45 protein-coding genes and 2 pseudogenes (1 of these 47 cut by a window edge) are annotated in these 48,187 nt (G+C 67.9%); 25 read left to right on the top strand and 22 right to left on the bottom strand.

From position 1 onward, the window contains the following. The 11 genes and pseudogenes from QZV94_RS02550 to QZV94_RS02500 form a co-directional block, all read right to left on the bottom strand. Positions 1–461, bottom strand: a pseudogene (locus tag QZV94_RS02550) (efflux RND transporter periplasmic adaptor subunit); it reaches 1,016 nt to the left of the window's first position. Next, positions 458–1,669 (bottom strand): TolC family protein, encoded by a 1,212-nt coding sequence (locus tag QZV94_RS02545; protein ID WP_293676228.1) that lies wholly within the window; start codon positions 1,667–1,669, stop codon positions 458–460. Before QZV94_RS02545 ends, QZV94_RS02550 begins: the two are co-directional and overlap by 4 nt. Before the next feature lie 109 nt (positions 1,670–1,778). Next, positions 1,779–2,033 carry a hypothetical protein gene (locus tag QZV94_RS02540; RefSeq protein ID WP_293676227.1) on the bottom strand — a complete coding sequence of 85 codons (255 nt, stop codon included), beginning with the start codon at positions 2,031–2,033 and terminating at the stop codon, positions 1,779–1,781. Between the two features lie 115 nt (positions 2,034–2,148). Continuing rightward, positions 2,149–2,883, bottom strand: coding sequence for a hypothetical protein (locus tag QZV94_RS02535; protein ID WP_293676226.1), 735 nt, complete (start codon positions 2,881–2,883; stop codon positions 2,149–2,151). A gap of 41 nt (positions 2,884–2,924) precedes the next feature. Then, positions 2,925–4,166 (bottom strand): type II toxin-antitoxin system HipA family toxin, encoded by a 1,242-nt coding sequence (locus QZV94_RS02530; RefSeq protein WP_293676225.1) that lies wholly within the window; start codon positions 4,164–4,166, stop codon positions 2,925–2,927. A gap of 2 nt (positions 4,167–4,168) precedes the next feature. Continuing rightward, positions 4,169–4,498, bottom strand: a complete 330-nt coding sequence (locus QZV94_RS02525; RefSeq protein ID WP_293676224.1) for a helix-turn-helix transcriptional regulator — start codon at positions 4,496–4,498, stop codon at positions 4,169–4,171. Positions 4,499–5,077: 579 nt separating this feature from the next. Beyond that, the gene (locus QZV94_RS02520; RefSeq protein ID WP_293676223.1) at positions 5,078–5,851 is read right to left on the bottom strand and encodes an amino acid ABC transporter ATP-binding protein; all 774 of its coding nucleotides are present in this window, start codon (positions 5,849–5,851) and stop codon (positions 5,078–5,080) included. Next, entirely contained in the window at positions 5,848–6,837 is a 990-nt protein-coding gene (locus QZV94_RS02515) for an amino acid ABC transporter permease (protein ID WP_293676222.1), read from the bottom strand. The genes QZV94_RS02520 and QZV94_RS02515 overlap by 4 nt, the downstream gene beginning before the upstream one ends. Before the next feature lie 80 nt (positions 6,838–6,917). Then, on the bottom strand, positions 6,918–8,081 hold the full coding sequence (locus QZV94_RS02510) for an amino acid ABC transporter permease (RefSeq protein WP_293676221.1): 1,164 nt from the start codon (positions 8,079–8,081) through the stop codon (positions 6,918–6,920). 5 nt (positions 8,082–8,086) lie between these two features. Continuing rightward, positions 8,087–9,019, bottom strand: a complete 933-nt coding sequence (locus tag QZV94_RS02505) for a transporter substrate-binding domain-containing protein (protein WP_293676232.1) — start codon at positions 9,017–9,019, stop codon at positions 8,087–8,089. A 103-nt stretch (positions 9,020–9,122) separates the two neighbouring features. Then, positions 9,123–10,310 (bottom strand): PLP-dependent aspartate aminotransferase family protein, encoded by a 1,188-nt coding sequence (locus QZV94_RS02500; RefSeq protein ID WP_293676220.1) that lies wholly within the window; start codon positions 10,308–10,310, stop codon positions 9,123–9,125. Between the two features lie 95 nt (positions 10,311–10,405). Between QZV94_RS02500 and QZV94_RS02495 the strand changes: the two genes are divergently transcribed. Then, a complete protein-coding gene (locus QZV94_RS02495; RefSeq protein WP_293676219.1) occupies positions 10,406–11,335 on the top strand; it encodes a LysR substrate-binding domain-containing protein in 930 nt (309 codons plus the stop codon). A gap of 5 nt (positions 11,336–11,340) precedes the next feature. Here QZV94_RS02495 and QZV94_RS02490 read toward each other — a convergent pair whose 3' ends face one another. The 4 genes from QZV94_RS02490 to QZV94_RS02475 all read right to left on the bottom strand — a co-directional run bounded on the left by QZV94_RS02490 (position 11,341) and on the right by QZV94_RS02475 (position 17,106). Next, positions 11,341–11,811: a RidA family protein gene (locus QZV94_RS02490; protein ID WP_293676218.1), complete on the bottom strand. Its 471-nt coding sequence runs from the start codon at positions 11,809–11,811 to the stop codon at positions 11,341–11,343. Positions 11,812–11,819: 8 nt separating this feature from the next. Beyond that, entirely contained in the window at positions 11,820–14,309 is a 2,490-nt protein-coding gene (locus QZV94_RS02485; RefSeq protein WP_293676217.1) for a TonB-dependent receptor, read from the bottom strand. A gap of 149 nt (positions 14,310–14,458) precedes the next feature. Beyond that, positions 14,459–16,573, bottom strand: coding sequence for a TonB-dependent siderophore receptor (locus QZV94_RS02480; RefSeq protein ID WP_293676216.1), 2,115 nt, complete (start codon positions 16,571–16,573; stop codon positions 14,459–14,461). A 176-nt stretch (positions 16,574–16,749) separates the two neighbouring features. Continuing rightward, positions 16,750–17,106, bottom strand: a complete 357-nt coding sequence (locus tag QZV94_RS02475) for a hypothetical protein (RefSeq protein ID WP_293676215.1) — start codon at positions 17,104–17,106, stop codon at positions 16,750–16,752. Positions 17,107–17,666: 560 nt separating this feature from the next. Here QZV94_RS02475 and QZV94_RS02470 point away from each other — a divergent pair. The 4 genes from QZV94_RS02470 (at position 17,667) to QZV94_RS02455 (ending at position 24,076) form a co-directional block, all read left to right on the top strand. Beyond that, a complete protein-coding gene (locus tag QZV94_RS02470) occupies positions 17,667–19,595 on the top strand; it encodes an FTR1 family protein (RefSeq protein ID WP_293676214.1) in 1,929 nt (642 codons plus the stop codon). 248 nt (positions 19,596–19,843) lie between these two features. After that, positions 19,844–20,299 (top strand): hypothetical protein, encoded by a 456-nt coding sequence (locus QZV94_RS02465; protein WP_293676213.1) that lies wholly within the window; start codon positions 19,844–19,846, stop codon positions 20,297–20,299. Positions 20,300–20,619: 320 nt separating this feature from the next. Then, entirely contained in the window at positions 20,620–22,566 is a 1,947-nt protein-coding gene (locus tag QZV94_RS02460; protein ID WP_293676212.1) for a TonB-dependent receptor, read from the top strand. Between the two features lies 1 nt (position 22,567). After that, positions 22,568–24,076 carry a PepSY domain-containing protein gene (locus tag QZV94_RS02455; protein ID WP_293676211.1) on the top strand — a complete coding sequence of 503 codons (1,509 nt, stop codon included), beginning with the start codon at positions 22,568–22,570 and terminating at the stop codon, positions 24,074–24,076. 12 nt (positions 24,077–24,088) lie between these two features. Here the strand turns inward: QZV94_RS02455 and QZV94_RS02450 are convergent, their stop codons facing one another. Beyond that, a complete protein-coding gene (locus tag QZV94_RS02450) occupies positions 24,089–24,292 on the bottom strand; it encodes a copper-binding protein (protein WP_293676210.1) in 204 nt (67 codons plus the stop codon). On the opposite strand from QZV94_RS02450, the gene QZV94_RS02445 reads away from it, so the two are divergent. The 3 genes from QZV94_RS02445 (at position 24,198) to QZV94_RS02435 (ending at position 25,883) form a co-directional block, all read left to right on the top strand. Beyond that, positions 24,198–24,773, top strand: a complete 576-nt coding sequence (locus QZV94_RS02445) for a copper resistance protein B (RefSeq protein ID WP_367253768.1) — start codon at positions 24,198–24,200, stop codon at positions 24,771–24,773. The two genes, QZV94_RS02450 and QZV94_RS02445, sit on opposite strands and share 95 nt — an antisense overlap. Before the next feature lie 114 nt (positions 24,774–24,887). Beyond that, positions 24,888–25,082 (top strand): hypothetical protein, encoded by a 195-nt coding sequence (locus tag QZV94_RS02440; RefSeq protein WP_293676209.1) that lies wholly within the window; start codon positions 24,888–24,890, stop codon positions 25,080–25,082. A gap of 258 nt (positions 25,083–25,340) precedes the next feature. Continuing rightward, positions 25,341–25,883: an MAPEG family protein gene (locus tag QZV94_RS02435; RefSeq protein ID WP_293676208.1), complete on the top strand. Its 543-nt coding sequence runs from the start codon at positions 25,341–25,343 to the stop codon at positions 25,881–25,883. 70 nt (positions 25,884–25,953) lie between these two features. Here QZV94_RS02435 and QZV94_RS02430 read toward each other — a convergent pair whose 3' ends face one another. Further along, the gene (locus QZV94_RS02430; protein WP_293676207.1) at positions 25,954–26,370 is read right to left on the bottom strand and encodes a copper-binding protein; all 417 of its coding nucleotides are present in this window, start codon (positions 26,368–26,370) and stop codon (positions 25,954–25,956) included. Positions 26,371–26,372: 2 nt separating this feature from the next. Beyond that, positions 26,373–26,810, bottom strand: coding sequence for a helix-turn-helix domain-containing protein (locus QZV94_RS02425; RefSeq protein WP_293676206.1), 438 nt, complete (start codon positions 26,808–26,810; stop codon positions 26,373–26,375). Positions 26,811–26,867: 57 nt separating this feature from the next. Between QZV94_RS02425 and QZV94_RS02420 the strand changes: the two genes are divergently transcribed. From QZV94_RS02420 to QZV94_RS02345, 16 genes and pseudogenes are all read left to right on the top strand, one after another. Beyond that, positions 26,868–27,584, top strand: coding sequence for a cation transporter (locus QZV94_RS02420; protein ID WP_293676205.1), 717 nt, complete (start codon positions 26,868–26,870; stop codon positions 27,582–27,584). Positions 27,585–28,038: 454 nt separating this feature from the next. Further along, the gene (locus QZV94_RS02415; RefSeq protein WP_367253766.1) at positions 28,039–29,301 is read left to right on the top strand and encodes a TolC family protein; all 1,263 of its coding nucleotides are present in this window, start codon (positions 28,039–28,041) and stop codon (positions 29,299–29,301) included. After that, complete coding sequence (locus QZV94_RS02410; protein WP_293676204.1) at positions 29,298–30,461, top strand: efflux RND transporter periplasmic adaptor subunit; 1,164 nt, start codon at positions 29,298–29,300, stop codon at positions 30,459–30,461. Before QZV94_RS02415 ends, QZV94_RS02410 begins: the two co-directional genes overlap by 4 nt. 91 nt (positions 30,462–30,552) lie before the next feature. Next, positions 30,553–30,879, top strand: a complete 327-nt coding sequence (locus QZV94_RS02405) for a hypothetical protein (RefSeq protein ID WP_293676203.1) — start codon at positions 30,553–30,555, stop codon at positions 30,877–30,879. Beyond that, a complete protein-coding gene (locus QZV94_RS02400; protein WP_293676202.1) occupies positions 30,876–34,115 on the top strand; it encodes a CusA/CzcA family heavy metal efflux RND transporter in 3,240 nt (1,079 codons plus the stop codon). Before QZV94_RS02405 ends, QZV94_RS02400 begins: the two co-directional genes overlap by 4 nt. 34 nt (positions 34,116–34,149) lie before the next feature. Continuing rightward, complete coding sequence (locus QZV94_RS02395; protein ID WP_293676201.1) at positions 34,150–34,488, top strand: DUF190 domain-containing protein; 339 nt, start codon at positions 34,150–34,152, stop codon at positions 34,486–34,488. Positions 34,489–34,513: 25 nt separating this feature from the next. Next, entirely contained in the window at positions 34,514–36,616 is a 2,103-nt protein-coding gene (locus QZV94_RS02390) for a heavy metal translocating P-type ATPase (RefSeq protein WP_293676200.1), read from the top strand. A gap of 649 nt (positions 36,617–37,265) precedes the next feature. Continuing rightward, positions 37,266–37,721, top strand: coding sequence for an outer membrane protein assembly factor BamE (locus QZV94_RS02385; RefSeq protein ID WP_293676230.1), 456 nt, complete (start codon positions 37,266–37,268; stop codon positions 37,719–37,721). Positions 37,722–38,098: 377 nt separating this feature from the next. Beyond that, complete coding sequence (locus QZV94_RS02380) at positions 38,099–39,052, top strand: cation diffusion facilitator family transporter (RefSeq protein WP_293676199.1); 954 nt, start codon at positions 38,099–38,101, stop codon at positions 39,050–39,052. Then, positions 39,049–40,002, top strand: a complete 954-nt coding sequence (locus QZV94_RS02375; protein WP_293676198.1) for a cation diffusion facilitator family transporter — start codon at positions 39,049–39,051, stop codon at positions 40,000–40,002. Before QZV94_RS02380 ends, QZV94_RS02375 begins: the two co-directional genes overlap by 4 nt. Positions 40,003–40,011: 9 nt before the next feature. Then, the gene (locus QZV94_RS02370) at positions 40,012–40,497 is read left to right on the top strand and encodes an SRPBCC family protein (RefSeq protein ID WP_293676197.1); all 486 of its coding nucleotides are present in this window, start codon (positions 40,012–40,014) and stop codon (positions 40,495–40,497) included. 1,269 nt (positions 40,498–41,766) lie between these two features. Further along, a complete protein-coding gene (locus QZV94_RS02365) occupies positions 41,767–42,117 on the top strand; it encodes a hypothetical protein (RefSeq protein WP_293676196.1) in 351 nt (116 codons plus the stop codon). A gap of 66 nt (positions 42,118–42,183) precedes the next feature. After that, complete coding sequence (locus tag QZV94_RS02360; RefSeq protein WP_293676195.1) at positions 42,184–42,351, top strand: zf-TFIIB domain-containing protein; 168 nt, start codon at positions 42,184–42,186, stop codon at positions 42,349–42,351. A gap of 321 nt (positions 42,352–42,672) precedes the next feature. After that, complete coding sequence (locus QZV94_RS02355; protein ID WP_293676194.1) at positions 42,673–43,065, top strand: hypothetical protein; 393 nt, start codon at positions 42,673–42,675, stop codon at positions 43,063–43,065. Beyond that, positions 43,052–44,455: a dihydrolipoyl dehydrogenase gene (gene lpdA / locus QZV94_RS02350; RefSeq protein ID WP_293676193.1), complete on the top strand. Its 1,404-nt coding sequence runs from the start codon at positions 43,052–43,054 to the stop codon at positions 44,453–44,455. Before QZV94_RS02355 ends, lpdA begins: the two co-directional genes overlap by 14 nt. Before the next feature lie 16 nt (positions 44,456–44,471). Beyond that, positions 44,472–44,561: pseudogene (locus tag QZV94_RS02345) on the top strand (TerC family protein); the annotation flags it as partial. A 53-nt stretch (positions 44,562–44,614) separates the two neighbouring features. On the opposite strand, the gene QZV94_RS02340 reads toward QZV94_RS02345, so the two are convergent. From QZV94_RS02340 to QZV94_RS02325, 4 genes are all read right to left on the bottom strand, one after another. Beyond that, entirely contained in the window at positions 44,615–45,373 is a 759-nt protein-coding gene (locus tag QZV94_RS02340; RefSeq protein WP_293676192.1) for a thioredoxin domain-containing protein, read from the bottom strand. A 20-nt stretch (positions 45,374–45,393) separates the two neighbouring features. After that, complete coding sequence (locus tag QZV94_RS02335; protein WP_293676191.1) at positions 45,394–45,852, bottom strand: disulfide bond formation protein B; 459 nt, start codon at positions 45,850–45,852, stop codon at positions 45,394–45,396. A 318-nt stretch (positions 45,853–46,170) separates the two neighbouring features. Continuing rightward, positions 46,171–46,425 carry a hypothetical protein gene (locus QZV94_RS02330; RefSeq protein ID WP_293676190.1) on the bottom strand — a complete coding sequence of 85 codons (255 nt, stop codon included), beginning with the start codon at positions 46,423–46,425 and terminating at the stop codon, positions 46,171–46,173. Positions 46,426–46,633: 208 nt separating this feature from the next. Continuing rightward, positions 46,634–47,224: a hypothetical protein gene (locus QZV94_RS02325; protein ID WP_293676189.1), complete on the bottom strand. Its 591-nt coding sequence runs from the start codon at positions 47,222–47,224 to the stop codon at positions 46,634–46,636. 672 nt (positions 47,225–47,896) lie between these two features. Here QZV94_RS02325 and QZV94_RS02320 point away from each other — a divergent pair. Further along, positions 47,897–48,187, top strand: a 291-nt coding sequence (locus tag QZV94_RS02320; protein WP_293676188.1) for a hypothetical protein, incomplete at its 3' end; no start/stop codon positions are given.

Genomic DNA, 48,187 nt, shown 5'->3' with positions numbered 1-48,187 from the left:
CCCAGCGGTGCGCCGGCCCCCACGATGTCGCCGGGCGCCCGGCCATAAACCCGCTGGACGAAACCAGCCGTCCTGGCCTGCACGACGGCCACGTCGCGCTCGTTGAATGCGATGACGCCGGTGGCGGAGACGTTGCTGGCCAGCGCGCCCCGCTCAACGGTCGCCAGCCGAACCCCGAGGTTCTGGGTTTTCGCCGGATCGATCTGCACGCCGGGTCCGCCCGACGCTTCGCCGGCGTATTTCGGGACCAGCTGCATGTCCATGAACGGCGACTTGCCCGGCTTGTCGAACTTCTGGCCCGGGTACATCGGGTCGTACCAGTAGAGCACTTGCTTGCCGCTCACTGGAGCCGGACCGTTGAGAGTCGGCGAAGGCGTGGTCATTCGCCCGACGCCGAAGCCCACCGCCGCGGCGATTGCGAGCCCAGCCGTGCTGAGGAACAGGATGCGTCTGCGGGTCATCGGTCGCTCCCATAGGTCAGGACGATGCGGGCCCCGTCGCGGAGGGTCATGGCCTCGCGCTCCAGCGCCTGCAGCTTGGTGTCCGCCAGGTCGGTGAGCGCGACCATCACGTCGCCGAAGGCGGCGCGACCGGCGGCGTAGCTGGACACCTCCAGGTGTCCGCGCTGCTCGGCGGCCGGGACCAGCACCTGCACGGATCGCACCCACTGCTGGTGATGCATGTCGTGGTCGGACAGGTCGCGTTCCAGCGCCGCCGCCAATGCGCGACGGGCATCTTCCCGCTCCAACCGCACACGGCTGACGTCGGACATCCGGGCGGCGATCAGGGGGTCCTGCCGGCCCCGCGCGAACAGCGGCAGGCTGACGGTGACGCCCGCCGACACCATGTCGCCGAACATCGGGTCCCGGCGGCCGTAGGAGACGTCGAAAGCCCAGTCCGGACGCCGCGCGGCCCGGGCGGCGTCAGCTTCCGCCTCGGCGCGCCGGGTGGTGGCCTGGTAGGCGATCAGTGTCGGCAACGCATTCAGCCCGGATCGAAGCGCCGCGGGTTCTATGACGAACGTCGGCATCGCTCCGGCGGCGGTGGGCGTGGGGTCGCCGGTCCAGCGGGCAAGCTCCGCGCGCGCCTTGGCCTGGTCCGCCACAAGCGTGCTGCGCATGTCCTCGAATTTCGCCCTCAGCCGGACGGGTTCCAGGCCCGCGGCCGGCCGCGCCGCCCCGGAGGCGATGCTGGCGGGCTGGCCTTCCCAAAGCGATTTCAGGCCGGCGGTGAGCTGGTCGAGGGTCGCGAGGCGGCGCTCGGCATAGGCCAGGTCGATCCAGGCCAGAGCGGCGGCGACCCGCACGTTGCGGGCCTCCAGCTGCGCTTCCGCCTCGGCCAGGCCGACATCGGCTTGGGCGCCGGAGACCGCCGCGCGTCGGCGCGCGGCGTTGGGCACCTCCTGCATGATCCCGATCCGGGCCATGGTCATGTCGTCGGCGTCGAAGCGCCCCGCGGGCGGCCCGGATATCGGGAAGTTGTCGATCCCGACGGCCAGCTTCGGATCCGGCAGGGTCCCGGCCGCCCGGGCGGCGGAACGGCTGGCCGTCACCTGCAAGGCCTTGGCATGCACGCTGGGGGCGTCCCGCTCGGCCAGCGCGATGGCGCCGGCATAGGTCATGGGGTCGGCGTGCGCGGTCGTCGCGAGCAGCGCGACCGCCAGGGGCATCAAGATTCGCATATTTCCTCACAATGGCGACCGGGGCAGCGGCGTCCCGCCTCAGGCGACCGGGGCGGAGCGTCTGGACCCTGCCGTCGTCGACAGGGCCTTCCCGCGATCAGCCTTGAGCTTGCGGCTTGTCGGCCTTGGGGTGCGCGCAGTGCGCGGGGTCCATCGGGCAGTCGGGCCTTTCAGCGCTCACCTGCATCTTCGGGACCTTCACGATGCGCACGAAGACGTCCTTGCCGTTGGGCGCACGGACGGCGCGGGTGGCGTACGCGCCGCCGGCGGGGGCCGCGCCGGCGGCTGAGCCTGCAAAGGTCGCGAGGGCGAGGCCGCAGATGGCCGCCGGCAGAACAGTCGAGAGGTTCATGATCGTCTAACCTGAATGAGTTGGATGGCCGCGCACGGATGCGCGGTGCTCGCAGGCGGCCCGGATCCCTTGTCGGGACGGACAGGCATGGTCCTGCAGCCGCCGGAGCGGCCTCTCAGGCTAGGGTTCGGGGCGGTCGCTTCAGGCCAGGCGGCGCGTGGGCGTGGAAGGCCCTGGACGGACTTGTCTCGAGGACCAGATGTCCCGCGGCCGGGATTGCGGGCGCCGCGAGTTCGATAAGGGCCGCCGGGCTGACGCACATGAGGGCGCAGGCCTGCGCGCAGGCCTTGCTGTCGTGCTTCGGCGGCGCCTCGGGCTGGTCGTCGCAGCAGCTGTGATCCGGGGCCGTGTCGCCCTGCGCGGCTGCCTCCATGGCCATGCTCATGACCATGGCGCCCTCGCCGTGATGCGCGCAGGCCGCTGTTCCTGCGGCCGCGGCCGCAGGAGAGAGGACGAGGCCCAGGACGGCCAACATGGCGAGCAGAAGTCGCATCAGCGCCAAGTATGACCGCTGCATCGTCAAGGTCACATGAATTTTCGGGAAGGCCGCCTGCGATGGGAGAGCCTGCCTCGGGCGGCTCCAGCGGCATGCGGAGCACGGGTGTGGCGCTTCGAATCCCAATCGCCAGCCCCGCAAGAGCGACGGCGCACCGTCTGAGCCAGTGAACCCGCCGGCAGGATCGGGCTTCAGACCCGCGGTCTTCCGGTCACCCGATGGCGGCCCCCTTGGCGAGGCTTGTGAGAGGAGCCACCGGCGTCCGACCGCCCGAACGACGGCCAGGATCACCAGCATCACCAGCATCACCAGGATCACCAGCATCACCAGGATCACCAGGATCACCACGATCACCAGGATCAGCAGCAGCAGCGGCGCCCTGGGCGCCCAACAGGTTAGGCGGTGGCCCGAGCGAGGTCCTCATGTTCGAAGGCGCTGGACATCCGCTCGAGCTGGTTGCCGGTCAAACCATACCCGCCGGCGATCTCGCGCCACGTGGCGACAGCCGCTCCGACCCCCTTCGCAATGGCCGTGGCTTCTGAGTGACTTAGCCCGAAGTACGGCGCCGCGACCATGGCGGTCTCAAGTGAGCTGTCCTGGTCGGTCGCGTTCAAGGCCAGGGCGTGCACGCGCGGTTTCACATCTGTGGGCATGGGATTGAGGTCGTAGGCCGGCGAAAGTCGCCAGCCGCCGGGCTCGCGCAGGAAGCCGTGGTTTCGCAGGTGATCGTCGGTGTTGGAGATGAGGATGTTGAAGACCATCCGCCGCCACAGCTGGGCGGCGTCGCCGGGGGCGTCGGCGCCATCCTGGCGCAGCACGTCCACGAGCTCGAGGTAGCTGCGGGTTTCGCCGTCGCTGGCGCTGAGCGCGGTCAGCGCAGAGCAGAAGGGACGGCGCGCGCCGTCTGGGGTGCGGTCGAAACGCGACATCATGAATACAGGCCGCTTGGCGACCTGCTGCAGTCGGAAGGGAGGCACGGTGATACCCGCGCGCTCGGCCAGGGTCATGGCCACCGCCTCCCACGTGGGAACCGGCCAGTCGTCGGTCTGGCTCGGGAACTTGGCCATCAGCAGGGCGCCGTCGGGTCCGAGGACGGAGGCCTTGGGGCGGGCCCCGCCCAGCGAGCTGCCGGGCGCGAGCAGCAGGCGCAGGTCTTCGTCGGTCTCGCGGTCGTCGATGATCCGTCGCGCGGCGCCCAGCAGGCGGGGCAAGGCCACAATGGGCGGCACCGGTTGGGTGTCGACGGCCTGGAAGGCGTCGGTCCCGACGTCGCGAAAGCGCAAGGCGCCCAACCGGGTCTCGTCGTCCACCAGCATCAGGAAATCGGCGTCGAGGAGGGTGCGCGGCGCGCGGCCCTCCATCTTGGCAAGGTGGCGCTCGCGCCGGCCCATCAGGTTGCGGCCCCAGCGGTCCGGTGCGGGGTCGCTGAAGGCGTTGAACAGGCCGCCATCCCAGTGGGCGTCGCCGCGGACCAGGGGCAGGTTGGGGTCGAGCGCGAAGGCGCCGGCAAGGCCGAGCCAGGCTCGGTCGTAGGCGAAGGAGCAGGTCTGGCGCGCGCCTCGGGCGCGGGCCCACAGGCGTCCGACCGGCCCGGTTTCCCCCGCCCAGTCCATCTGCACCTCGATCTCCCGGTCCATGGTCAGCGGACCCCGACGCTGTCGCGCACCCGTTTCGGCAGTTTCTCTTCCGCCAGGGTCAGTCCGACCTGGTCCGTCGCGGGGTCGGCCAGCGTCTGGAGCCGGTCCGCGAAGCCCAGGACGAACAGCACGGTGGCGTAGATGCCGAGCGCGACGCCCGGGTCTCCGCGCTCCACGCGGGTGATGGTGTTCCGGCCGACGAAGGCCCGCTCCGCCAGGGTGGCGACGGTCATGCTCCGGCGGCGGCGCGCGGTGGAGATGTCGCGCCCGAGGGTCGCGAGGGCGCGGCGGACGGGCAGCGGGAGGGCCGATTGGGCCTTGGACGCTTTCATGGGTGCACCAAAAATGTAGCGTTAGGAGAGCTAAGGCATGTTTTCTGGTGCAGCAAGGGCTTATACAATCCTAATGCGTCGATTGCTGCACCATAAATGATGCGAAAAGGCAGTTAAGGCACGAAATCTGGTGCAGGACATTTGAGGGCGAGAAGGTCTGGCCTCGGCGTCCGCCCGGTCCAAAGATCCAGCAGGAGAGCCCAATTGCGAAAAGCCCCCGATCCTAGGGACCGGGGGCTGTTGCGCGACCTACAAGTCGGGGGGCGTTCGGCCGCGCGCCTCCAATCAACGGCAGGGGCGCGCCGCAGTTCCCACAGGCGCAACGTTCTTCGGACAGGTTCTATGCGCCCGGGCGAACCCGGAGCGCAACGCCACGGCGAGCTTGAGGCCAATCCACTCGCCCAAGGTGAAGTTGATCCGGCGCAGAGCTGTTCTTCTCTCGTGCGACTTGTCTATTAAGTCGGCGCCCCGGACCAGAGCTGCATATTCTCAATCGGAGCCAAGAAAGCCATCCGTCGAGCTGCTCCGAAGCGTGGGTCGGGCTGGACGTGGGGGCCGCCGGGGGGTGGCTGACCTGGCCTAGTGAAGCAGTTGGCCGAGGAAGGCCTGCGTGCGGGCGTGGCGCGGATGCTCGAAGAACTCGCCGGGCGGTGCGGATTCCACGATCTGCCCCTCGTCCATGAAGATGACCCGATCCGCGACCCTGCGGGCAAACCCCATCTCGTGAGTGACGGCCAACATGGTCATTCCGTCGGACGCCAGGGCGATCATGGTGTCCAGCACCTCCTTCACCATCTCGGGGTCGAGGGCGGAGGTGGGTTCGTCGAAGAGCATGATCGAGGGCCGCATGCACAGCGCCCTGGCGATCGCGACCCGCTGCTGTTGTCCCCCGGAAAGCTGCGCTGGGTGCTTGAGGGCCTGCTCGGCGATCCGCACCCGTTCCAGGTAGGACATGGCGAGCGCGTCGGCCTCGGCCCGGGTGGCGAGGCCCGTCTGGACCGGCGCCAAGGTGCAGTTCTGCAGCACGGTCAGGTGCGGGAAGAGATTGAAGCTCTGGAACACCATGCCCGCCGCGCGCCGGATCGCCTGCAGCGCCTTCGGGTCGGCGGTGGCCTCGCGCCCGTTCACCGTCACGGCGCCAGCCTGGTGCCGTTCCAGCTGGTTGATGCAGCGGATGAGGGTGGACTTCCCCGAGCCGGAAGGTCCGCAGATGACGATCCGCTCGCCGCGCGCCACCGTCAGGTCCACGCCGCGCAGCGCGTGGAAGCCGCCGTACCACTTGTGGACCGCGCGGAGTTCGACGGCGGGCCCGGACGCCTCGGTCGTGGCTGGCCCGGTTGCGGACTGGGTCATGAGCTGTCCTTGCTTCGCGACTCGAGCGCCTGGGCGAACCGGCCGAACCCAAAGCAGAGCGCGAAATAGATGGCCGCGATGAAGGCATAGGTCTCCAGCGCCGGAGAGCTCCACTCGGGGTCAGCCAGGGCCGCCCTGCCGGAACTGATGAGGTCGAAGAGCCCCACCACCATCACCAGGCTCGTGTTCTTGATCATGACGATGATGGTGCTGGTGAGGCTCGGGATCACGATCGCGATCGCCTGGGGCAGGATGACGTGCCGCTGGGTCCGCCAATAGCCGAGCCCCAAAGCCTCCGCCGCTTCGTACTGGCCCCGCGGCATGGCCTGCAGGCCGCCCCGGATGACCTCGGCCAGGTAAGCCGCGGCGAACAGCAGGAGCGCAATCAACGCGCGGAAGAACTTGTCGGGCAGCAAAGCCTCCGGAAGCAGCAGTGGCAGCATGATGGAAGCGATGAACAGGATGCTGAGTAGCGGCAGGGCCCGGGTGAGTTCGATGAAGAGGACGCAGAGCGTGCGGATCGCCGGAAGCCAGGAGCGGCGGCCGAGCGCAAGCAGCATAGCCAGAGGGAAGGCTCCGCCGATCGCGGTGACCGTCAGGATCAACGTCACGGGCAAGCCGCCCCACATGGTCGTGGCGACGAAAGAGAGGCCGCCGAAGCCGCCGAACATGAGCATCAGGACGCCGGGCAGGGCGACCACCCACACGATCGCCAGGCTCGGCCGCCAGGCTGCAGGGCGCAGCGACCAGCCCAGGAGAGCGAGCAGAACGGCGCAGACGAGCATCGGCCGCCAGCGCTCCTCGATGGGGTAGATGCCGAACAGGATCTGGCCGCTCTTGGCGGCCACGAAGCTCCAGCAGGCTCCGGATACGTCGCGGCAGGCGGCCGGGTTCGCCGGCAGCACGACCGCGTCGAACACCGCCCAGCGCAGAAGCGGTGCGGCGAGGGACCATACCGCCCACGCCACCAGCAGAGTCAGGAGCACATTCAACGGGCTGCCGAACAGGCCCCGGACAAGACGTGTCGACCGAGCGGCGGGACGCGGGGGGAGAACGGCGGCGTCCGTCATGCGCGGCCCACCAGCTGGACCTTGCGGTTGTAGAGGTTGAGCACGCCTGAAAGGGCCAGGTTGATGGCCGTGTAGACGAGCACGATGATCAGGGTGCCTTCGATCGCGTGATTGGTGCGGTTGATCACCGTGCCCATCACCGTCATGAACTCAGAGTAGCCGACGGCGATCGCCAGGGTGCTGTTCTTGACCGTGTTGATGTACTGGCTCGTCATCGGAGGGATGATGACGCGCAGCATCTGCGGCGCGACCACGAGGCGCAGGATCTGGCGTTCGCGCAGCCCGAGCGCGCGGCCCGCCTCCCACTGGCCACGAGGCACCGACTGGATTCCGGACCGGACGATCTCGGCCACGAAGCCCGCGGTGTAGACGGTCAACCCGAACAGCGCCGTCGCGAACTCCGGCGTAAGCCGCGCGCCGCCTACGATCTTGTCTCCCTCGACCAGCGGCAGCTCGAACCCTGCCCCTGGAGCGAGCGCCGCCCCGAGCCAGGCCACCCCGATCGCTGCGAGCGCCGCCGACCGGTACGGCGCTCGTCGCCCGGCGCGCGCGGCGCGCCGCGCCGCTAGGGACGCCGTCAGGTAGAGACCAGCTGAGAGTGCAACAGCAGCCAGCAGCGCGAGCGGGGGCAGTCCGAGAGAGAGCTTGGGAACCGCGAGGCCACGGATCGAGGCGAGTACGCCGGGCGCCACCTCTCGAGGAGCCTCGGCGGGCATCACCTGTCCCCAGAAGGCATACAGGAAGATCAGCAGCAGGAGCGGCGGGGTGTTGCGCACCGCCTCGACCCAGATGGCCGCCAGCGCCGCGACCAGGGGGTTGGTGCTGAGCCGCGCCACGCCCAGCGCCGCGCCCAGGACGGTGGCCGCGATGCAGACCAGGGCGGAGAGGAACAGCGTGTTGGCGATGGCGACGAGGATCGCGCGGAGATAGCTGTGATCGGGGACGAACGGGATGACCGTGTCCGCGATCTTGAAGCCGGACCGGTCGTTCAGGAATTCAAAGCCGACCGGGATTCCACGCAGCTGCAGGTTCGAGGCGGTCGTCACGGCCACCAGCGCCAGGGCCGCAGCGACGAGCGCCAACGCCCCCGACTGGATTGCGATAGCCCCGCGCGAGGCCGACTGGGCGCGAGGCGGCGCTGCGGCGGTCGGCGCGGTCATGGCCGTCAGACGTCCCACGGGAAGGGGAACTGCAAGCCGCCTTCTTTGTATGGCTTGTTGAGGCGGCGATCGGCCTTGATGCGGGTGGCCGGTCCAAGATTGCGGTCCCAGATGTCCCCGTAGTTCCCGACCTGTTTGATGACCTGGTAGGCCCAGTCCGCGTCCAACCCGATCGCGCGCCCGAAGGCGGGATCGCCGCCCAGCACGCGTCGGACGTCGGCGGGTCCGCTTCGGCGCTGCTCATCCACATTGGCCTGGGTCACGCCGTTTTGCTCGGCCCAGATCAGCAGGTTGACCGTCCAGCGGACCACGTCGAACCAGCGGTCGTCGCCGCGGGAGATGGCCACGCCCTGGGGCAGAAGATGGTCGAGGTAGAGCAAGGTGTGCTCAGCGGGGTTTCGCGCCACCGTCGCCACCTGGCTGGCCCCGAGAAAGCCATCGGTCACGTAGACGTCGCAGCGGCCCGAGAAGTAGGCGTCACGAGCCGTGATCGTGGAGTCGAAATAGACGCGCTCGAAGTGGATTTTCTCGTCCGTCTCCACGCGAGTGAGGGTGTTGTCCGCGGAGCTGCCGCCGCTCTGCAGGCATACGGTTCGGCCGTCCAGGTCCTTCGGCGTCGCCGCGCCGAGCGCCCGGCGGAAGATCAGGACATCCGTATCGAACTGAGTCACCGCGACAAACCGGATCGCCATGTCGCGCGTGAAGGTCACCGTCGTGGTCCGGGAGAGGACGTCGATCTCGCCGGTCTGCACGGCCGGCAGGCGCTGCGCGGCATTGAGCGGGATGAAGCGGATCTTCTTCGCGTCGCCAAGTAGGGCCGCCGCGAAAGCGCGGCATACGTCGACGTCGAACCCGCGCCAGACGCCTTTTTCGTCGGGCCGGGACAGACCCGTGATGCCCTGGCTGGCGCCGCAGGTCACATAGTCCCGGCCAACCATTCGGGGCACCGCGCCGCGTTCCTTGGGGGGTGGGGCACAACCGGCGAGCAGTATGGCCGCCAACCCGGCAAGGGCCGTCGCCACTCGCAGCCGCGCCGCGCGGCTATCCATGGCGTTCAGAGCTTTCGCCCGATGCGAGGCCCCCGAACGCCTGGGCGAGGTCGGCCAGAAGGTCGTCGGCGTCTTCAAGCCCGACGCTGAAACGCACCACCGGACCTTTGTGGAGCAGGGGCGCGGCTGTGCGCAGGGGCGGCCCGTCGAGGACCGCCACCAGGCTGCGGGTGCCGCCCCAACTCGCGCCGATGGCGAAGAGCTGCAGCGCCTCCACCGCCGTCGCAAGGCCCGGGCGCGCCCACTCGTGCAGGAAGACCGAGAACAGGCCCGCGCCGCCGGTGAAATCGCGCTTCCAGAGGTCGTGGCCGGGGCTGCCGGGCCGTGGCGGGAAGCGCACCTCGGCGGCCCAGGGCTGCTGCGCCGCCCAGTCCGCCAGCCGTGTGGCGCTCTGCTCGGCGCGGTCCATCCGCACGGCCAGGGTCTCCAGCCCGCGGAGCACCAGGCTGCTTTCGTCGGCCGAGACGCCGTAGCCCAGGTAGCGGCTGTAGTCCTTGAGCCGCCGGTAGAGGTCCACGTCGCCGACTGAGACCGACCCCATCATCACGTCGGAATGGCCCGCGACATATTTAGAGAGTGCGCAGATCGAAAAGTCGACGCCGTGCGCCAAAGGCTTGAACCGCAAGGGGGTGGCCCAGGTGTTGTCGGCGGCGACCTTGGCCCCGCGGGCGCGGGCGGCCGCGGCGATCGCCGAGACGTTCTGCACCTCCATCGTCATCGACCCGGGCGATTCCACCCACACCAGGCCGACGTCGTCGGTGAGCTGCTCGCCGAGGCCGCCGCCGGCCATCGGGTCGTAGTAGCCGGACGCGATACCCAGCCCGGCCAGGAAATGGGCCGCGAACGGCCTGACCGTGTCGTAGATGCTGTCGGGGAACAGCACCCGCTGTCCGGGCGCGACCGCCGCTAGGGTCGTGAGCGCGATCGCGGCAAAGCCCGAGGGTACGACGAGGGTGCGTGCCGCGCCCTCAAGGCGCGCGAGCCGGGTCTCCAGTTCCCGCGAGGTCGGCGTTCCGTAGAGGCCGTAGGAGAAGCCGTCGTAGATCTCGTCGCGCCGGCCCTGGTAGGCGGCCACTGTGGGGAAGACCACCGTCGAGGCGCGGTGCACGGGAACGGCGAGGCTCTGGAACGGCCCCGGATCGCCGTCGCCCGGCGTCACGCAAAGGGTGGGATCACGCATCTCAACAGCTCCGTTGGCCAAAGGCGTAGCCCGCAGGCGCGGGGGGTTCAAATTCATAGTTGCGGGCAAAGCATGCGCAGAGGTTATGCTTGGTCATGAACCTGACGCTCATCGAAGCCTTCAGCGCGGTGATGAAGACCGGCTCCACCACCGCTGCCGCGGAGTTGATGCGCATGTCTCAGCCGGCCATCAGCCGCTCGCTGAAGCGGCTGGAGGACACGACCAAGCTGAAGCTGTTCGAACGGTCGGGGCCGCGGCTGACGCCGACGCCGGAGGCGCACCTGCTCTACCAGGAGGTGCTCGACACCTTCGTAGGCCTCGACCGGCTGCGCCAATCCGTGGCCCGGATCCGGGCGGTGGGCACCGGCTCCGTGCGGATCGCCAGTTCCGCAGCGCTGGGCTTGTCGTTCGTGCCCAAGGTGCTGAAGCGCTTCACCGACCGATGGCCGGGGGTCTCGGTGCGGTTCGAGATCGGCAATTCGGTGACGGTGCGCAACCTGGTGGCCAGCGGCTCCTACGACATCGGCCTCTGCGCCGAGGAGATCGACCGTTCCAACCTGGTGGTTTCCCCGTTCATCGAGACCCGCGGAATCTGCGTGATGCCGCCGGACCACGCGCTCGCTCGGCACGACATCGTGCGCCCGGAGCACCTGGACGGCCTGCGGGTCATTTCGCTGGCGCCGGACGACACCGCGCGCATCCAGTTCAACGCCGCCCTGGAGACGGCCGGCGCCAAGCCGCAGTTCGTGGTGGAGACCCAGTTCGCCGCCACCGTCTGCCAACTCGCCATCGAGGGGGTGGGGGTCGGCCTGACCAATTCGCTGACCTATGTGTCGGATCGCTTCGAGCCGCTGGGGCTGGTCGCCCGGCCGTTCGAGCCCGGTATCGCTTTCCGATCTTTGATGATCCTGCCGCCGCATCGCGCGCGCTCCCGGCTGGTGGATGAGCTTCTGGTTTTCCTGCAAGCCGAACGCGACCTCCTCGACGCCGCCTGTGAGCGCCGCTTCGGCCGCTTCGCGCCGTAGGCCGCCTATTCGTCCACCGCAAAGGTGGCGGCCACCTCCACCGCCGCGCCCAGCGGAAGGCTGCCCGCGCCGACCGCCGCGCGGGCGTGCCGCCCGGCCTCGCCGAACACCTCCACCATCAGGTCCGAGGCCCCGTTCACCACCGTCGGGTGGTCGGTGAACTCCGGCGTCGCGTTGACGAAGCCGGTGAGCTGCACGCAGCGGCGCACCCGCCCCAGGTCGCCGCCCAGCGCCTCGCGCAATTGCGCCAGCACCGCGAGGCCGCATTGGCGCGCCGCGTGGCGGCCCGCCTCCAGGCCGACGTCCTGGCCCACCTTGCCGGTGATCAGGCCATGCTCGTTGCGGGGCAGCTGCCCCGAGACCGTAGCGACCCCGTGGTGCAGCACCACCGGGACGTAGTTGGCGACCGGGGCAGAGGCGGCTGGCAGGGCGATGCCGAGCGCCGCCAGCCGCGCATCGATCGAGGCGGAGTCCATCTGCCGGCTCAGAACTTGCCGGTCAGGCGGACGTACCAGAACCCGCCGTTGAAGCCGAAGGGCGAGAACTGCGGATAGACGATGCCGTTGTTGATCTGCGCCTGGCGGCGGTCCTTGTCGGGATAGGCGTCGAGCAGGTTGTCGGCGCCGACGGCGATGGCGAGGTTTTCGGTCGCCTGGTAGCTGACCTCGGCATCGACCAGCCATTCGGCCCCGAACTCCTGGTCGAAGGAGAGCGCCGTGGGGACGGCGTTGGGCACCGCGTCGATCCACTTGCCGTAGTAGTTCGCCCGCACCAGGACATTCCAGGGGCCCCGCTCCCAGGTGCCGGTGACGTTCCCGCGCCAGCGCGGGTTGAAGTTTCCGATTTCAATCCTCCGCTCGCGGTCCACGGCGCGAGGGTCCCTGAGGGCGGTGACCTTGCTCTTGGTATAGTTGGCCGCGGCGGTCAGTCCGACCTTGCCCAGGTCCATCGCCCAGGACTTGGAGAGCACGATGTCGACGCCCTCGGTCTCGGTGTCGAAGAAGTTGCCGAAGAAGCGGACGCTCTGGAGGTCGCCGGCCGGCGTGCCGCGGGCGATGAGGGCGGCGCGGTCGGCCGGGGTGATAGTGATCCGCGAAGTGAGCGCGACGCGGTCATCCACCTGGATGTTGAAGTAGTCGACAGTCAGTACAAAGCCGCTCAGGTCCAGGACGGCGCCCACGGCGTAGTTCTTGGACTCTTCCTCCTTCAGCGGCTGCGCGCCGTAGAACTGGGCGATGGGGTCGGTCGGCGGGCGGGTGGCGATCAGCAAAAGGCCGCCGGTAAGGGGGTCAATGTTGGTGGCCACGTCGGAAATGTTGGACTGGCCGGGGGTAGGAGCGCGGAAGCCCGTGTTGACCGAGCCCCGGACGGCGAAGCCGTCAAACAGCTCGTACCGGCCGGTGAGCTTCCAGTTGAAGGTGCTGCCGAAGTCGGAGAAGTCCTCGTAACGGGCGGCCGCGCCGATGGTCAGCCTCTCCACGACCTCGGTCTCGAGGTCGACGTACGCCGCCCAGTTGCTGCGTGAGAACGAACCAGCGGAAGCCGGCGTGTACCCCGGGAAGCCGCTGGAGCCCACGGCCAAGCCGACAATCCGGCCCGTGTCCGGATCTACAACGCTGGCGAACCGTCCCGCCTGGTACGAGGCGGGCTCCCCCGGCTTGATCTCGAAGGTCTCGCGGCGATACTCCGCGCCAAACGCCACGTTCAGCGGTTCGGCGAACATGCCGGTGTCGACGGGATACACGAAGTCGGCGTTGAGCCGCGCCTCTCGCTGCTGCAGTTCCCCAGCGCGGAACGAGGCGGGGGAGTCCGGTCCAAGGGACGGGTTCACCGTGTTGTCGAGCTTGAACTCGATTTCGTTCTGGGCGAGCCCCGCGCTGAAGTCGTAGCGGAGGCCGCCGAAGGCCTCACCCTTCGCCCCCGTGGTCAGGCTCATGTCCAGCATATTGCTGCGGAAGATCGGGGCGAAGCCGCCCGGGAAGCGGCCGTTGAAGCTGAAGCGCGGCCCACCCGGCGTCGTAGTAAGCGGCACGCTGGCAAAGACATCGGCGCGGCTCAGCGGCCGGTAGAAGAAGTCGGATTCAGCCGAGGCCTGTCCGAAGTTGCCGAAGGCGTAGGCCGTCACCGTCTCGGTCGCCGGCAGCTCGGCATTGAAGAACAGGCGGGCGGCGTCGACCTTCGGCGCGCCCCAGCGCTGGGCCGGGACCGGCACGGCCGTGTTGCCGGAGTTGATGAGCGCCTGGGCGTCCGGCCGCTGGGTTCCGCGCGAGGTCTTGGCCGAGCTGGACAGCTCGCCGCTGATATTCAGGAAGCCTTCGGCGGAGAGCGGCAAGCCCACATTGAGCTGGATGTTATAGTCCTCGCCGTCGCCTTCGTAGAACTGGCCATAGCGGGCGATGGCGGTGACGCCTTCGCTCTGGCGCTTGAGCTGGAAGTTGATCACGCCGGCAATGGCGTCGGAGCCGTACTGCGCGGCCGCCCCGTCTCGGAGCACTTCGATCCGGTCCACAGCGATGGCGGGGATGGTGGAGAGGTCGACGCCCTGGGCGCCGGCCGCGAGCGGCTGGTTGGTGATCTGCACCACCGCCGAGCGGTGGCGGCGCTTGCCGTTGATCAGGACGAGCGTCTGGTCCGGCGGCAGGCCGCGCAGGCTGAACGGTCGGACGAAGGCCGAGGCGTCCTGCGCCACGAATTTCTGGACGTTGAGCGAGACGACGGTGGTCTTCAGGGCGTCGTTCAGGTCCGAAGACCCTTGCCGTTGCAGGGTCTCGCCAGACACCACGTCAACAGGTGTCGACGATTCCGTGAGGGTGACGCCGGCGCGCCGGGTGCCGGTGACCACGACCTCATCGACCTGGTCCGCGGCCGTCTCCTGACCGAGGGCGACGGCAGGAAGCCCTGCGATCAGGGCGCCGCCGAGCGCCGAGACGGATGCCAGAAGCGCCGCACGCGCAACCGAGCCCTTCGAACCCATGCCTTCCCCCAATTGCCTGCTCCTGGGCTGCGAAGACCCGCACCCTCGAGAGGACCGGACCATGGGGGGATCAGCACATCAAAGGCGGATTTGAGCGTCATCATGCATCGAGGTTATGGAAGAGACTGCAATTTTTGCCGGCACTGGCGTCAGAATCGAGAGTGCAGTGCGACCCGCACGGCGCGTGGGGAGCCCGGCAGGATGTTGTGGTCTCCATGGCTAGTGGGGAAGTAGCGCCTGTCGAACAGATTCTCGACGTTGACCTGCGCGCGCCACCCGTTGCTGAGGTTGACGAACGCTCCAGCGTCCACCCGCGTGAAGCCAGGCAGGGTCACGGCGTTGGAGATGGAGGCGAACATCTTGGTCTGATGGATCACGCCCAGACCGACGCCGAACGTCGACGTGAGCTCGTACTTGTTCCACAGCGAGAAGGTGCGTTCGGGTACAAGCGGGACCTTGCGTCCCGCCGGCGCGGCGGAGGTTGTGCGGGTGATCTCCGCATCCTGCCACGCATAGCCGCCCGCCACCTGCCAGCGCTCCGTGAGCTGGCCCCTGATTTCGGCCTCTAAGCCTTCGGTCCGCTGGGCGCCGGTGAGCAGCAGTTGGCCGGGACGGCTCGGATCGGGCGCGGTGGTGTTGTCCCGGTCGAGCCGATAGAGGGCGGCGGTGAACAGCAGGTCGGGGGCGATCTCCCATTTCAGGCCGACTTCGAAGTTCTCGAACTTTTCCGGTTTGAAGTTCTCGCTCGCCGCGCTGAGCGAGGAGAACTGGTCCCCCGAGCTGGGCAGATAGGAGACGCTATAGCCTGCGTAGAGCGAAATCGGCTCGATCGGCTTGAAAACCACACCCAGCCGCGGAGACCACAGCTCATCCCGGCGCGAGAAGTCGCGCCGCCCGGCGGCGGAGGCGCGGTCGTCGTGGAAGTCGAGGTCGAAGCTGTCAAACCGCAGGCCCACGATGAGCTGCACCTGCGGGGTAACCTGCACCTGGTCTTGGATGTATCCGGCCACGATCGTCGCTTCGGTTCGGTTGAAGGCATCGTTGCCGGTGTTGGTGAAGAAGATGGTCTGGCCGCGGCGAGTGGGATCGTCGAACGGGTTGCCGGTGAGCGTCGTGGGCCCCGTCACGGTGTTGAAGCGTCCGTTGAGGCGGAGGTTGCGGGTCTCCTGGCGGCCGAGTTCGACGCCGGCCAGCAGGGTGTGCTCCAGGCCGCCGAACTCGGTCTTCCAGACTAGGTCAGTTTGGTTGAACAAGTTCTCGCGGTTCATCAGGTTGTTGTAGGCCTGCAGCGGATAGGTCGCCGGCGCGCCGGTGAGGCCCGGAGCCGCCGGGCCGCTGGGGAAGACGTTCTGATAGAACTTGTCGTAGTAGCCGAGGACCGTTCGATTGCGGACGACCAGCCCGCTCATCGCTTGATACTCGAAGGCGAGATTCACCAGGTCCACATCGGTGGTGGCGTAGCTGCGCTCCGGGTCGCCGAAGAAGGCGCCGCGCGGGGCGGGCGCGGGCCGGCCGTTGAACGAGGGCAGGCCCCGGTCGACCGTGCGGTCGTCCTCGAAGTGTTCGTAGGACAGCTGGACGGTCAGGTTCTCCACGCCGCGCCACGCGATGGACGGGTTGATCCCCCACCGCTCGACGTTCACGAAGTCGCGGAAGCTTTCGGATCGTTCAAACAGTCCCACCACGCGGCCCGCGAGGTCGGCGCTGAACGGCTGGTTCGCGTCCAGGGTAAACCTGCGGTGGTCCCAGGAGCCCAGCTCCGCCGAGAGCGAACGATCCGCGGACCAGTCGGGCTTCTTGACGACGCGGTTGATCACCCCGCCGCCGCCGCCGCGGCCAAAGATCATGGCGTTGGGGCCTTTAAGCACCTCCACCCGCTCCACCTTGTAGAGATCGCGAAAGTACTGGACGTCGTCGCGCACCCCATCGACGAAGAAGTCGGACGTCGTCGCGTTGCCGCGAAGCGTCGGCGCGTCGCGGTGCCCCTCGCCCTGCGCCATGGTGACGCCGGGCACATAGCGCACTACGTCGGCCATTCCGCGCATCGACTGGTCGCGGATCAGCTCGTCCGTGATCACGGTGATCGCCTGAGGCACGTCGCGCAACGGCGTGTCCGTGCGCGTGGCGCTCGAGGTGCGCTCGGCGCGGTAGGTGTCGTCCTTGGGCGCGGTGACCACCACCGGCGAGACGTCGGCGGGCGCCGCCACCTCCTCGGCCCTGGCGGCCTGAGCGCCGAGCGCAAGGATCAGGGGAGCGGCGGCCACGAGAGCTCGGTTTCGGTTTGGATTCACGGTGCCCCGGAATGTCTTGCTAGTGCGAGTGAGAAGCGTTCTTAACTGGCCAGTTTCGCCGCGGCAACGGCTATTGCGGCTAGCCAGTCCGCGCGAGCCAGTAAGGCGGCGGGCATGAGCTCAGGCGGTAGAATATGTCGGGACGGGAGCTAGGGCTGCGGGGCGCCATTAGCCCGGCGGCGGCGTGGGACGAGCCGCCCTAGGTCCGTCTTTGCTCTACGCCACGCGAGCAACACCCCTGTCGCGGCGGCGGCACCCGCGAATGTCAGGAGGGCCGCCATGGCGTCGGCCCAGTTTGGACCCCGGTCGAACCCCCGGCTAAAGTCGAGCCGGTGCAGCCCCAGATGCAGCCAGCGGAATCCCCTCGCCGCGGCATCGGTCGAGGCCAGGACCTCTCCGCTCGCCGGATCGAGGTGGTAGCGCGTGCCGTCGGCGAGCACGACCCGCCAGGCCGGTAGGCGGACAGGCTCATGATGTCCGTAGTAGTAGGCATCCTCGCCGGTCATCAGGCCTTGGCCTTGCACAGCGCCAAGCCGACCTGCGGCCCGGGCGAGGACAGCGGTCGCAAGGGGCGCAGGGCCTCCTGACGCGTCCAGACGATGTCCCTCCGCCACCAGGAACAGTTAGTCTCCCAAGGGGGCGAACCGTACTTGGCGCACTGACGGCGATTTCGCCTTGAGCGCTGCCAACGCCGCCAAAAACTGACCTCCCGTGACCGATGACTCCTCATAGCGCTCCAGCCGGTGGTCAGGCGGGCTTTCAAGTAACCCCCAGGGCTGCATCGAGAGGAAGCGGCGAGCGCCAGCGCACCAGCCGAAGCCTTCACGATGTGCCGCTGGTCTGGGCTGAACCTCATCGCGGGCGGCCTCCAGCTACGGCTTCGGAGCTGCCGCGCCGGGCGCGACCCGTGTGCAGGGTCAGCCAAGGGACGCTCTTGCTCATGCGGGTCTCCTCGGGAGAGGCTACATCCTCTAGCCAGTTGAGGATCAAGGGTCTGCAATAAGCACTTGATCGCGCCCCGCGCGCCGCGGCTAGTGCAAGCCATTCTCAGTCGCAGCAGGTATTCATGACGTCGCTTCTCGCCCGCGCTTGCATGATCCTCTTGGCCGCCGTGGTTGTCTTCGCGCGACCCGCGGCAGCGCAGGAGGCGCCCCCGGCCGCAGTGGCCTGGCGACTGCTCGACTACATCGCGGTCGACTACTCGGGCGCGGTCCAGGGCGGCCGAGTTGTAAGCGAGCTTGAGTACAAGGAGATGCAGGACTTCTCCGCCGCCGTGCGGACTCGTCTGGCCGAGTTGCCAGACAATCCCGCCAAGGCAGGGCTCGTGCGCGAGACGGAACAGCTGGCTGCGCAGATCGACCAGAAGGCCCCGCCGGAGGCGGTGGCGAAACACGCGCAGCAGCTCGCATCACGGCTGCTGGCGGCCTATCCCACCCCCGTGGCCCCGCGCCGCGCGCCCGACCTCCAGCGGGGCGCGAGACTCTATGGCGAGGTGTGCGCCTCCTGCCACGGCGTCACAGGGCGCGCGGATGGGCCGGGCGCCAAGGGCCTCGACCCGCCGGTGATCGCCTTCACCGACGCCGAGCGGGCCCGCCAACGGAGCCTCTTCGGCCTCTATCAGGTGATCACCCAGGGCCTGGACGGCACGGCCATGGGAAGCTTCGCGCACCTGTCCGCGGAGGATCGCTGGGCGCTCGCCTTCTACGTGGGGGCTTTCGCGTTCGATGAGAGGGCGGCACAAGCCGGAGAGGGCCTCCTGAAGCAAGACCCGCAGCTGCGCGCGCGCTTCTCCGACCTGAGCGCGGTCACCCAGGCGACGCCTGCCCAGCTGGCGCAGGAATTGGGCGCCGCGCGCGCCGATCAGCTGACGGCCTTCACGCGCCGGCATCCCGAGGCGCTGGCCGCGCAGGGCGCCGGAACCCTCGTCATCGCCCGCACGAAGCTTCAGGAGAGCCTGGCCGCCTACCAGCGCGGCGATCGGGCCGCCGCGGAGTCCCTCGCGTTGTCGGCCTACCTCGACGGCTTCGAACCGGTCGAGCCGACGCTGCGGGCGCGCGACGGCCCCTTGATGGCGAGGGTCGAGGCGACGATGGGCGAGTTGCGCGCCAGCATCTCCCGCAACGCTCCACCGAGCGAAGTCGCTGCGCGTGTCGAGACGCTCCAGCAGCTCTTCGACGAAGCCGAGATAGCGCTGTCGCCCGATCGCGCCAGCGCTATCTCCAGTTTCCTCGGGGCCTTCACGATCCTCCTGCGAGAGGGCCTTGAGGCCCTCCTGATCGTGGTGGCGATGGTAGCCTTCCTGCGCAAGGCGGAGCGGCCGGAGGTGCTGCCGTATGTCCACGGCGGCTGGATCGCGGCCCTGGTCGCGGGTGCCGGGACGTGGGTCGCCGCTACCTACCTGATCTCGGTGAGCGGTGCGAGCCGCGAGCTGATTGAGGGTTTCGGGGCGAGCTTCTCGGCGCTCGTGCTCATCTCGGTGGGCGTGTGGATGCACGGCAAGAGCCAGGCCGAAGCCTGGCAGCACTACATCCGTGAGAAGCTCACGTCCGCGCTTTCGAAACGCTCGGCCTGGTTCCTCTTCCTGTTGGCGTTCGTTGTCGTTTACCGGGAGGTGTTCGAGACGATCCTCTTTTTCACGGCGCTTTGGAGCCAGGGCGGGCGCACGGGCCTGATTGCGGGCGCCCTTGTCGCGATGGCTCTGCTCACGGTCATCGCCTGGATCCTGCTGACCTACAGCCGCAAGCTCCCGATCAGCCGCTTCTTCGCCTACAGCGCGCTACTGATCGCAGGACTGGCCATTGTCCTGGCCGGGAAGGGCGTGGCGGGCTTGCAGGAAGCCGGTGTCCTGGGCGTACGCCCGCTGCCCGCGGTTCCACGGATCGAGATCCTGGGCGTGTATCCCACCTGGGAAGGCGTGTTGGCGCAACTGGCCGCGGCCGCCATCCTGATCGTGGGATTTTGGAACGCTGGGCGCCAAGCGCGGAAAACGGCGTAGGGCACGTTGAGCGTGAATCTGAAGCCTCAGCGGGCTGCTTCTTCGCTGGCTCGTGGCGCGCATTGATGCTCCGAGCCGCCAGAAGCTCAGAGTTGATCCCCTTCCCGCAGTCTGGCGCGTGATGAGGATATTCCGGGCCGTACCGCGGCTGTTGTCAGGGCGTCTTCGCCGCTGAGGAATCCAAAGTGAGGCTGCCAAAATGGACGCGCGCGGTATAAGGCAAAGCCACGTATGGCTCGGAAATCTCTATGCGCCCCCTCTACCTTCTCGGACTCGCTTCGCTCTGCGCCAGCCTCAACGGACCGGCCGTCGCTCAATCCGGCAAGTTGAAGGAGGTAGAGTCCCCCGGCGCCGCACGGCATCACGACAAGACCTACCGGTCGGATACCATCGAGGTGTCCCTGAAGGCTGCCGGTGAGCCCGGGCATAAGATCGAATCCATGGTGCGCATGAAGTCGGGCGATCTGCTTGTCTATAGCTGGGAAGCTCCGCCCGGGACGGAGATCTGGCACGAGTTCCACGGGCACTCCACCGGCACGGTTACGTTCTACAAGAAGGCCGCAGGCCCGGCTCACCATGGCGCGTTGACCGCTCCCTTCGACGGCGTTCAGGGCTGGTACTACGAGAACCGGACCAAGGCGCCGGTGACGGTTCGCCTCAAGCTCAGCGGCTATTACGAGATCGTGCCCAAAGACGCGAAGTAGCGAGCGCCAGTGCGTCGGCGGGCGCGCCTGTAACCTCCGCTGTAACCCCCTGAAACCGTAAAGTACTGCCCGGCCGCGAACGGACGTGGGACGTGGCGGCATTGAGAGGCGGCGTCGTCCAGCGACTGCCCAGCTTACGATTTGGGGGTTAGACATTGCACCTTTCATCACGCGCGCGCTGCTTAGCAAGCGCGGCGCTACTGGCCGTCTGGGTCGCGGCGCCGGCTGCCGCTGAAGAGGCGGACGCGCCCAACACCGTTTCAACCTTGACGGTTGAAGGCAAGGGCCTCGGTCTAGAGACCCGGGCGTCGGGCAGCCGTTTGGAACTCACGCCACTCGAGACGCCGGCCAGCATCGAAGTCATCTCCGGCGAGCAGATCAGACAGCGCGGGGACCGGCTGCTGACGGATGCCATCACCCGGGCTACAGGGATCACCTCCACCGCGGCCCCCGGCAACGGCGGGACGGCCCTCGCTTCGCGCGGGTTCAGCGGCCAGGGCTCGGTCATGCTGCTCCGGGACGGCATCCGCCTCTACGTGGGCGCGGGCACCATCACCTTCCCCTTCGATACCTGGACCGTGGATCGCATCGAGGTGCTCCGCGGTCCGGCGTCCGTGCTCTACGGCGAAGGCGCCATCGGCGGGGCGGTCAATGTGATCTCCCGCCGGCCCGAGGCTATGCCCCGGTTCGACGCCCAGGTCGGAGCCGGTTCGCGCGACACCTGGCGTGCGGCGGTGGGTGGTGGAATGCCGATCAACGATCGTATGGCGTTCCGCGTTGACGCGGCCTACGACCGCTCGGACGGATACGTCGACCGCGGCCGCTCGGAGAGCCTGGCGATCTCCGGGGCGGTCGAACTGCGGGCGACCGACGACCTGACCTTCACCTTGAGCCATGACTACGGCGACAACAAACCGATGGCGTACTTCGGCACGCCGCTGATCAACGGCCGCCTGGACGAGCGCAACGCGCGCCGCAACTTCAACGTCGCTGACTATCGGATGAAGTTCACCGACAACTGGACCCAGCTTCGGGCCGAGTACGCGCCCACCGATACGGTGACGGTTCGTAACGTCCTCTACAGGTCCAAGACGGACCGGAACTACTACAACGTCGAGGCTTACGCCTTCCAACCGGCCTCGAACATGGTCCGGAGAAGCGACTACATCGCCATCGGGCACGACCAGGAGCAATGGGGCGACCGCGCCGACATCACGCTCAAGCACGAGCTGGGCGGGTGGTCGAACCAGCTGGTCGTAGGTGGAGAGGTCAACAAGATCGACTTCACCCACTCAAGCAACACGCCCTTCGGCGGTACGTCTCTGGTCGACCCGTTCAACCCGGTGCCCGGGCTCTTCGTCGTCACCGTGCCGTTCATCAATCGCTACAATACGGACACCGACACCTACGCCCTGTTCGTGGAGGATCGGCTTGAGATCAGCGACCAGGTCGCCCTCGTCGGCGGCCTTCGCTACGACAACGCCGACTTCGAACGCCGCGACCTGATCACCAACGCAACGTTCGGGAACGTCTTCAAGGACCTGACGGGCCGCATCGGGCTAGTCTGGACGCCGAGCGACACGCTCTCGATCTACGGTCAGTATGGCACGGGAACAGATCCCCTCGGCTCGCTGATCACCTCCAACACACAGCAGGCCAGCTTCGACAACGCCACAGCGCGCCAGTTCGAGGTCGGCGTGAAACAGGTGTTCTGGGGCGGGCGCGGGCAGTGGACCCTCGCGGCCTACGACATCGTCAAAAAGAACCTGCTTTCCCGCGACCCGCTGAACCCGACCGTCACACAGCAAATCGGCGCCCGTTCCTCACAGGGCGTCGAAGCGGCCGTGACGGCGGAGCTAGGCTCCGGCTGGACGGTCGACGCCAACGTCGCCCTGCTGGACGCTGACTTCGACGATTTCGACGAGTTGGTCGCCGGGGCTCTGGTGTCGCGCGAAGGCAAGACGCCTCCCGGGGTGCCGGAGAAGACTGCGAACCTTTGGGTGTCGTGGGATGCAACCTCAGCGCTGCGGGCCTCGGCCGGCGTCCGCTACGTGGGGCGGCGGTATGTCGACAACGCCAACACCATCACGCTGCCGAGCTACACGGTCGTAGACGCGGATGTGCGCTGGCAGGTCAACGACTCGCTGGCGGCCCACGTCAGCGTCCGCAATCTCACCAAGGAAACCTACGCCGTCACCGGCGGCGCTGCGCAGTGGCTGCTGGGCGCACCACGGTCCTTCGAGGTGCGGCTGACGGCGAGGTACTGACGTGGACCGCCTGACCCGGATCGGACGGCGCTGGCTCTTTCTCATCCACCGCTGGCTGGGCATTGTCACGTGCCTGCTGTGCGCCGTGTGGTTCGTGTCCGGCGTGGTCATGATGTACGTGCCCTACCCGGCGCTCACCGCGAAGGAGCGGATCGCCGGACAGCAGCGCATCGACTGGTCGCAGGTGCGGCTTTCCCCGCAGGAGGCGCTCGGGCCGGCCTTGGGGGACAGGTTCCCCAAGGATCTTCGTCTGGAGATGCGCCAGGGTCACCCCGTCTACCGCCTCACCGAGGCGGACGGCGGGCGCTCGGTCATATCCGCCGTCGATGGCTCGCGTCTCGGCGGCGTGGACGCCGCGGGGGCTCAGCAGATCGCCCGCGACTTTGCCCACGACCCCGCTGCGCGCTGGGCGCGTACGATCCAACGGGATCAGTGGACGGTGGCCCAGCGCTACAACAAGGATCGGCCGCTGCATGTAGTCAGGCTGAGCGACGCCGCGGGCACGGAACTTTATGTCTCCTCGACCCAGGGCGCGGTCGTGGCCGACACCCACCGCAGGGAGCGCTTCTGGAACTGGGTCGGCTCGGTGCCGCACTGGCTCTACTTCACCGTAGTGCGCCAGGACGCCGACCTCTGGCGGCAGGTCGTCATGTGGGCGTCAGGCCCCGCGATTGTCGGTGCGGCGCTCGGTATCTGGGTCGGGCTCCTACGCGTGCGGGTCCGGCGGCGATACCCGGGTGGCCGCGTGACGCCCTACCGAGGCTGGATGAAGTGGCATCACGTCGCCGGCCTGATCGGGGGGCTCTTCGTGGTGACCTGGCTCTTCAGCGGCTGGCTGTCCGTGAACCCCTTCAAGTGGTTCGCCCGCGACGGCCTCGGCGCCGAGGCGGCCGCTCGCTACGCGGGCGGCCCTGGCCGGCGACACTTCACCGAGGTTCCGGCCGGCCTGAAGGGCTCAGAGGACGCGCGCGAGGTTCGCTTCGTCTGGGTCGCGGGCCGGCCTCTCGCGCTCGCCGAAACTCCGGTCGGCCAGCAGCTGTGGGACGCCGGCGGGAGGCCGTTCCAGTTTACCGACGCCGCACTCATCCAGGCCGCGCGTCGGATGCTCCCTGACACCCGGCTGGAGTTCGCACGACGCCTGACGGCCGAGGATGCCTACTGGTACTCGCATCACAACGACCGCCCGCTTCCCGTGGTCCGGGTCGCGTTTGCGGACCCCGCCGCCACGTGGGTCCACATCGATGCGAAGACCGGCCTTGTCGCCGGAGAGACGAACAGGAGCGGCCGCACCTACCGCTGGCTGTTCAACGCCCTTCACAGTCTGGATTTCAAGCTGCTGATCCAAGCGCGGCCGGCATGGGACGTGGTCGTCTGGCTGCTTGCCCTCGCGGGTCTGATCGTCTCGGTTACTGGCGTCGTGATCGGCTGGCGGAGGTTGAAGCACGACTTCCGCGGGTTGCGTGCGCCCGCGGCGGATGAGGCGGTCGAAGCTCGGCGCGAAGCCGCCTGACGGACCGCCGCCTCACGGGTTGGCAGGCCTCAAGTCGAGAATCTCGCCCGCGCCGTCCAGAACAACGGCGCGGAAGTAGACCCGCTGTCCAGGCTTAAGGGTGGGGATGAGCGTTCGCCGGATGCGAAACGTCATCACCATGCCGGGCCAGTCTTCGACCGTCGCCTGTCGATGGCGAAGGGAGACAGTCAGCGCAACGGGATCGACAGCGACCACCTCACCTGATCCTTCCTCGGAGCCGAACTCGCGGATCGCCGGCCCGACGGGTCGCACGGATGTACAGGCAGGCGTCCGGTACGACTTCGAACCCCGTAGGCGCGCCTATCTCATCGTGGGTTTGAGGTCGCTGCGTCCGTATTGGTTCGATGTAGACGCGGCTGTGTTCCTCTCAGACCGCGGCGATTTGCTGGCCAGGGTCGAGGGCAGCACCGACTTCCGCCTCACCCAGCGGCTCATCCTGCAGCCCCGCGCCGAGTTGGACTTCGCCGCCCAGGATGTGCGGGAGAGAGACGTCGGTTTGGGCCTGTCCACCGCCGAATTCGGCGTGCGCCTTCGCTACCAGATCCGCCGCGAGTTCGCGCCCTATGTCGGCGTCAATTACGCGCGCAGCCTTGGCGAGACCGCCGACTTTGCCCGCGCCGCCGGCGAGTACGTCGAGGAAACGCGTTTCGTCTTCGGCGTCCGCGCCTGGTTCTGAGCCAAAGGGTCCAGCTTGGTTCGCGGCGAATCTGGCGCGGCTTCCGCGCCTGTCCCGTACGGAGTAGAATGGCCCGGAATTCAAAGGCTCGACGACTCCCAAAAGGATATCACCATGGACATCTTCGGCAGAGGCGCCGCACTCGCGCTCGCCATCACACTCCTCGGGGCCGGCGCGGCTGCTGCCGCTGAAGCCTGCGCCTGCTGCAAGGAAGGCGCGAAGATGGAGTGCTGCGACAAGATGAAGGACAAGGCCGCAGCCCCGAAGCCGGGCGAGACCAAGCCGGCCGAACCCGAGCACAAGCACTAAGCTGCACCGTCGTCGGTTCCGGGTCGGCGTAGCCGTCAGCGCGCTGGCGCTGCCCGCCGAGGCCGCGCCAGTCCCGGCAATCACCAGCTACAAGGCCACCGCCCAGTCTAGCTCCGATTGAGGCCTGGAAAGAGATGCCGTTGACCAAGGCATCATGCCCACGATGCCCCGGGGGGTAGCTGCGGCGCGAGTGTGCGATCGAGAGGCAGAAGGCCAGGCGGGCATCTTAGCTCCGCGAGTTCGAGCGGAGAGGCCCGCATGGCGCTATCGCCCGATCAAACGGGAATTCTGCGCGGCGGCGCTCTCGCGCTGCTGCTTGCTGCTGTCGCACTGACGGCGGCTTGGCTTTGGCTGCCTCCGGCGTTCGTCGGGATAGCTGAAGGCCTTCCGGCCGGCGAGCGGCTCGCCTACGCCCTAAAAGCAGAGTTGCCGGTCTTCTTCTGGTTGGCGGGGGCGATCCGAGTGGTCTCGAGCGGCCGTTTCAGGTCGCCGGCGGACATCCGCGGCTCGGCTTACGGACCGCCCGGCGACAGACTGGCGATACCTGCGGCGGTTCTCCAGAACTCGTTGGAGCAGACGGTCCTCTTCGTCGGTGTTCACCTCATACTGAGCGTGATGCTACGTGACGCCGAATTGGTCCTGCTCCCGGCGATGGTGGCGATCTATCTGGCGGGGAGGATCGCCTTCGCCTGGGGATACAGCCGCGGCGCTTCAGGTCGCGCCTTCGGGATGGTGCTGACGGCAGCGCCCGCGCTTTTCGGTCTCTTCGCCGCCGCAGCGCTTATCGTGGCAGGCAGGTAGATGCAGCGCGCGCGCCGCTCCGATTCTTGAGACAATTGGGTTCCAGTCGGCGTCCCCACACGGCGTCCTGTCATGGCGCAGGCGCGCGCTGGATGACCAGGATTTCGCCCGCGCCGTCTCGCACGAGGGCGCGGAAATAGACCCGGTCGCCCGGCGAAAGGGTTGGGATGAGCGCCCGTCGGATGCGGAACGTCATCACCATGCCCGGCCAGTCCGCGCGAGAACGCTGGCGGTGGCGCAGGGACACGGTCTGCGCGGCGGAATCGATGGATACGACTTCGCCAACGCCCCCCTCAGGCCCGAACTCCGTGACGATCGCGCCGACGCCCCGGCCGTGATCGGGGTCTATGCGCTTGAGCTTCATGTGCTCCAGAGCGGCGGGTGTCCGTTCGACGGTTTGCTTCTGGCAACCCGTCAGGCCGATGGCGATCGCCGTGACCGTTGCCAGGGTCCGTGCGCAGGATCGCATGGGGACGCGGATCCGCATCCTCAGGTCCCCGGAGACTCGGCGTGGTCCTGCTCGCAGAGCGCATGGTCGCTCAGGACTTCGATGACCCGGCAGTCCGACACCCGACCATCACAGGCCGCTTCCACCATGCGGCGAAGCTCGCCCCGCAGAGCCTCCAGCTGGCCGATTTTCGCGTCGACCGTCTGCAACTGGGCCGCCGCAAGCCGGTTCGCCTGCTCGCAAGGCCTATCCGGGTGATCGGCGAGATCGAGCAGGTTGCGGATGGCGTCGACCGAGAACCCGAGCTGGCGGGCATGCTTGATGAAGGCCAGCCGGCTTACGGCGGTCTCGTCATAAATGCGACGATCGCTTTGGGTCCTCAGCGGCTCCGGCAGGAGGCCGATCCCCTCGTAGAACCGGATGGTGGGGACCTTAACGCCCGTGGCCTTCGCCAGGCCGCCGATCGGCATTTGCGACATCTGTGCATTCCTGAACCAGCCGCTGAAATAGGCGCTTGATCCTCAACCTACTAGAGGATGCAGACTGGTCGCATGTCATTCTGTTCGTCAGAACCCGCCAAAGACAGCGCCTCCGCTGGTTGTTGCGGCGTCACGGCCGTCTTTGATGGGGCTTCAGTGGCCTATCGCCGTGTTCTGGCCTGGGTGATCGTGATCAACCTGCTGGGATTCGGCGTCGTGGCCGTTGGGGCGGTCCTGGCCGGCTCCACCTCACTTGCCGCCAACACCCTGGACTTCGCGGCAGATGCCGCCACCTACGCGTTGAGCCTGTGGGCGATCGGCAAAAGTGCGCAAGTCCGGGCGGTGTCCGCGCTCTTCAAGGGCGCGAGCCTGGCGGTCATGGCCGCCGCGATCCTCGTCTTCGCGGTCTGGCGCGCGGTGTCGGGGACCGTCCCCGACGGCGCGGCCATCTCCGGTCTGGGGCTGTTCGGCGCCGCGGCCAATCTCGTCGCGGCGGTCCTCCTCATGCGCTATCGCGAAGGTGACGCGAATGTGCGCTCGGTCTGGCTGTGCACCCGCAACGACCTGATCCAGTGCCTGGCCGTCGCCGCGACCGGCCTGGCCGTCGCGCTCACAGGCTCGCGCTGGCCGGACCTCGTGGTCGGCGTGCTGCTCGCCGCGGTCTTCCTGCGCTCCGCCTGGCAGATCACCGACCAGGCCCGGGCGGAGCTTCGGGCGGCGCGTGTCGGACAACGCAGCGATATTAACTATCCTTCTACCGCCACCGGGCTATAGAGCGGCTGTGACGGGATCTCAGACATTCTGGCGAAGAGTCGGCGGCTTCATGGCTGTCGTGCTCGCGTTCGCCCTAATGACAGCACCGGTGGCCGAGGCCGCGGTCTGCAGCAATGAAGCGCCCGCCGCGGTCGCTCAACAGGTTCTTGATGACGGGATGGCGACGTCGGACTCCGCGACCGTCGCATCCGACACCCCCGGATCCCCCGCGCCCGACGTGGGTGGCGACCGTGGCCTTTGCCAGCATGGCCACTGCCACCACGCGACCCCTTATCCTCCATCGCTCGCCGTCGAAGTAGTGGCCCATCCCACGGTGACGAGCCTCGCCGTGAAGGTGCAGAGCCAGCACGCGCGCTCCCGAGCGATATCACGCCTGGAACGGCCCCCTCGCGTCTGAACGAACCTCGCGCGGGTGAACGCGCCCGCATTCGTTTCAACGTGAGAAGGGTATACCTTGTCTGTCATCAGTCGACGGCCGTTTCCGACGGCTCTGCTGCTGGGCGTTAGCGCCTATGTGCTCTGCGCCGGCGCGGCGTTTGCCGACCCAGCGCCTCCTTTTCCGGAGTTGCTGCGCCAAGCCCAGACCACGGCGCCGCGCCTCTCCGAAGCCCGCGCGGAGATCGCGCGCGCCGAGGGTCTGGCGCGTCAGGCCCGGGCCATCCCCAACCCCACGATCGGCGTGGAGGTCGAGAATTTCTCGGGTTCAGGTCCGTTCAGGGGCACGAGCCTGGCCGAGACGACTGCCTCGATCGAACAGACCCTCGAACTGGGCGGCAAGCGCTCGGCCCGGGTCGCGGTTGGCCGAGCGGAGGTGCAGGCGGCGCGCGCCCGCGCCGTGCGGATCCAGGGCGAGTACGCCTTCGACCTGGCTGCAAGCTATGCCGAGGCGGAAGCGTCGGATCGCCGGCTGCAGTTGGCGATGGAATCGGCTGGCTTCGCCCAGGAGGACTCCCGCATCGCCAGCGCACTGGTGGAGGCCGGCCGCGAGGCCGACCTGCGCCGCGTCCAGGCGCTGGCGGCGCTGCAGGCCGCCCGGGCGGCGGTCGAGGAGGCTCGCGCCGCACGGGCCACGGCCTTCTCGAACCTGACCGCCTTGGTGGGTGCGCCCGCGCCGATCACCTCCATTTCGATCAGCCTGCTCGCGCGCGCTGACCAGGCCTTCCCCGCAACGCTGCCCGATCCTCTCGCCAGCCCCGGCTATCTCGCGGCGCAGGCTGAACGTGAAGCCGCTGCGCGACGCATCCGCGTCGAGCGTATCCGGGCCGTTCCCGACGTCACCGTCTCCGTCGGGGCCCGGCGCTTCGAGGGCGACGACGCGACAGCGATGGTGGCTGGGGTCTCGATCCCGTTCCCGGTCTTTGACCGGAACCGCGGCAACATCAGCGCCGCGCAGGCCGAATTGAGCGCCGCCGAGTCTCGGCTCAGCGCCGCCCTGTTGGAGGCCGAGGCCGCCGTCCGTTCGGGATCGGCCCGGCTCAGCGCGGCGGAAACCCGGCTTCGCGCCTCGCAGGAAGGGGAGCGCACCGCCGAGGAAGCATACCGGCTGACCCGCCTTGGCTACGAGGGGGGCAAGCTCGACCTCGTCGAACTGCTCAACGCCCAGCGGGCGCTCGCTGAGGCGCGCGCCCAGACCATCAACGCCGCCGTCGAACGCCTGAGCGCCCAGGCGGGCCTCGCGCGTCTCGCGGGCGCCACACCCTTCGGAGATCCCCGGTGAAGCAAGACAACAAGATGCGCCTCTACGTTGGAGTGGCGGCGGCCGTGGTGCTCGCCGGTGCCGGCGGATTCGGCATCGCCAAGATGACCGCCGGCAAGGCTCAGGCCCCCGTCGCGACGGAAGAGCCCGAGCACAAGGAGGGAGAGGCTGACGCAATTGAGATGACGGCGGAAGGGATCACCGCCGCTCGCATTCTCGTCCAGCCGGTAGCGGTCGGAGGGTTCGCCAACGAGGTGTTGGCCCAGGCCACCGTTGAGGCCGCACCCAACGGCCAGGCGGTGCTGACGGCGCGTGCGGCTGGCGCTGTCACCCGCATCTACAAGCGCCTGGGGGACCCGGTACGGGCCGGCGAGCCGCTGGCGATTGTCGAGAGCCGCGAGGCCGCACAGATCGCCGCTGACCGGTCCGTGGCGTCCGCGAGGGCGAGCCTTGCCCAGAAGCAGCTTGCCCGCGAGAAACGTCTCTTCGAACAACGCGTGTCGGCGCGTCAGGACTATGAGACCGCGCAGGCCGAGGCCGCGGCGGCCAACGCCGAAGCGCGGCGTGCGCAGGTCGCCTCTGGAGCGGCGAACGTCACCTCCGATGGCCGCGGCGTAGTGGTTTCGAGCCCGATATCAGGGAGGATCACCGCCGCCTCGGTCAGCCTGGGTGCATTCGTGCAGTCTGAGACGGAACTCTTCAGGGTCGCCGACCCGCAGCGCATCGAGGTTCGTGCGTCCATCAGCGGGGCGGACGCTCCGCGCATCTCGCCCGGTGACCGCGCCGTGGTGGAATTGGCCGACGGCCGCACGATCGAGGGCCGCGTTCGCTCCATCACCCCGTCGTTGAGCGCTGAGACTCGCACAGCGACCGCCGTGGTCGACGTGCCGGCGCTCGGGCTGCAACCGGGCCAGACCGCCCGCGCGCGGATCATTCCGAGCGTTGTCCGGGCCTCGAAAGCCATCGTCGTGCCGGACGAAGCTGTGCAGAGCTTTGAAGGCCGCGACGTGGTGTTCGTACGCACGGCCAAAGGCTTCCAGGCGCGCCCGGTCACCGTGGGACAACGCAGCGCTGGGCGGGCCGAGATCGTTCACGGCTTGACCGCCGGCCAGACCATCGCCGCACGCAACGCCTTCCTGCTGAAAGCCGAACTCGGAAAGGGCGAGGGCGATGAACACTAGCCTCCTCGCGCCTGCCACCGCCGCAGTCCTTGGGCTCTGCGTTAGCGGCTGCGCGACCCGGCCCAGCGCAGCATTGGCGAAGAGCGAGCCGATGCCTGCATTCTCGCTGGAGAGCGGTCGTCACCTCAGGATCGTCAGCGGCTACCTCGGTAAGGGGTCCAACACGGTCGTCAGGGGCGTCGTAAGCCGCGATCCCCTGTGGAGCGGCCCGATCTACGGGCATCTTCACGTCACCGCTTTCGGTCCCGACGGGACCATGGTCGCGCGTGAGCCGACCGTGTGGCGAGGCCGCTTCACGGCGAACCACCCCGAGACGCACCCCTACCAAGCGGACCTTCACGTACCGCGCGCCAGCGTCGCCCGTATCCAGGTGAGCCTGGTCGGCGGACCGCACACTGAGTTGGAGTTTGAGCAATGATCGCCGGCCTCATAGCCCTGTCCGTCCGGGCGCGCTGGGCGATCGTCTTCTTCATCGCCATCGTCTCGGCGATCGGCGTCTGGCAACTGACCCGGCTGCCGATCGATGCGGTCCCCGACATCACCAACAAGCAGGTGCAGGTCAACACGGTGGACCCCGGGCTCTCGCCCGCCGACATCGAGAAGCGGGTGACGTTCCCGATCGAGACCGCCTTGGCGGGCATTCCGGGGCTGGAGAGCACCCGGTCAATATCACGCAACGGCTTCTCGCAGGTGACGGCGGTCTTCAAGGAGAGCACCGACCTCTACTTCGCGCGCCAGCAGGTCAGCGAGCGGATCGCCCAGGCCCGCGAGAACCTGCCGGAAGGCACGCAGCCGCAGATCGGTCCGGTGACCACCGGACTCGGCGAAGTCTTCATGTACACCGTCGACTTCGCCAATCCGGGCGGCAAGGGCGCCAAGATCCGCGACGGCCAGCCCGGCTGGCAGTCGGACGGCAGTTACCTGACCGCCGAAGGCGAGCGGCTCACCGATGACGTCTCGCGCGCAGCCTACCTGCGCACCGTCCAGGACTGGATCATCAGTCCCCAGCTGCGCACGGTCAGCGGCGTCGCCGGCGTCGACTCGATCGGCGGGTTTGAGAAGCAGTATCTCGTCGAGCCGGACCCGGTGAAGCTCAACGCCTACGGCGTCTCGTTCTCCGACTTGGCCAAGGCCCTGGAGGCCGCCAACCTCTCTGTGGGCGCCAACTTCCTCGAGCGCGCCGGCGAGGCCTACCTCGTCCGGGCCGACGCCCGCATCCGATCGGCCAACGAGATCGCCAATGCTGTGATCGCGACCCGCGGCGGCGTGCCGATCACGGTCAAGGATGTGGCCACGGTACGCATCGGCGGCGAGCTCCGCACGGGCGCGGCCAGCCAGAACGGCCACGAGGTCGTGGTCGGCACCGCCCTGATGCTGATCGGCGAGAACAGCCGGACCGTCGCCAAGGCGGTGGGCCAGAAGCTCGAGACGCTGGAGAAATCGCTTCCGGTCGGGGTGGCCGTCAAGCCGACCCTGGACCGCTCAAAGCTCGTCAACGCCACGATCGCGACGGTTCAGCGCAACCTCTTCGAAGGCGCCGTGCTGGTGGCGGTGGCCCTTTTCTTCCTGCTCGGCAACGTGCGGGCCGCGGCCATCGCCGTGCTCATCATCCCGATCTCATTCCTGATGACGGCCATCGGGATGAATACTCTCGGCGTCTCGGGCAACCTGATGAGCCTGGGCGCGCTCGACTTCGGCCTGATCGTCGATGGCGCGGTGATCATCATCGAGAACTGCCTGCGCCGGCTGGCCGAGCGGCAGCACCACGAAGGCCGTCTGCTGGACCTTCGCGAGCGGCTCGAGGAGACCATGCTGGCCTCCCAGGAGATGATCCGGCCGACCGTCTACGGCCAGGCGATCATCTTCCTGGTGTTCGCACCCCTGCTCACCTTCCAGGGGGTCGAGGGCACGACCTTCTCGCCCATGGCCATCACCCTGATGCTGGCCCTGGCGGCGGCCTTCATCCTGTCGCTGACCTTCGTGCCGGCGATGGTCGCCCTGCTGATCCGCGGCAAGGTGGCGGAGAAAGAGGTCTGGCTGATCCGCAAGGTCAACCAGCATTACATCCCGTTGCTGCATAGGGCCGTGGCCCGCCCCTGGCCGTTCATCGGCGCGGCGGTCGGCATCTTCGTTCTGTCTGGCTTCGTGTTCACGCTGCTCGGGCAGGAGTTCATCCCCCAGCTCGACGAGAAAAACCTCGCGGTGGCCTCGCAGCGCATTCCCTCCACCTCGCTGGAGCAGTCGCTGCGCATGCAGCGCGGCGTCGAAACGGCGATCAGCAGCCTCCCGGAAGTGGAGCTGATGTTCTCCAAGACGGGCACCGCAGAGGTCGCGACGGACCCGATGCCTCCGAACATCTCCGACGGCTTCGTGTTGTTGAAACCGCAGAAGGATTGGCCGAAGGGCGTCAAGACAAAGGACGACGTCATCGCCCGCATCGAGGCCAAGACCGGCGCCCTCGTCGGGCAGGGCTACGAAGTCAGCCAGCCGATCGAGCTTCGGTTCAACGAGCTGATCGGTGGGGTCCGCGGCGACGTGGCCGTGAAGATCTACGGCGATGACCTCGACAAGATGACGGCGACCGGCAAGCGGATCGCAGCGGCTCTGTCGTCCACCCCCGGCGCGGCCGACGTGAAGGTCGAGCAGGTCAGCGGAGCCCCGACGCTGGACGTCCAGTTCGACCGGGGCGCGATCGCGCGCTTCGGCCTTACCGTGGAAGAGGTGGCCGACACCGTGGCTGCGGCCATGGCGGGTCGTGAAGCGGGGATGCTGTTCGAAGGCGACCGGCGCTTTGACGTCGTGGTCCGCGTACCCGCGGCGACACGCGCCAGCCTGGACGCCCTGGGCGCCCTGCCGGTCATGTTGCCGGGGGAGGACGGTCACGCCCGTGGTTCCGTCCCGCTCAGCCAGTTGGCGCAGTTCCGCTACACCGAGGGCCTGAACCAGATCAGCCGCGAGAACGGCAAGCGCCGGGTCGTGGTCTCCTCCAACGTGCGGGGACGCGACGTCGGGTCCTTCGTCAAGGCTGCAAGGCCCAAGGTCGAGTCGGTGGCGTTGCCCCCGGGCACGTTCCTCGATTGGGGTGGCCAGTTCGAGAACCTGCAGGCGGCTTCGCAACGGCTTTCGATCGTGGTGCCGATCTGCTTCCTGGCGATCTTCGCCCTGCTCTACATGGCGCTCGGCAGCGTGCCCCTGGCGGTCGCGGTCTTCACCGCCATCCCGCTGGGGCTCGCCGGCGGGGTGTTTACCCTTGCCCTGACACGGATCAACTTCTCCGTCTCGGCCGCCGTGGGCTTCATCGTGCTTGCGGGCGTCGCCGTCCTGAACGGCCTGGTGGTGATGAGTGCGATCCGCCAGCGTCTGGACGACGGCCTTCCGACCACCAAGGCCATCGTCGAAGGCATGATGGAAAAGGTCCGGCCGGTTGTGATGACGGGCCTCGTGCCGGCCATCGGCTTCATCCCGATGGCGCTGGCGCACGGAACGGGCGCGGAGGTGCAGAAGCCGCTGGCCATGGTGGTGATCGGCGGCCTCATCACCGCGACCGCGCTCACGCTGCTGGTGTTGCCCGCGATCACCCAGGTGGTCCTGGACTTCGCCGAGCGTCGCAAGCGCCGGCCGCGAACCGACCCCAGCCTCGTGCCGGCAGAGTAGGGCGCGCGCCGTGACCGCCCAGGAGACCCCACCGATGGACCCCGTCAGCAAACTGCTCCGCATCTTCACCGATGAGGCGGCCTATTTCGGAGACCGCAAGGTCTTCGAGGTGGTGGCCATCCGCGCTCGCGAAGCGGGCCTCGCCGGAGCGACTGTGCTCCAAGCCCTCGTCGGCTTCGGACACACCCCGCATCTGCATGCCCGGCGCCTGCTGGAGGACGACCAGTCCGTGGTCATCGAGATCGTGGACGAGGAGCAGAAGCTTCGGGCGTTCGCGGCGAGTCTCGCGGACCTTCCGGACATCGGCCTCATCACACTGGAGGCCGTCGAAGTCCTGCGGCACGTGACGCGGGCAGCCCCGTCGCCGTCCTAGCGGCCTCGCCAGAACGGAAGCCGCCATGGCTGAAGACAAGCCTACCAACGAGAGCCACCAGACGGCCGGGCGCTGGACCGCGGCGAACGATGCCGTGCCCGGTGCTCCTGATCCGCACGCGGGTCACGCGCACGGCCCCGGCGAGCACGGAACGTCCGACCCCGCCCACAAGCATGGCCCTGGCGGCCATGGTCACGACCACGGCGGCGTCTTCGGCGAGCGGACGGAACTGATCTTCGCGGCGATCGCGGGCGCCGCGCTCCTGTCCGGTTGGTTGCTGTCGTTCCGGGTCCCGGGCGCCTTTCCGTTGGGCTTGTACGGCCTGGCCTATGTCTTTGGCGGCTACTTCACCGTGCGGGAGGCCGTCGACAACCTGCGGCATCGCCGGTTCGAGATCGACACCTTGATGCTGGTCGCCGCGGCAGGTGCGGCGGCCCTGGGCGAATGGGCGGAAGGCGCGCTGCTGCTCGTCCTCTTCAGTCTGGGCCACGCCCTTGAACACTACGCCATGGGGCGCGCCCGGCGCGCGATCGAGGCGCTCGCAGAGCTGGCGCCCGAGCGCGCCACGAGGAAGCGCGACGGCGAAGTAGAAGATGTCGCCGTCGCAGATCTTCAGCTCGGCGACATCGTGCTTGTCAGGCCGAACGATCAGCTTCCCCCCGACGGGCCGGTGGTGGCGGGCGAAAGCAGTGTCGACCAGGCGCCGGTGACCGGGGAGAGCATCCCTGTCGACAAGCGACCCGCCGCAGTGGGGGCCGACTTCAGTAAGGCATCGGCGGAGCACCGGGTGTTCGCCGGGACCATAAACGGCGCGGGCGCACTTGAGGTGAAGGTGGCCCGGCTGGCGACCGAGTCGACCCTGGCGCGCGTCGTGAAGATGGTCGCCGAAGCGGAGGCTCAGCGATCGCCGACCCAGCGGTTCACGGACCGCTTCGAGCGCATCTTCGTGCCCTCGGTGCTTGTCCTGGTTGGCGGGCTGATGCTGGCGTTTCTCGTCCTCGACGAGCCGTTCAGCGTCAGCTTCTATCGCGCCATGGCCGTCCTGGTGGCGGCCAGCCCGTGCGCCCTGGCCATCTCGGTGCCGAGCGCTGTGCTCAGCGGGGTCGCGCGGGCGGGGCGGGGCGGCGTCCTGGTGAAGGGCGGCGGGCCCCTGGAGAACCTTGGTACGCTCACCGCGCTCGCCTTCGACAAGACCGGGACGCTGACCGAGGGAAAGCCCCGGGTGACCGACATCGACCCGGCGATAGGGGTCACGGAGAAGGAACTCCTGGAGACGGCGGCAGCCGTGGAAGCGCAGAGCGACCACCCGCTGGCCTCCGCTGTCGTGCTTGCGGCTCAAGAGCGGGGGCACGGTGCGACGCTGCCATCTGCCGAGGCCGTCGAGAGCCTGACGGGGCAGGGCATTCGTGCTCGCGTCGGGGGGATCGAAGTGTACGTCGGCAAGCCAAAACTCTTTGAAGCGCTGGCCGACGGTGGGCTCCCCGAAGAGATAATGAACGACGTAAGTCGTCTGGAACGGCAGGGCCGGACGGTGATGGTGGTGCGGTCTGGCGCCCGCTACCTGGGAGTCCTCGGTCTGCTCGACACCCCCCGTGAGGCCGCGGCCGGCGTTATCTCGCAGCTGCGGGGCCTGGGTCTCCGCCGGATCGTGATGCTGTCGGGCGACAACCAGGGCGTCGCGGACGCCGTGGCCGCCAAGCTCGGCCTGGACGAAGCCATCGGCGGCATGATGCCGGAGGACAAGGTCGCCTTCATCAAGACCATGCGCGAGAAGGAGGGCCTGGTCGCGATGGTGGGCGACGGCGTCAACGACGCGCCGGCGATGGCCAACGCCACGGTCGGGATCGCGATGGGCGCGGCAGGGTCCGACGTGGCCCTCGAAACCGCCGACGTCGCCCTCATGGCCGACGACTTGCGGCACCTCCCGTTCGCGGTGGGCCTGAGCCGGCAGACGAGCCGCATCATCAAGCAGAACCTCTGGGCCAGCCTGGGCATGGTGGCGTTCCTGATCCCGGCGACCCTGTTCGGGCTGAAGATCGGGGCGGCTGTCGTCTTCCATGAGGGCTCTACCCTGCTGGTCGTCGCCAACGCGCTGCGCCTGCTGGCCTATCGCGAGAAATCGGCGTGAGCGTCGCACTCCTCCCGGCCTGGCTTCGGCCCGTCCTGAGCTCCCACGGGGAGCCATCGCGGCGGCTCGGCCAGGCGCAGAGCCTGGGCCCCTGTCACCCGGCCGGCGTGACCAAGAGCAGGCATGTCGATCTCAGCGGAGCCTGGGGCGCGCGCCTCGGTTTGCGCCTCGTACTGTTGGCGCTCCCCACGCCCCCATCGACCGGTCTCCCGACGCGCCGCCAGTCCTTACCGGTGCGACATGCATGACCCCAAGCCTTCAACGAACCGCGCCTCGCTCTGGGCGGTGCTCCTGCTGCTCGCCGCCCTCTTCTTCCTTGCCGTCATCGTCACCTTGTTTCTGCTGGGAGTCTGACCGCCGGATGCCGAAACCCCTTGAGTATACGGACCCGGAACCCGGACGTGCTGGAACTCCTGCGGTTGGCCGCGCCGTCGCCCTGCGCGTACTGCGGCTAGCCGACCGGCCAGACCTTCGGCTGACGAAGATCTACGGGTCTGCGCCGTGCGGTTCCGGGACGCCTGCGAGGCGACCCGATGACCCCCCACCCATGCCGCCCATCGCCCGTCGGATATGTCCGGCGTCGGAAGGATTCCCAATGACGCGTCGATTGACCCACCCCGCCAGCTGGGCGCTGCTTGCGACCCTGTGCATGGGCGGCCTGACCCTCGGCGCCTGCGCCCCCATCACCGCCTATTCCGGCTTCCAGGCGATCGATTCCAAGCCGACCGAGCTGGTGGTGGGGACCGACACCAAGTCCACGGCCCGCGCCAAGCTCGGCTCGCCCTCTGTGGTATCCACCTTCGACCCCAACGTCTGGTTCTACATGAGCCAGATCAAGCAACGGGTGGCTTTTCGCCGGCCGCAGGTGGTGAAGCGCGACGTCGTGGCGGTGACCTTCGACAAGGAAACCGAGTCGGTGGCCAGCGTGCAGAGCTTCAACCTGGGCGACGGCAAGCAGATCGCCTTCAGCTCCCGCGAGACGCCGACCCGCGGCCGCGAGATGACGGTCCTGGAGCAACTGCTAGGCAGTGTCGGCCGCGGCGGACTGCTGCCGCAGCAGGATCAGGGTGTCCCCGGCAGCCGGCCAGGGGACCGTCGGCGGTGACGCTTTTCCATTTGTCCGCCCTGTCGTCACGCAGGAGCCTGCCGCCATGGCGACGCTAGATGAGCTTACCGCGGGGGCTACGGGGCCTTTCCGGAGCGGCGCCGCCGCACGCGACGGGTCCGCGGCGCCCGGCGCGAACACTGCGGGCATTGGCCGTGGGCTCCTGGCTGGAGGCGGCCCCATTGTAGGCGAGCGGCGCAAGTCTCAACCGAGAACTCCGCATCGGTCGACACCCTGGAACAAGGGAACGGAAGCCGTTGAGAGCCTGTTCCCAGGTGTGCACCGGAGCTTCCCGGCAGCGCGCGCACACACTCGAGGCTGGCGGGGCGCGCAGCGAAGGTCGTGAGGCACCGCAGGTGGGTGAGGGGAAGTTCGCCATGAGCCAAGAAGCGTCGCAGTCCCGCCATGCCAGTGAGCCTGGTGACGCGGGGCACGGGAAGGCGGGCCATGCGCACAGCCACACGACCAACGCCAACGCGCGCCAGCTGACCATTGCGCTGGCGTTGACCTCGACGTTCCTGGTCGCCGAGGTCATCGGCGGGCTGGTCTTCAAGAGCCTGGCGCTGCTCTCCGACGCCGCGCACATGTTCACCGATGTGGTCGCCCTAGCGATCGCGTTGGCCGCCATCAAGATCGGAGCTCGGAAGGCCGACGACCGCCGGACCTTCGGTTACCGGCGCTTCGAGATCCTGGCCGCCGCCTTCAACGCGATACTGCTGTTCGCCGTGGCGATCTATGTCCTCGTCGAAGGGGCCCGCCGCCTCTTCGAGCCGGCGTCGGTGGAGTCCACCGGCATGCTCATCGTCGCAGGCATCGGCCTAGCCGTGAACCTGGTCTGCATGCGCATCCTGGCCGGCGGGAAGGACAAAAGCCTCAACGTCAAGGGCGCCTACCTTGAGGTCTGGGCCGACATGGTGGGTTCGATCGGAGTGATCGGCGGCGCCCTTGTCATCCGCTTCACGGGCTGGGCTTGGGTCGATCCGATCGTCGCGATCGCCATCGGATTCTGGGTCCTCCCCCGAACCTGGGTGTTACTGCGCGACAGCACCAACATTCTGCTAGAAGGCGCGCCGTCCAGCGTGGCGCTGGATGCCCTTCGCAGGATCATCGGCGAAACGCCCGGCGTGGCGGGGGTCCACGACCTGCACATCTGGGTCTCGGGCGCGGACCAGCCCAGTTGCACGGTCCACGTGGTCCTCGCCCCCGGCGCGGAAGGCGAGGCCGTGCGGCAGCGCGTGACAGGCGCCCTCGCGGCGGACTTCGATGTGCATCACGTCACCATCCAGACAGAGACCGCCCCGTGCGATGCGCTGGCGGAGCTCCATTCGTGAACGCGGACGCCCACGATCACGGTGAAGCCCACGGACATGGTCACGGCCACCACCACGACACCGAGGGCATGAGCGACGGACGTCTGGTGGGCGCTGTCGTCGTGAACGTGCTGCTCACAGTCGCCCAGCTGGTTGGCGGCGCCATCTCCGGGTCGCTCTCGCTGATCGCCGACGCCCTGCACAATCTGAACGACGCGGCGTCCCTCGCCATCGCGCTCTTCGCGCGCAAGGTGGGTCGCCGGCCCGCCGACAAGCTGATGACTTTCGGCTACGGCCAGGCTGAGGTGGTCGCCGCCCTGATCAACCTGACGACCCTGATCATCGTCGGCCTCTATCTGGTCTACGAGGCGATCCTGCGGTTCATTGACCCGCAGCCCGTCGAGGGTTGGATCATCGTGATCGTCGCGGGGATCGCCCTCGTCATCGACGTGGCCACCGCGCTGATGGTGCGGGTCGGCGCCAAGCACAGCCTCAACATCAAGGCCGCCTTCCTGCACAACGTCTCCGATGCCCTGGCGTCGGTGGGGGTCATCATCGCCGGCACGTTGATCCTGCTGTTCGACCTCTATGTCGCCGACCTGATCGTGACGCTGATCATCGCGGCCTACGTCCTCTACCAGGGCTTCTCGCTCCTGCCGCGGACCATCCGGTTGCTGATGCACGCGACCCCGGACAGCCTCGACTTCGACCGGGTCGTCGATGCGATCCGCGGTGTGGACGGCGTGCTTAACGTGCACCACGTCCACCTCTGGAACCTCGGCGAACACGCCCGCGCCCTTGAAGCCCATGTGCAGCCGCAGAGCGCCTCGCTGTCGGAGTTCGCCGCCGTCAAGGCCGCGATCCGGACGATGCTGGCGCGGGACTTCAAGGTGAAGCACGCGACCTTGGAGGCCTGCGAGGCAGGCGAGCATCCGGATGAGGGACCCCTGCAGATCCCTCATAAGGCCTGAGGTCACCCGATGTTCGAAATCAGCCGCGAGGTGAAGGTCAACGCGCCACCTCCGGCCGTCTGGCGCGTCCTGACGGACTTTTCGGGCTACCGGGCCTGGACCAAGGCGGTCCTGGTCGACGGCGCGCCCGAGGTCGGCTGTGCGATGGGCTATCAGCTCGGGTGGCGAACAAAGTCAGGCGTCCATCGCGCCGTTCGTTTCGAGAGCAAAGTCAACACGGCGGAGCCGGGCGCAGCGCTGATCTGGACGTCCGGGGTTCCAGGGATTCTGGGCCTGCGGTTCGGGTTCGAGTTGCGACCGGCTGACGGCGGCACTGCGGTCCGTCACTACCTGCAGATATCGGGCGTGGCCGCTCTGTTCCGTGACCGCCTCACCCGCATGTACGGACCCGCCCTGGGCGCCGTGACGCAGGACCTTGCCCGGGTCTTGGCGAAGACGCGGCTCAGCTCCTTGCGGACGCTACCGGATATCCGGCGGCGCAAGCGGAAGCGCTAGCGCCCGACCGCGTCGAAATGCGGGCAGTCTCCGTCGCGCCAGGGGCCCAAGAATCGAATAGGGACCAGACTGCCGCAGCCGCGATTCCGTGCTTACGCCGATCGTCGCGACGGTCGGTCGGGAGGGTGGCGTGGTGCGGCGTCGCTTGAAGATCGTCATTGCGCCGCAGCGTGACGCGCACGGTCTTCGCGGCGATCGCGGGGCTGGAGGCGATAGGGCGCCCCATATCGGGGGCCCAAGGCATGCCTTGCGGGCTTCGTGGCCTGACCGCCGCCCAGATGGCTCAGACAGCCTCGTTTGTCGATGAGGTGAAGCCCGAGCGCTTTTCATTCATAGCGAAGGGGTTGCGGGCAAGCATCCTCTCTGATGTCAGCGGGTTTCTTGAGTAGACGTGGATTCGCCTCGCGGCGAACCTGCGCTGATGAAAGACAGGAGCGTGAGATGACGAAGCAACCCAGGTCGCCGAGCGGACGGCCGACGCGAAAGCCAACTGGTCCGTCCGAGCCCGGTAGCGCTCAGGTTCCGAACGTTGCGGGCGACGCGGGAACCGGCGGAATGATCGGTGAAGGGACGTCTGGGGAACCTGCAGCCGATGTCACCGAAGACGATCCCAGAACTACGCGCCCCGGCGGCATGGTCGGTGAAGGCTAGGGCGCCAGGTAATTGGCGACCGCGAGGCGGTGTCTCTCAGGTTTCCTCCTAGCCCCCGATTGCTGAGCCGCCTGTCCATCGGCCGCGCGCAGCGCAGGGTCAGGAACGGTGTGAGGCTGATGGCCGCGATGTCGTAGAGGCGGTATCCGACTGCCGCGCGCAGAGCACCCGTCGCCCACAGGCTGGCCGCCGTCGCCGTGCCAGTCGCGTTGCCGCCCGCTTCAGGATGGCGCCGCCTCCGATGAAGCCGACACCGGTGAGCAACCCTTCCATGATCCGGGACTAGCCTATGGACTCACGTCCGAGTATCGCGACGCCGACCAGCACGAAGCCGCAGCTGGCGATCGCGACGAGGGGGAAGGTGCGGATGCTGGCGCTGCGATCGTGGCGCTCCCGGCCCCAACCGACGGCAGGGCGAGCGCGAAGGCCAGCGCGAGGTTGAAGACGTGGTCGCGATCTCCCAGAAGCCGTCGGTGTCGAATGTCATGGGAGTTCCCGACCTGTCGTCCTGCACATGAACAGCAGATGACGCCGACCGTTCCGTTGGAGTTCAGGCGCGTGCGGCGAGGATGCCTGATCGCTGCGCGGATATTCCGCCAGCAAACCGGAGTAAATTCCATGAAATTGCTCATCGCCGCAGCGGCGGCCGCTTCTGTCCTCGGCGGGTCGGCGGCGCTGGCGCAGCCCTACGGCTACGGCGGCCAGCAGGGCTACTACGACCTGCAGCCCTACTACGGTCAGCAGCAGCCCTATCGCGGCCAGAGCTACGATCGCGGGTCCTACGCCCCGCCCGTGCAGTACGGCTACGCCCAGCCTTACGGCGGCAGCGCCTACAATGGCGGATCGGCCTACTACGGCGCCCAGGGCTACGGCTACAACGGCCGCTCCGAACGCCACGTACGCCGCGAGCATCGGCGCGACCGCGACCACCATGTGGGCCGGCGCGGCGGATACGATCGTCACCACTAAGGCGCACTTCACCTTCTCCGAAGGCGCCCGCTCGCCCGCGCGAACGGGCGCCGACAGGAGAGGCAGATGACAAACACCGGCGCTCCGCTCGACCCGCCACGATCAGGGCCTCGTTTGCCCCGCTTGCCGGGTGGAGCTGGTGATGACCGACTGCTAGGGGATCGAGTCGACTACTGCCCGAAATGCTGGGGGGTCTGGCTCGATCGCGGGGAACTCCACAGGATTATCGAGTGAAGCGCAGCGTATGACCGAAGCGGCCCCGCCGCAGAGGTTTCCCGAGCCGGCCGCCAGATCGGCGCCGGGCTACGGCCAGCCCTGGGATAGAGGTCGGTCCGGGCAACACGGCGGTGGGCATGGCGGCGGCGGCCACGGTGGGCGGCGGCGCGGCTTTCTCGGCGGCCTCTTTGACGACTAGGGTCTTCGGCGCCGCTTTGAGCCGCAACCGGAACACTGCGCAGCCGTTGCGCTGAGGAACTGCGTCCGCCCAACCCCGCAAACTTCGCCAACCTGACCGTTGCGTCGGACCCTGACGCTCCGAGCATCCGTGAGCCGATCATGCTGCCTGACCTGGACCTGCGATCAATGCGGGTCGCCGCTTTGCTGAATACTTCGAGTGGTGGCTGCGATGCGTCACCGCAGGATGATCTTGAGGTTCCGCTTAAGGCTGCGGCCATCGACATCGAAGGCGCGGGCGACGCCATCCGCCTGGTGGCGATCTCTGCCTTTCGGGACTGGCGGGCCGATCAGACCGTCACCCATGCCCGCCTGGAGAGTCTGGAGATCAACTCGGACGATCCCATCCCCGCCATCCTGGACGGAGAACGGTTCACGCTGCGCCGGTCCGAGCGCGTCACACGGGTGCGACAAGCCTTCTATGCCTTGCGGCCCTCAGCCGCGGCGAACCTCGATGAGCCACAGGCAAAGGAGGCGCGCCATGGCGTCGTTTGACGTCGTCATCATCGGTGGAGGACCGGGCGGCTATCCGGCCGCCATCCGCGCCAGCCAGCTCGGCATGAAAGTGGCCGTCGTCGAGGAGCGTGAGCTGCTGGGCGGGACCTGCCTCAACATCGGATGCATCCCGTCCAAGGCCCTGTTGCAGTCCACGGAACGGCTGGTGGCGGCCAAGGGCCTAGCCGCCTTCGGCGTCCTGGTCGACAATATCCGTCCCGACCTTGCCGGCGTGATGGCGCATAAGACCCAGGTCGTCAGTGAGTTGGGCGCTGGCGTGGCCTACCTGTTCAAGAAGAATGGCGTCACCTGGCTCAAGGGCCGGGGCCGTCTCCTGGCTGCCGATCGCGTCGAGGTCACGAAGGCGGATGGCGGCGTCAATGAGGTGACCGCGACCCGCGCCGTGGTCATCGCAACCGGTTCGGAAGCGACGCCCCTGCCTGGGGTGCCGGTCGATGAGCAGCGGATCGTCTCATCATCCGGCGTGCTCAGCCTTCCTGAGATTCCCAAGCGGCTGGTCGTGGTCGGGGGTGGATACGTGGGCCTGGAACTGGGGTCAGTCTGGCTCCGCCTCGGCAGCGAGGTGATCGTGGTCGAGTACTTGGATCGCATCGCCGCCGGCCTGGACGCGGAAATGGCGACAGCGTTGCAGAAGGTGCTGGAAAAGCAGAGCATGCAGTTTCGTCTGCAGCAGAAGGTGACCGGCTGCCGCCAAACGGAGAGTGGGATCAGCCTGGACCTTGAGCCGAGCGCGGGCGGCGAACCGGTCCGGCTTGAGGCGGACTACGTCCTGGTTTCCATCGGACGGCGTCCGCTCACGGCGGGCGCAGGACTGGCGGAACTCGGCGTCAAGCTCGACGCGAAGGGCATGGTGACTGTCGACAAGGACTTCCAGACCAGCGTGCGCGGCGTCTACGCGATTGGCGACGTGATCGGCGGCATGATGCTGGCCCACAAGGCCGAGGAAGAGGGCATCGCCTTGGCCGAGATCCTGGCCGGTCGCTATGGCCATGTGAATTACGCGGCCATACCGGCCGTCGTCTACACCTGGCCGGAGCTTGCGTCGGTGGGACAGACGGAAGAGCAACTGAAGTCTGCCGGGGTCGAGTACAGGGTCGGGAAGTTTCCATTTTCGGCCAACGCCATGGCGAAGGCTCGCCTTGAACGTGAGGGCCTGGTCAAGGTGCTCGCCCAAGTTGGCACGGATGAGATTCTGGGCGTCCACGTTCTGGCTCCAGACGCCTCATCCCTAATTCACGAAGCAGTGGTGGCCATGGAGTTCCGCTCAGCCTCCGAGGATATCGCACGGACAAGCCACGCCCACCCGACGCTGTCCGAGGCTTTGCGCGAGGCCTGCCTCGCCGTCGAAGGCCGGACCATCAATCTCTGAGCGACCGAAGATGCTCGTGGATAGACTTCTCTCGCTCGCCTCAGACCCTGCCGCCTGGGTTGCGCTGGCGACCCTCATTGGGATGGAGGTCGTGCTTGGGATCGACGGAAGCGCAAGCGGTCGACCGAGCCGCGGACGCAGAAGCCGGATTGCGAGACATCAACGCGTGGCGGCGACCTCGCCCCGCACCAGGTCCTGAAACTGACGCACGCCGAACTCCTGCAGCGGCTTGCCGTTCACGAAGAAGGTGGGCGTCTGCGAAACGCCGACCGTTGCAAGATCCTGGATGTCCTGCTTCAGCGCCGCGGTGATCTGCGGAGCCATCCTCGCCTGCCTCGCGCGCGTCAAATCGAGGCCGGCCTCGCCAGCGATTGTCCACGCCTTGTCGAGATCCATCGAGCCGTGCGCCGCCCATTCCGGCTGTCGTACGAAGAGCGCCTCCAGCACGGGCATGAAGACGTTCTGGAGTCTGGCTGTCTCCAGTATGCGCACGGCCTCGTCCGAGCCCGGATGAAGCGGCGCGTAGCGCAGGACCAGCCGAACGTTCCCAGGATACCGAGCAATCGTCTCTTTCACGATGGGATAGAAGGCGCGGCATGCCTCGCAGGCTGGGTCGAAGAATTCGACGATGGTCACCTTGGCGGCGATCGGCCCCACGGACGGCGAATGGGTCCTCACGAGTGTGTTGTCGTCTGCCGCAGCCGCCGCCGGCTGCGACGGATTAGCCTTTAGCGCGGCGGGACCGAGTGCAGGATCGCCAACGGCGGCGGCCGGCGTTCCTGCCGGCCCGGCAATGAGCGGCGCAACCTGCGCGGACGCGCCCGGTCCCCGCACCTGAGCCGCAGGCGTTTCTGTCCCACGGCTGTTGTACATGTAGACCGCGGTTGCGAAGGCGGCCAAAGCGAGGCCGGCGATCACGAGGACGATGGTCCGGCTGTTCATGGGGACCTGCGGCGAACGAGGAAGAGGAGGACGATAATGGCGGTGAACGCTGCCAGCGAGAGGACCGGAATCGGAAGCCAGCCAAGAATGATCGTGTCCGCGGTGGAGCAGGAGGGCCCGGCGCCGCACGGCTTGATTTCTTCGGGGATCACACCGGCAAACAGGAGCATGTGGTAAGACGCGATGAGCCAGCCGGTGGCGGCCAAGGGCAAGGCGTAGCGCCCCACCCGGAAATCCCCGACCATGCACGCCACCATCAGCACGATCGCCAGCGGGAACATGAACGCACGCTGGAACCAGCAGAGGTTGCACGGGGCTTGCCCCATGACCTCGCCGATGAACAACGCGCCGAGCGTCGCTGAGAGGGCGATCAGCCAGGTGAGGGTCAGGAGCGTCCAGGCGACCCGGTCGGGCGGTCCGGCCGTCGCCGCAGAAAGTCGCGCGGGGTCTTCCATTGCAGCCAATTCGTCACGGACCTCGTAGCCAGGCTAGTTGCTCTGGCTCGAACGGCATACGTGTGGAGTTCTCAAGCAGGCAAGGCGACCCCTCCGCCGGCCGCAGCTGCAGCTCAGTAGAGGTCCTCGCATAGTGCGCGAGGCGGCTTCCCACAGCGGGAGGTCGTCGGCTGCCGCCACGCCGGGAGGGGCAGCGGCGCGGCGAAGAGCGCCTCGCTGAAGCGGACGATCGGTCTCTGGGCGAACCAATCGGCGGAGTGCACTTGGCGCACGATCTCCGCCGACCGCTCATTGACTGGCAGGACAGGCGGTCGCGACTTAGTGCCGGCGGCCCCCCATGTGGCCGAAACCATTGTGCCCGCGAGAGTAGCGCCGCGAATAGCTTTGACCACGATCGTACCCGTAGGGCGCCGTGTAGATGGCGCCGCGACCGTAGCTGTAGGACGCGGGCGGGGATGAACGGCCATAGTATCCATAGTCGCGCGCGCCGTAGGTGGAGCATCCGGCCAAGGCCAGGCCGGCGAGGCCTGCAACGAACACCGGTGCGAATTGGACGAATTTTGTGCGTGCCATCACGTCCTCCTTCCGAGAATGAACACGAGATCGCACAGTTAGTTCAGAGTTGGGATGAACGACGTCCGAATGCAGTGTTCATGAAAGTCGACGGGACGGGTCGATTGTGCGCACGCGAGCGCCTGTAAGCCGGACACGCGACTCACAAGATCGACCAGGAGCGTGCGCCCCCAGCGCCGCTACGACCCGCGAGCCGGTGAGCTGCACTTCAGGCGCGCGGCGCCGGCCTCTGGATCCGCGGCCCGAGACTCTCCAGCACGGCGCGGGCGTCGAACGCGGCCGGATCCTCGGCCGGCTTGGCCCCGCGTCGCATCACGATCTCGGCCGTCGCCTCGAATTTGTCGATGGTCCGGACGTCGAGCCGGTTGCCGAAGAAGGAGCCGCCCAGGTGCGGGCCCCAGCTGTTCCAGCCGTGGCCGTGGCCGTAGTAGCGCCAGCTCGGTGCGAAGTGCCCGAAGTGAGAGCCATACCAGGAATTATAGAAGGGGTCGGTCTGCACATAGGCGCGCGCCTTCCGGTCGGTCTGGCGATCGGCGATCGTGAACCAGTCGAAGCCTTGCGCCGCCGTCAGTTCGGCGGCTCGGTAGAGCAGGTAGCTCTCGACGGTCTCCCGCGACGTCAGGCTGTTGCCGGCGAAACTCACCCGAAACCGGTCGGGCTCGATGCGCTGTTCCGAGAAGCCGCCCGGCGCCGGACGCCCGGCGGCGATATTGGGTTGGTACGGCGTGGCAGTCGCGCAACCGCTGAGCATTGCGAGCGCCAGCATGGAGCCCGCGAGGAGACCCGATCGTTTCGACATTCCCATCGTCCTACTCGTCATGCTCTCAACATTTTCCGCCAGCAAGCTGCGCCAGCTTATGGATAAGCCCATGAAATCTCTACACAGTATTCGTGGCGTCAATCTGGCCGCCGCGGTCCTTGCCGGCCTCGCCTGGTCGGCTGCTCCCGCCGTGGCCGAGCCATACCTGTTTATCGGACACGCCCGCCCGCCGGGCGCCACGGCGCCGAGTTCCAGCCGGGACACTTCCGCGTACTCTTTGGCGCGACCGAGCCGTCCATACGGAAAGGCGCCCTCCCAGATCTCCAAACCCTCGACCGCCCGCGCCACAACGCCGCCACGGAGCGTCTGCCGCCGACTGGGTCGTGATCCCCGCTACGGCTATGTCGAGATGCAGTTCGCCTGCTGACTCGGCGCGCTGCGCGGGAGACGCGCCAACGAGTCCCAAACGTGCGCTCAAGGCTCGTTCCCGTCCATCAGCGGCCGCCCGGGACGCGCGCACCTGTTGAGCCGGCTTGGAGCAGGCTCCGCGCGCTGAGCCGTGCGATCCCACGCGCTTCGCCGGCAATCGGCCGGCCGCGCCGGTCCGCTGAGATCCAGGCTCAGGCCCAGCGATCGTCCTGAATGCCCGCCATAGTCATAGGCCCCCTCATATCCATAGCCGTACCCATTGCCATAGCCGTAGCCGTCCCCATGGCCACGACCACCCTGCGTCTGCTGGACGAGGAGCCTCAGGTTTCCGTTTCGCCTCAGGGGCATGTCGCCCTGGAGGTAGGCGCTTCGATAGCCGCCGGTGCCGACCGCGACCCCAACCTGGCCGTGGATCTGCCGCTCTGGCCTGCCCTCCTGCCGATCGAGAGCTTCGGCATCCTGCCAGGGCGTCGTGGGGGCTGCCCGAAGGTAGGCGTCGATCTGCTCGCTGGTGGACATCGGCGCCGCAGGGGGCCTGGCGACGGCGGGCGCGGGCAAGACGGGTGCATTGGC

Origin of the sequence: uncultured Phenylobacterium sp. (assembly GCF_902826855.1) — a bacterium.
Taxonomy (GTDB): Bacteria; Pseudomonadota; Alphaproteobacteria; order Caulobacterales; family Caulobacteraceae; genus Phenylobacterium.
This window is presented reverse-complemented; position numbering and strand designations above follow the sequence as displayed.

Bases quoted from the DNA above. Each gene is read 5' to 3' on its own strand.
- QZV94_RS02530 (WP_293676225.1), bottom strand. From the start codon at position 4,166: ATGGACCGGGAGATCGAGGTGCAGATGGACTGGGCGGGGGAAACCGGG.
- QZV94_RS02335 (WP_293676191.1), bottom strand. From the start codon at position 45,852: ATGGAAGACCCCGCGCGACTTTCTGCGGCGACGGCCGGACCGCCCGAC.
- QZV94_RS02395 (WP_293676201.1), top strand. From the start codon at position 34,150: ATGGACCCCGTCAGCAAACTGCTCCGCATCTTCACCGATGAGGCGGCC.
- QZV94_RS02540 (WP_293676227.1), bottom strand. From the start codon at position 2,033: ATGAACCTCTCGACTGTTCTGCCGGCGGCCATCTGCGGCCTCGCCCTC.
- QZV94_RS02425 (WP_293676206.1), bottom strand. From the start codon at position 26,810: ATGTCGCAAATGCCGATCGGCGGCCTGGCGAAGGCCACGGGCGTTAAG.
- QZV94_RS02420 (WP_293676205.1), top strand. From the start codon at position 26,868: ATGCAGACTGGTCGCATGTCATTCTGTTCGTCAGAACCCGCCAAAGAC.
- QZV94_RS02365 (WP_293676196.1), top strand. From the start codon at position 41,767: ATGAAATTGCTCATCGCCGCAGCGGCGGCCGCTTCTGTCCTCGGCGGG.
- QZV94_RS02475 (WP_293676215.1), bottom strand. From the start codon at position 17,106: ATGACCGGCGAGGATGCCTACTACTACGGACATCATGAGCCTGTCCGC.
- QZV94_RS02405 (WP_293676203.1), top strand. From the start codon at position 30,553: ATGCCTGCATTCTCGCTGGAGAGCGGTCGTCACCTCAGGATCGTCAGC.
- QZV94_RS02495 (WP_293676219.1), top strand. From the start codon at position 10,406: ATGAACCTGACGCTCATCGAAGCCTTCAGCGCGGTGATGAAGACCGGC.
- QZV94_RS02520 (WP_293676223.1), bottom strand. From the start codon at position 5,851: ATGACCCAGTCCGCAACCGGGCCAGCCACGACCGAGGCGTCCGGGCCC.
- QZV94_RS02385 (WP_293676230.1), top strand. From the start codon at position 37,266: ATGGGCGGCCTGACCCTCGGCGCCTGCGCCCCCATCACCGCCTATTCC.
- QZV94_RS02470 (WP_293676214.1), top strand. From the start codon at position 17,667: ATGACGTCGCTTCTCGCCCGCGCTTGCATGATCCTCTTGGCCGCCGTG.
- QZV94_RS02440 (WP_293676209.1), top strand. From the start codon at position 24,888: ATGGACATCTTCGGCAGAGGCGCCGCACTCGCGCTCGCCATCACACTC.
- QZV94_RS02445 (WP_367253768.1), top strand. From the start codon at position 24,198: ATGCGAAACGTCATCACCATGCCGGGCCAGTCTTCGACCGTCGCCTGT.
- QZV94_RS02435 (WP_293676208.1), top strand. From the start codon at position 25,341: ATGGCGCTATCGCCCGATCAAACGGGAATTCTGCGCGGCGGCGCTCTC.
- QZV94_RS02360 (WP_293676195.1), top strand. From the start codon at position 42,184: ATGACAAACACCGGCGCTCCGCTCGACCCGCCACGATCAGGGCCTCGT.
- QZV94_RS02400 (WP_293676202.1), top strand. From the start codon at position 30,876: ATGATCGCCGGCCTCATAGCCCTGTCCGTCCGGGCGCGCTGGGCGATC.
- QZV94_RS02370 (WP_293676197.1), top strand. From the start codon at position 40,012: ATGTTCGAAATCAGCCGCGAGGTGAAGGTCAACGCGCCACCTCCGGCC.
- QZV94_RS02330 (WP_293676190.1), bottom strand. From the start codon at position 46,425: ATGGCACGCACAAAATTCGTCCAATTCGCACCGGTGTTCGTTGCAGGC.
- QZV94_RS02380 (WP_293676199.1), top strand. From the start codon at position 38,099: ATGAGCCAAGAAGCGTCGCAGTCCCGCCATGCCAGTGAGCCTGGTGAC.
- QZV94_RS02355 (WP_293676194.1), top strand. From the start codon at position 42,673: ATGCTGCCTGACCTGGACCTGCGATCAATGCGGGTCGCCGCTTTGCTG.
- QZV94_RS02525 (WP_293676224.1), bottom strand. From the start codon at position 4,498: ATGAAAGCGTCCAAGGCCCAATCGGCCCTCCCGCTGCCCGTCCGCCGC.
- QZV94_RS02490 (WP_293676218.1), bottom strand. From the start codon at position 11,811: ATGGACTCCGCCTCGATCGATGCGCGGCTGGCGGCGCTCGGCATCGCC.
- QZV94_RS02505 (WP_293676232.1), bottom strand. From the start codon at position 9,019: ATGGTTGGCCGGGACTATGTGACCTGCGGCGCCAGCCAGGGCATCACG.
- QZV94_RS02510 (WP_293676221.1), bottom strand. From the start codon at position 8,081: ATGACCGCGCCGACCGCCGCAGCGCCGCCTCGCGCCCAGTCGGCCTCG.
- QZV94_RS02390 (WP_293676200.1), top strand. From the start codon at position 34,514: ATGGCTGAAGACAAGCCTACCAACGAGAGCCACCAGACGGCCGGGCGC.
- QZV94_RS02325 (WP_293676189.1), bottom strand. From the start codon at position 47,224: ATGTCGAAACGATCGGGTCTCCTCGCGGGCTCCATGCTGGCGCTCGCA.
- QZV94_RS02465 (WP_293676213.1), top strand. From the start codon at position 19,844: ATGCGCCCCCTCTACCTTCTCGGACTCGCTTCGCTCTGCGCCAGCCTC.
- QZV94_RS02545 (WP_293676228.1), bottom strand. From the start codon at position 1,669: ATGCCCCTGGCGGTCGCGCTGCTCGCGACGACCGCGCACGCCGACCCC.
- QZV94_RS02485 (WP_293676217.1), bottom strand. From the start codon at position 14,309: ATGGGTTCGAAGGGCTCGGTTGCGCGTGCGGCGCTTCTGGCATCCGTC.
- lpdA (WP_293676193.1), top strand. From the start codon at position 43,052: ATGGCGTCGTTTGACGTCGTCATCATCGGTGGAGGACCGGGCGGCTAT.
- QZV94_RS02430 (WP_293676207.1), bottom strand. From the start codon at position 26,370: ATGCGGATCCGCGTCCCCATGCGATCCTGCGCACGGACCCTGGCAACG.
- QZV94_RS02500 (WP_293676220.1), bottom strand. From the start codon at position 10,310: ATGCGTGATCCCACCCTTTGCGTGACGCCGGGCGACGGCGATCCGGGG.